Annotated in this window: 49 protein-coding genes and 1 tRNA gene (1 of these 50 running past the window's edge); 38 read left to right on the top strand and 12 right to left on the bottom strand. The window is 62.1% G+C overall.

From position 1 onward, the window contains the following. The 4 genes from KW842_RS26435 to KW842_RS26420 form a co-directional block, all read left to right on the top strand. Positions 1–2,075, top strand: the 3' portion of a protein-coding gene (locus KW842_RS26435; RefSeq protein ID WP_218307142.1) for a cytochrome c biogenesis protein ResB. It extends 22 nt beyond the left edge of the window; the window shows 2,075 of its 2,097 coding nt (coding positions 23–2,097); the start codon falls outside the window, past its left edge; its stop codon occupies positions 2,073–2,075. Between the two features lie 13 nt (positions 2,076–2,088). Further along, positions 2,089–3,252 carry a c-type cytochrome biogenesis protein CcsB gene (gene ccsB, locus KW842_RS26430; protein ID WP_218307140.1) on the top strand — a complete coding sequence of 388 codons (1,164 nt, stop codon included), beginning with the start codon at positions 2,089–2,091 and terminating at the stop codon, positions 3,250–3,252. Between the two features lie 69 nt (positions 3,253–3,321). Then, positions 3,322–4,293 (top strand): protein-methionine-sulfoxide reductase catalytic subunit MsrP, encoded by a 972-nt coding sequence (gene msrP / locus KW842_RS26425; protein WP_218307138.1) that lies wholly within the window; start codon positions 3,322–3,324, stop codon positions 4,291–4,293. Then, positions 4,293–4,886, top strand: a complete 594-nt coding sequence (locus KW842_RS26420; protein WP_218307137.1) for a sulfite oxidase heme-binding subunit YedZ — start codon at positions 4,293–4,295, stop codon at positions 4,884–4,886. The genes msrP and KW842_RS26420 overlap by 1 nt, the downstream gene beginning before the upstream one ends. Positions 4,887–4,950: 64 nt before the next feature. Here the strand turns inward: KW842_RS26420 and lysA are convergent, their stop codons facing one another. Both lysA and KW842_RS27915 read right to left on the bottom strand, forming a co-directional pair. After that, on the bottom strand, positions 4,951–6,228 hold the full coding sequence (gene lysA, locus KW842_RS26415; protein WP_218307135.1) for a diaminopimelate decarboxylase: 1,278 nt from the start codon (positions 6,226–6,228) through the stop codon (positions 4,951–4,953). Positions 6,229–6,233: 5 nt separating this feature from the next. Beyond that, entirely contained in the window at positions 6,234–6,407 is a 174-nt protein-coding gene (locus tag KW842_RS27915) for a lipoprotein (protein ID WP_373925241.1), read from the bottom strand. A gap of 43 nt (positions 6,408–6,450) precedes the next feature. On the opposite strand from KW842_RS27915, the gene cyaY reads away from it, so the two are divergent. Both cyaY and KW842_RS26405 read left to right on the top strand, forming a co-directional pair. Continuing rightward, complete coding sequence (cyaY, locus tag KW842_RS26410) at positions 6,451–6,786, top strand: iron donor protein CyaY (RefSeq protein WP_218307134.1); 336 nt, start codon at positions 6,451–6,453, stop codon at positions 6,784–6,786. Positions 6,787–6,897: 111 nt separating this feature from the next. Next, a complete protein-coding gene (locus KW842_RS26405) occupies positions 6,898–8,982 on the top strand; it encodes an acyltransferase family protein (RefSeq protein WP_218307133.1) in 2,085 nt (694 codons plus the stop codon). Between the two features lie 39 nt (positions 8,983–9,021). Here KW842_RS26405 and KW842_RS26400 read toward each other — a convergent pair whose 3' ends face one another. Beyond that, positions 9,022–11,361: a penicillin-binding protein 1A gene (locus tag KW842_RS26400; RefSeq protein ID WP_218307132.1), complete on the bottom strand. Its 2,340-nt coding sequence runs from the start codon at positions 11,359–11,361 to the stop codon at positions 9,022–9,024. Positions 11,362–11,614: 253 nt separating this feature from the next. Here KW842_RS26400 and KW842_RS26395 point away from each other — a divergent pair, with 253 nt between their 5' ends. The 9 genes from KW842_RS26395 (at position 11,615) to KW842_RS26355 (ending at position 22,038) form a co-directional block, all read left to right on the top strand. Beyond that, positions 11,615–12,697, top strand: coding sequence for a pilus assembly protein PilM (locus tag KW842_RS26395; protein WP_218307131.1), 1,083 nt, complete (start codon positions 11,615–11,617; stop codon positions 12,695–12,697). Next, positions 12,697–13,317, top strand: a complete 621-nt coding sequence (locus KW842_RS26390) for a PilN domain-containing protein (protein ID WP_218307130.1) — start codon at positions 12,697–12,699, stop codon at positions 13,315–13,317. Before KW842_RS26395 ends, KW842_RS26390 begins: the two co-directional genes overlap by 1 nt. Further along, on the top strand, positions 13,317–13,994 hold the full coding sequence (locus KW842_RS26385; protein ID WP_218307129.1) for a type 4a pilus biogenesis protein PilO: 678 nt from the start codon (positions 13,317–13,319) through the stop codon (positions 13,992–13,994). Before KW842_RS26390 ends, KW842_RS26385 begins: the two co-directional genes overlap by 1 nt. Continuing rightward, positions 13,991–14,527 carry a pilus assembly protein PilP gene (locus KW842_RS26380; RefSeq protein ID WP_218307128.1) on the top strand — a complete coding sequence of 179 codons (537 nt, stop codon included), beginning with the start codon at positions 13,991–13,993 and terminating at the stop codon, positions 14,525–14,527. Before KW842_RS26385 ends, KW842_RS26380 begins: the two co-directional genes overlap by 4 nt. Beyond that, entirely contained in the window at positions 14,524–16,704 is a 2,181-nt protein-coding gene (gene pilQ, locus KW842_RS26375) for a type IV pilus secretin PilQ (RefSeq protein WP_218307127.1), read from the top strand. The genes KW842_RS26380 and pilQ overlap by 4 nt, the downstream gene beginning before the upstream one ends. A 29-nt stretch (positions 16,705–16,733) precedes the next feature. After that, entirely contained in the window at positions 16,734–18,908 is a 2,175-nt protein-coding gene (locus KW842_RS26370; RefSeq protein WP_218307126.1) for an Ig-like domain-containing protein, read from the top strand. Positions 18,909–18,920: 12 nt separating this feature from the next. Next, positions 18,921–20,564: a bifunctional shikimate kinase/3-dehydroquinate synthase AroKB gene (gene aroKB, locus KW842_RS26365; protein ID WP_218307124.1), complete on the top strand. Its 1,644-nt coding sequence runs from the start codon at positions 18,921–18,923 to the stop codon at positions 20,562–20,564. Between the two features lie 13 nt (positions 20,565–20,577). After that, complete coding sequence (locus tag KW842_RS26360) at positions 20,578–21,714, top strand: deoxyguanosinetriphosphate triphosphohydrolase (RefSeq protein ID WP_218307123.1); 1,137 nt, start codon at positions 20,578–20,580, stop codon at positions 21,712–21,714. Positions 21,715–21,792: 78 nt separating this feature from the next. After that, complete coding sequence (locus KW842_RS26355) at positions 21,793–22,038, top strand: hypothetical protein (RefSeq protein ID WP_218307122.1); 246 nt, start codon at positions 21,793–21,795, stop codon at positions 22,036–22,038. On the opposite strand, the gene mutY is transcribed toward KW842_RS26355, so the two are convergent. The 3 genes from mutY to mutM are packed head-to-tail and all read right to left on the bottom strand — an operon-like array spanning position 22,035 to position 25,972. Beyond that, positions 22,035–23,165, bottom strand: coding sequence for an A/G-specific adenine glycosylase (mutY, locus tag KW842_RS26350; RefSeq protein ID WP_218307121.1), 1,131 nt, complete (start codon positions 23,163–23,165; stop codon positions 22,035–22,037). The two genes, KW842_RS26355 and mutY, sit on opposite strands and share 4 nt — an antisense overlap. Positions 23,166–23,176: 11 nt before the next feature. Further along, on the bottom strand, positions 23,177–25,105 hold the full coding sequence (locus tag KW842_RS26345; protein ID WP_218307149.1) for a dynamin family protein: 1,929 nt from the start codon (positions 25,103–25,105) through the stop codon (positions 23,177–23,179). Positions 25,106–25,132: 27 nt separating this feature from the next. After that, positions 25,133–25,972 carry a bifunctional DNA-formamidopyrimidine glycosylase/DNA-(apurinic or apyrimidinic site) lyase gene (mutM, locus tag KW842_RS26340; RefSeq protein WP_218307120.1) on the bottom strand — a complete coding sequence of 280 codons (840 nt, stop codon included), beginning with the start codon at positions 25,970–25,972 and terminating at the stop codon, positions 25,133–25,135. A gap of 134 nt (positions 25,973–26,106) precedes the next feature. On the opposite strand from mutM, the gene KW842_RS26335 reads away from it, so the two are divergent. From KW842_RS26335 to KW842_RS26300, 8 genes are all read left to right on the top strand, one after another. Further along, on the top strand, positions 26,107–27,885 hold the full coding sequence (locus KW842_RS26335; protein WP_218307118.1) for a tetratricopeptide repeat protein: 1,779 nt from the start codon (positions 26,107–26,109) through the stop codon (positions 27,883–27,885). Further along, positions 27,886–28,485, top strand: coding sequence for an outer membrane lipoprotein LolB (locus KW842_RS26330; protein ID WP_218307117.1), 600 nt, complete (start codon positions 27,886–27,888; stop codon positions 28,483–28,485). It begins immediately after the preceding gene. Between the two features lie 9 nt (positions 28,486–28,494). After that, the gene (gene ispE, locus KW842_RS26325; protein ID WP_218307116.1) at positions 28,495–29,376 is read left to right on the top strand and encodes a 4-(cytidine 5'-diphospho)-2-C-methyl-D-erythritol kinase; all 882 of its coding nucleotides are present in this window, start codon (positions 28,495–28,497) and stop codon (positions 29,374–29,376) included. A gap of 76 nt (positions 29,377–29,452) precedes the next feature. Next, a tRNA-Gln gene (locus tag KW842_RS26320) sits at positions 29,453–29,529 on the top strand. Between the two features lie 150 nt (positions 29,530–29,679). Beyond that, positions 29,680–30,630, top strand: a complete 951-nt coding sequence (locus KW842_RS26315) for a ribose-phosphate pyrophosphokinase (protein WP_218307115.1) — start codon at positions 29,680–29,682, stop codon at positions 30,628–30,630. A gap of 133 nt (positions 30,631–30,763) precedes the next feature. After that, entirely contained in the window at positions 30,764–31,366 is a 603-nt protein-coding gene (locus KW842_RS26310; RefSeq protein ID WP_218307114.1) for a 50S ribosomal protein L25/general stress protein Ctc, read from the top strand. 74 nt (positions 31,367–31,440) lie between these two features. Continuing rightward, on the top strand, positions 31,441–32,022 hold the full coding sequence (gene pth, locus KW842_RS26305; RefSeq protein WP_218307112.1) for an aminoacyl-tRNA hydrolase: 582 nt from the start codon (positions 31,441–31,443) through the stop codon (positions 32,020–32,022). Between the two features lie 9 nt (positions 32,023–32,031). Then, positions 32,032–33,285, top strand: a complete 1,254-nt coding sequence (locus tag KW842_RS26300) for an amidohydrolase (RefSeq protein ID WP_218307110.1) — start codon at positions 32,032–32,034, stop codon at positions 33,283–33,285. Between the two features lie 67 nt (positions 33,286–33,352). On the opposite strand, the gene KW842_RS26295 is transcribed toward KW842_RS26300, so the two are convergent. From KW842_RS26295 to KW842_RS26280, 4 genes are all read right to left on the bottom strand, one after another. Continuing rightward, positions 33,353–35,167, bottom strand: a complete 1,815-nt coding sequence (locus tag KW842_RS26295; protein WP_373925240.1) for a DUF885 family protein — start codon at positions 35,165–35,167, stop codon at positions 33,353–33,355. A gap of 88 nt (positions 35,168–35,255) precedes the next feature. After that, the gene (locus KW842_RS26290; RefSeq protein ID WP_218307109.1) at positions 35,256–36,386 is read right to left on the bottom strand and encodes a nuclear transport factor 2 family protein; all 1,131 of its coding nucleotides are present in this window, start codon (positions 36,384–36,386) and stop codon (positions 35,256–35,258) included. A 143-nt stretch (positions 36,387–36,529) separates the two neighbouring features. Further along, entirely contained in the window at positions 36,530–37,588 is a 1,059-nt protein-coding gene (locus tag KW842_RS26285; RefSeq protein WP_218307108.1) for a helix-turn-helix transcriptional regulator, read from the bottom strand. Then, a complete protein-coding gene (locus KW842_RS26280) occupies positions 37,585–38,019 on the bottom strand; it encodes a thioesterase family protein (RefSeq protein WP_218307147.1) in 435 nt (144 codons plus the stop codon). Before KW842_RS26280 ends, KW842_RS26285 begins: the two co-directional genes overlap by 4 nt. 163 nt (positions 38,020–38,182) lie before the next feature. On the opposite strand from KW842_RS26280, the gene ychF reads away from it, so the two are divergent. From ychF to KW842_RS26255, 5 genes are all read left to right on the top strand, one after another. Then, positions 38,183–39,274: a redox-regulated ATPase YchF gene (gene ychF, locus KW842_RS26275; RefSeq protein ID WP_218307107.1), complete on the top strand. Its 1,092-nt coding sequence runs from the start codon at positions 38,183–38,185 to the stop codon at positions 39,272–39,274. 66 nt (positions 39,275–39,340) lie between these two features. Continuing rightward, positions 39,341–40,783: an NYN domain-containing protein gene (locus KW842_RS26270; RefSeq protein ID WP_218307106.1), complete on the top strand. Its 1,443-nt coding sequence runs from the start codon at positions 39,341–39,343 to the stop codon at positions 40,781–40,783. A 1-nt stretch (position 40,784) separates the two neighbouring features. After that, positions 40,785–41,636: an MOSC domain-containing protein gene (locus tag KW842_RS26265; RefSeq protein WP_218307105.1), complete on the top strand. Its 852-nt coding sequence runs from the start codon at positions 40,785–40,787 to the stop codon at positions 41,634–41,636. Between the two features lie 67 nt (positions 41,637–41,703). After that, the gene (locus KW842_RS26260; RefSeq protein WP_218307103.1) at positions 41,704–42,876 is read left to right on the top strand and encodes a diguanylate cyclase; all 1,173 of its coding nucleotides are present in this window, start codon (positions 41,704–41,706) and stop codon (positions 42,874–42,876) included. 98 nt (positions 42,877–42,974) lie between these two features. Further along, the gene (locus tag KW842_RS26255) at positions 42,975–44,078 is read left to right on the top strand and encodes an L-dopachrome tautomerase-related protein (protein WP_218307102.1); all 1,104 of its coding nucleotides are present in this window, start codon (positions 42,975–42,977) and stop codon (positions 44,076–44,078) included. On the opposite strand, the gene KW842_RS26250 is transcribed toward KW842_RS26255, so the two are convergent. Continuing rightward, a complete protein-coding gene (locus tag KW842_RS26250; protein ID WP_218307101.1) occupies positions 44,075–46,057 on the bottom strand; it encodes a monovalent cation:proton antiporter family protein in 1,983 nt (660 codons plus the stop codon). The two genes, KW842_RS26255 and KW842_RS26250, sit on opposite strands and share 4 nt — an antisense overlap. 127 nt (positions 46,058–46,184) lie before the next feature. Here KW842_RS26250 and KW842_RS26245 point away from each other — a divergent pair, with 127 nt between their 5' ends. The 10 genes from KW842_RS26245 to KW842_RS26200 all read left to right on the top strand — a co-directional run bounded on the left by KW842_RS26245 (position 46,185) and on the right by KW842_RS26200 (position 56,653). After that, positions 46,185–47,174, top strand: a complete 990-nt coding sequence (locus KW842_RS26245) for an SIS domain-containing protein (protein ID WP_218307100.1) — start codon at positions 46,185–46,187, stop codon at positions 47,172–47,174. Continuing rightward, positions 47,174–47,707 carry an HAD family hydrolase gene (locus KW842_RS26240; protein WP_218307099.1) on the top strand — a complete coding sequence of 178 codons (534 nt, stop codon included), beginning with the start codon at positions 47,174–47,176 and terminating at the stop codon, positions 47,705–47,707. The genes KW842_RS26245 and KW842_RS26240 overlap by 1 nt, the downstream gene beginning before the upstream one ends. 12 nt (positions 47,708–47,719) lie before the next feature. Further along, on the top strand, positions 47,720–48,313 hold the full coding sequence (gene lptC / locus KW842_RS26235) for an LPS export ABC transporter periplasmic protein LptC (RefSeq protein ID WP_218307098.1): 594 nt from the start codon (positions 47,720–47,722) through the stop codon (positions 48,311–48,313). Positions 48,314–48,330: 17 nt separating this feature from the next. Next, the gene (lptA, locus tag KW842_RS26230) at positions 48,331–48,900 is read left to right on the top strand and encodes a lipopolysaccharide transport periplasmic protein LptA (protein ID WP_229223921.1); all 570 of its coding nucleotides are present in this window, start codon (positions 48,331–48,333) and stop codon (positions 48,898–48,900) included. A 1-nt stretch (position 48,901) separates the two neighbouring features. After that, a complete protein-coding gene (lptB, locus tag KW842_RS26225; RefSeq protein WP_218307097.1) occupies positions 48,902–49,654 on the top strand; it encodes an LPS export ABC transporter ATP-binding protein in 753 nt (250 codons plus the stop codon). Positions 49,655–49,660: 6 nt separating this feature from the next. Next, complete coding sequence (locus tag KW842_RS26220; RefSeq protein ID WP_218307096.1) at positions 49,661–51,133, top strand: RNA polymerase factor sigma-54; 1,473 nt, start codon at positions 49,661–49,663, stop codon at positions 51,131–51,133. Positions 51,134–51,210: 77 nt separating this feature from the next. Beyond that, complete coding sequence (gene hpf / locus KW842_RS26215; RefSeq protein WP_218307095.1) at positions 51,211–51,567, top strand: ribosome hibernation-promoting factor, HPF/YfiA family; 357 nt, start codon at positions 51,211–51,213, stop codon at positions 51,565–51,567. A gap of 201 nt (positions 51,568–51,768) precedes the next feature. Beyond that, positions 51,769–54,663, top strand: a complete 2,895-nt coding sequence (locus KW842_RS26210; RefSeq protein ID WP_218307094.1) for a TonB-dependent receptor — start codon at positions 51,769–51,771, stop codon at positions 54,661–54,663. A 10-nt stretch (positions 54,664–54,673) separates the two neighbouring features. Beyond that, positions 54,674–55,579 carry an alginate lyase family protein gene (locus KW842_RS26205; RefSeq protein ID WP_218307093.1) on the top strand — a complete coding sequence of 302 codons (906 nt, stop codon included), beginning with the start codon at positions 54,674–54,676 and terminating at the stop codon, positions 55,577–55,579. Positions 55,580–55,588: 9 nt separating this feature from the next. Further along, on the top strand, positions 55,589–56,653 hold the full coding sequence (locus tag KW842_RS26200) for an enoyl-CoA hydratase/isomerase family protein (RefSeq protein WP_218307092.1): 1,065 nt from the start codon (positions 55,589–55,591) through the stop codon (positions 56,651–56,653). Here KW842_RS26200 and rapZ read toward each other — a convergent pair whose 3' ends face one another. Continuing rightward, a complete protein-coding gene (gene rapZ, locus KW842_RS26195; RefSeq protein WP_218307091.1) occupies positions 56,654–57,514 on the bottom strand; it encodes an RNase adapter RapZ in 861 nt (286 codons plus the stop codon). Positions 57,515–57,671 lie beyond the last annotated feature (157 nt).

Below are 57,671 nucleotides of genomic sequence, written 5' to 3'. Positions count from 1 at the left end.
GCATCCAGCTGAAAACCCGCCGCCCCATCGTTGGTGAAATCGTTGAACTGATTTCCTCCATGCGTTTCGCCATCGCGCTGCTGGCGATGATCGCCATTGCCGCCGTGATCGGCACGGTGATGAAGCAGGGCGAGGCTTCGTCCAACTATCTGAACCAGTTCGGCCCGTTCTGGTACGAGGTGTTCCGCAAGGTCGGCCTGTACACCGTCTACTCGGCCTGGTGGTTCCTGCTGCTGATGGCGGCGCTGGTGATTTCCACTACGCTGTGCATCATCCGCAATGCGCCCAAGATGCTGAAGGATATGCGCAGCTGGCGTGAAAACGTGCGCGAGCAATCTCTGCTGAATTTCCACCACAAGATGCAGTGGCGCGCGCCGCTGTCGCGCGCGGCGCTGGCGCAGCAGAGCGCCGCCCGGCTGAAGGACGCCGGCTACCAGGTCAAGCTGGTGGAGAAAGAGCACGGCACGCTGGTTGCCGCCAAGCGCGGCGGCGCCAATAAATTCGGCTATATCTTCGCCCACGCGTCGATTGTGATTATCTGCATCGGCGGCCTGCTGGACTCGGACGTGCCGATCCGCCTGCAGGAATGGTTCCTCGGCAAGACGCCATTCAAGGGCAGCGGCCTGATTTCGCAAGTACCGCCGCAGCACCGCCTCAGCGTCAGCAATCCCACTTTCCGTGGCAACACCATGATTCCGGAAGGGCAGAACAGCAATACCGCCATCCTGACCCGCCCGGACGGCGTGCTGATCCAGGAACTGCCGATCACCATCGACCTGAAAAAATTCACCATCGACTTCTACAGCACCGGCATGCCCAAGCTGTATGCCAGCGATGTCGAAGTACGCAACAACGCCACCGGCGAGACGGTCAAAGCCACCATCGAAGTCAACAAGCCGCTGATCTTCAGCGGCCTGGCGATTTACCAGTCCAGCTTTGAAGACGGCGGCTCCAAGCTGAAGCTGAACGGCTACGCCATGATGGGCGGCGAAGCCAAGCGCTTTGGCATGGATGGTGAAGTTGGCGGCGCGACCAAGCTGAACGACGAGTACACGGTGGAATGGTCGGGCTTCCGCCCGTTCAACGTGGAAAACATCGGCGCCACCGATGATCCGCGCGCCGTCAAGAAAGGCCGCTCGCTACAGGAAGAGCTGGCGCAGAGCCTGGACAAGCACACTGGCTCGGCCGGCAAGAACGCGGTCAACAAGGACCTGAAAAACATCGGCCCGAGCGTCAGCTACAAGCTGCGCGACAAGACTGGCCAGGCGCGCGAATTCAACAACTACATGCAGCCGGTGACCATCGACGGCGCCACTGTATTCCTGGCCGGCATGCGCACCAATCCGGCGGACAATTTCAGCTACCTGCGCATCCCGGCGGACGACGCCCATGGCCTGACTGAGTGGATGCGCTTGCGTGCTGCGCTGCAAAATCCGGAACTGCGCGCCGCCGCCGCCCAGCGCTACGCCGAGCGCGCCACCCAGGATGGCAGCAAGGGCAGCATGCGTGAGACGCTACAGGCCTCGGCCGACAAGACGCTGACCATCTTCGCCGGCAACCAGAAAGTCGGCGGCTTCATGGCCGTCTCGCAATTCCTTGGCAATGTGCCGGAAGAGGCGCGCGACAAGACCATCGACGCCTTCATGAAAATCCTTAACGGCAGCCTGTGGGACCTGTGGCAGATTGCCCGCGCCAAGGAAGGCCTGGCACCGGTCAGCGAGGACGAGCAGCACGCGCGCTTCCTGCAACTGGCCACCAACGCGCTGTCGGATGTGTCGCTGTACGGCGCGCCGGTGTATTTGCAGCTGGATGAATTTACCGAAATCAAGGCATCGGTCTTCCAGATTACCCGCTCGCCGGGCAAGAACGTGGTATATCTTGGCTGCCTGTTCCTGGTGCTGGGCGTGTTCTCCATGTTCTACATCCGCGAGCGGCGCCTGTGGATCTGGCTGAAGGACGACGCCGGCGGCAACGGCGCCGAGGCGCTGATGGCCATGAGCACCCAGCGCAAGACGCTGGACTTCGAGAAAGAATTTGAAACACTGAAGGAAAAGCTGCCACAATCGGCAGCCTAAGCAGGAGAAACGAATGGAACTGACCCAATCCCAGCAAGCCACGCAGACTTACCAGCAGGCGCCCGGTTACTTCAAGCGCCTGACGGTGGTCGACTGGCTGTTCGCCCTGGCCCTGCTGGCCGGCGCGATCTTTGGCCTGAACCGCTATGGCCACCACATGGACATCTACGAGCAGGCCATCCTGCTGCTGAGCGCACCCACCTTCGCCGCGCTGGGCTGGCACTGGAAGCCGGTGCGCTGGCTGATGCCGCTGATCGCGCTGCTGTCGCTGTGGGCGATCTCCATGTACAACGGCCAGCTGGACAACGGCACGCAGAAATTCTGGCTGCGCATGATGCTGTCCAGCCAGTCGGCGGTGCTGTGGATGAGCGTGATGTTCGTCATCTCCACCGTGTTCTACTGGATCGGCTTTGTCGGCCGCTCGGAATCGGCGTCCAGCCTGGGCACCAAGCTCAGCTGGGCCGCCGTGGTGCTGGGCTGGACCGGCATGATGGTGCGCTGGTTCGAGTCCTACCTGATCGGCGCCGACGTCGGCCACATTCCGGTATCCAACCTGTACGAAGTGTTCATCCTGTTCTCATTGATCACCGCGATGTTCTACCTGTACTTCGAGCAGCGCTATGCGACCCGCCAGATGGGCCCGTTTGTGCTGCTGGTGATCTCGGCGGCGATTGCCTTCCTGATGTGGTACACCACCTCGCGCAACGCGGCCGACATCCAGCCGCTGCTGCCGGCGCTGCAAAGCTGGTGGATGAAGATCCACGTCCCGGCCAACTTTATCGGTTATGGCAACTTTGCCCTGGCGGCCATGGTCGCTGCGGCCTATCTGCTGAAAACCTCGGGCTACCTGAAGGACCGCCTGCCGTCGGAAGAGGTGCTGGATGACGTGATGTACAAGGCCATCTCGGCCGGCTTCGCCTTCTTCACCATCGCCACCATCCTGGGCGCGCTGTGGGCGGCGGAAGCGTGGGGCGGCTACTGGTCGTGGGACCCGAAGGAAACCTGGGCGCTGATCGTCTGGCTGAACTACGCAGCCTGGCTGCACATGCGCCTGATGACCGGCCTGCGCGGCCGTCCGGCGGCCTGGTGGGCGCTGGTGGGCCTGCTGGTGACCACCTTCGCTTTCCTGGGCGTCAATATGTTCCTGTCCGGTTTGCACTCCTACGGTAAATTGTAAACAGAAGTTTAAAACTGGCTCAGGTAGATTCGTGTAAGGTGTACCCCATACGAACCTACCGGAGCCATCATGCTGATCAAGCGCAGCCCCAACGGCATCGACCTGCCGTTTTCCTCGGAAATCACGCCACGCGCGCTGTACGAATCGCGCCGCAGCTTCATGAAGCAGATCGCCATGGGCGCGCTTGGCAGCGCGGTGCTGCTGGAAATGGCGCAGCGCGAGGCCTTCGCCCAGGGCGTCAAACTGCCCGCTAAACTGAATCCGGCCTATTCGGCGATGGACAAGCAGACGCCGTTCAAAGACGCATCCACCTATAACAACTTCTACGAATTCGGCACCGACAAGAGCGAACCGGCGATGTATGCCGGCACGCTGAAAACCCGTCCGTGGACGGTGGCCATCGAAGGCGAGGTCAAGAAGCCGATGACGCTGGATCTCGACGCGCTGCTGAAACTGGCGCCGCTGGAAGAGCGCGTCTACCGGCTGCGTTGCGTGGAAGGCTGGTCGATGGTGATCCCATGGATAGGCTATTCGTTCTCCGAAATCATCAAGAAGGTCGAACCGACCGGCAACGCCAAATACGTGGAGTTCGTCACGCTGGCCGACAAGAAGCAGATGCCGGGCGTTGGCAGCCGCGTGCTGCAATGGCCATACACCGAAGGCCTGCGCATCGACGAAGCCAACCATCCGCTGGCGCTGCTGACCTTCGGCATGTATGGCGAAGTGCTGCCCAACCAGAACGGCGCGCCGGTGCGCATGGTGCTGCCGTGGAAGTATGGCTTCAAGTCGGCCAAGTCGATCGTCAAGATCCGCTTTGTGAAAGACCAGCCGCGCACCTCGTGGAATTTGTCGGCGCCGAGCGAATACGGCTTCTACTCGAATGTGAATCCGGACGTGGACCACCCGCGCTGGTCGCAGGCATCGGAGCGCCGCATCGGTGAAGACGGCTTCCTGTCGCGCAAGCGCAAGACGCTGATGTTCAACGGCTATAGCGACGTCGCCTCGCTGTACGCCGGCATGGACCTGAAGAAATTCTACTGATGCTGACGACCAGGCAAGTCAGCTGGCTGAAAGGCGCCGTCTTCATCGCGGCGCTGATCCCTTTGCTGCGCATGATCTACCTGACGATAAGCGACCAGCTGGTCGATCCGCTGGAATTCATCACACGCGGCACTGGCGACTGGACCTTGTACTTCCTGTGCTTCACGCTGGCGGTAACGCCATTGCGGCGCCTGAGCGGCTGGAACTGGCTGATCAAATTCCGGCGCATGCTGGGCTTGTACACCTTCTTCTACGGCCTGCTGCACTTCATCACCTTCCTCTGGTTCGACCACTTCTTTGACCTGGCCGAGATGTGGAAAGACGTGCTGAAGCGGCCCTTCATCACGGTCGGCTTCATCGCCTTCGCGCTGCTGATCCCGCTGGCGGTGACCAGCACCAACGGCATGATCAAGCGGCTGGGCGGCAAGCGCTGGCAATGGCTGCATCGGCTGATCTACGTGATCGCCCCGCTGGCCGTGCTGCACTTCTGGTGGATGAAAGCAGGCAAGCACAACTTCACCCAGCCGATCCTCTTCGGCGCCATCCTCGCCACCCTGCTACTGATGCGCGTCTGGTGGGCCGCCCGCAAATAATCCGGGGTCAGTTCCGCCAAACGTACACGAGCCCGTGTACGTTTGGCGGAACTGACCCCGGATTTTATTTGATCAGGGACTCTAGTGCGTAGAGGTCGGCCGGGTTTTCGCGTTGGCGCACCAGGTGTGGCACGGTGTCGTCAACGATGATTTCGGCGGCGCGGCCACGGGTGTTGTAGTTGGAGGCCATGGTCATGCCGTAGGCGCCTGCGGTGTGCATGACCAGCAGGTCGCCTGCGGCTATCGCCAGCGAGCGGTCGCGTGCCAGCCAGTCGCCGGATTCGCAAATCGGGCCGACCACGTCGTACACGGCGGCCTCGGCGCTGCCTTGCACCACTGGCTGCATGTCCATCCACGCCTGGTACAGCGCCGGACGCGCCATGTCGTTCATCGCCGCGTCGACGATGCAGAAGTTCTTTTCTTCGCCGTGCTTGAGGAATTCGACACGGGTCAGCAGCACGCCGGTGTCGCCGACAATTGAGCGGCCCGGCTCGAAGATCACTTTGATCGCCTTGCCGTTGTGGCGCGCCGCGCGCCAGGCGTCGATCTTGGCGAACAGGCGGCCCAGGTAGTCGCCCACCGGTACCGGCGCGGATTCGCCTGCTTCACGGTAGTCGATGCCGATGCCGCCACCAATGTCCAGATGGTGCAGTTCAATGCCTTCCGAACCCAGCTGGTCGATCAGCTCGATCAGGCGGTCCAGCGCTTCCAGCAGCGGCGCGTCGTCCAGCAGCTGCGAGCCGATGTGGCAGTCGATGCCGGCCACGTCGAGGTGCGGCAGCTGGGCGGCGGCGCGATAGGTTGCCAGCGCGTCCGAGAAGGCGACACCGAATTTGCTGGCTTTCAGGCCGGTCGCAATGTACGGGTGGGTCTTTGGATCGACGTTCGGGTTGACGCGCAGCGAGATGCGCGCGCGCTTGCCCATCGCGCCAGCCACGTCGTTCAGGCGGTGCAGCTCGGGGATCGATTCGACGTTGAAGCACAGGATGTCATGCGACAGCGCCAGGCGCATTTCTTCCACGCTCTTGCCGACGCCGGAGAAGATCACCTTGCGCGGATCGCCGCCGGCCGCCAGCACGCGCAGCAGCTCGCCGCCGGAGACGATGTCGAAGCCTGCGCCCTGGCGCGCCAGCAGGTCGAGGATGGCCAGGTTGGAGTTGGCCTTCATGGCGTAGCACACCAGCGCATCACGGCCCTGGCAGGCGTCGGCGTAGGCGGCGAAATTGTTCAGCAGCGCCGCCTTGGAGTAGACATAGGTCGGGGTGCCGAACTGCTCGGCGATCGCGCTCAGCGAAGCGCCTTCGGCGTGCAGCACGCCGTCTTTATACGAAAATTGCGACATAGGAATTATTGTTGAGGGGCAGCGGTTTCAGGAGTCGAGACAGGGGCATTGCCGCTCTTGGCAGGCTTGGCCGCTGGAGGCTTGGGCAAGTACAGCGGACCGGGTTGGCCGCAGCCGCTCAGCAATACGGTCAGGCACAGGGTGGCTGTGCCAATAATCAAACGGAAAGTGGACTTCACGATAGAATCACGAATTATTTAAGTGCAGATACTGGAGTGTAGCATGGGCGAATCAGAATTCCTGGCGCAAGCCGAAGCCACCTTGAATGCCATCGAGGCGGCGCTCGACCGTTTGAACGATGCCGACATGACCGATGTCGAGTGCAGCCGCAGCGGCAATGTGCTGGAAATCGAGTTTATCGACAATGGTTCCAAGATCATCGTCAACAGCCAGGCGGCGATGCAGGAGCTGTGGGTGGCCTCGCGTTCCGGCGGTTATCACTACCGCCAGAAGGATGGCCAGTGGCTCAACACCCGCGACGGTTCCGAACTGTTCGCCACCCTATCCGAGGAGGTCACCAAGCAGGGCGGTGCGCCGGTGGTACTCAGCGCCGCCTGACATTGCATTGCCGCAACACCAGTCAGGGCTAGCTGCAATCGCTAAAATTCAGTGATAAATAGATTTTGCGATAAAATTATCGGTTATTTAAGTAATGTGACCGGAGTTTTCATGCAGGAGTTGCCGTTGCAGAGCCAGACTGGCGCCACCGCTGATGTTGTTCATGCCACTGCAAGCACCCACGCCGCAGTGCATCCGAAGTACCGCGCCGATATCGATGGCCTGCGCGCCGTCGCTGTGCTCAGCGTCGTGACTTTCCATGCCTTCCCCCACGCGCTGCGCGGCGGGTTCATCGGCGTGGATATCTTTTTCGTCATTTCCGGTTTTTTGATCAGCACCATCATCATGGCCAATCTGGAGCGCGGCAGCTTCAGCGTCGTGGATTTTTACAGCCGCCGGGTGCGCCGCATCTTCCCGGTGCTGCTGCTGGTCATGGCCGCCTGCTATGTGTTTGGCTGGTTCGCGATGATGGGAGACCAGTACAAGCAACTGGGCAAGCATATCGCCGGCGGCGCCGTATTTGTGTCTAACTTGGTGCTGTGGAAAGAGCAGGGCTATTTCGATCTGGCGGCGCAAACCAAGCCTTTGCTGCATCTCTGGTCGCTGGGAGTGGAAGAGCAGTTCTATATTGTCTGGCCGGCATTGTTGTTGCTGGCCTACCGGCGCGGCTACCATTTGCTGACGCTTAGCCTGCTGCTGGCGCTGGTCTCCTTCGGCATCAATCTCAAGCTGATCCGCAGCGACCCTACCGGCGCCTTTTATGCGCCGCAGGCGCGCTTTTGGCAGATGCTGGCTGGCTCGGCGCTGGCCTGGCTGGCGCTGCACGGTCATAGCATGCTGGGCAGCGCCAGGCCCCGGCTGGACGCCTTGCTGGGCAGGATCATCTACGCGCAGCCGCGGGCCAGCGGTACGCTGCGGGATGTGCAGTCGCTGCTGGGCGCGCTGCTGATTGTCATTGGCCTGCTGACCATCCGCGAGGACAGCGGCTTTCCCGGCTGGCGCGCGTTGATGCCGACGCTGGGCGCGGTGCTGCTGATCGCCGCCGGTAGCTCGGCCTGGTTCAACCGCAAGGTACTGGCCCATCCGGCGTTGGTCTGGCTGGGATTGATCAGTTTCCCGCTGTATCTGTGGCACTGGCCGCTGCTGGTGTTCGGCAGCATGTTCGAACGCAATGGCGTCTCGACACCGTTGCGCATCGCCCTGATGGTGGCCGCCGTGGCGCTGGCCTGGCTCAGTTACCGCCTGCTGGAGCGGCCGATCCGTTCGGCTGGTAATCATCGCCGCAAGACCACGGTGCTGGTGGTGCTGATGGTGGCCCTGGCTTTGATCGGTTATAACACTTACCGACGCGACGGAATGAGTTTCCGCCTCAAGGATCGCAAGGAGTTTTCCGATTACTTCATTAATGATCCGGCCGAGTGGCGCTTTTTCAATCGCATCGGCTATCCGCAGAAAAACCACGCCGAGTGCCAGTTCTTCGATATCGATAGTTACCGCGCCGGCCATGTTACCCAAGTGCCGCGCGCGGAGATTCCGACCAGCTGCTACCAGCGCGATCCCGCCAAAGCCAAGGTGGTGCTGATCTGGGGCGACTCCCATGCGGAGCATCTGTCCTACGGACTGCGCAAGAATCTGCCGGCCGACTGGCAGGTGCTGCAAGTGGCCAGTTCGGGTTGCACCCCGTCACTGGAAGCGGCCGGGCCGTCGCGTGAAGACCAGTGCGTTCAGTCCAACTGGTTCGCCCGTAAGACGATCGCGGAAGTCCGTCCGGATGTGGTGCTGGTGGGACAGAATCTCGGCCACTCGCTGGCCAATTTCAAGCATTTGGCCGGCGGCCTGAAAGCCCTGGGTGTTGGGCGTGTGGTGTTCCCCGGCCCGGTGCCGCATTGGAGCACCAACCTGCCGACGCTGATGATGACCGATCTCTGGTTTGCAAAACCACGCTACACCAAGCATGGACTGCGTACCGACGTGATGGAACTGGACCGCACCCTGAGGGAGGGCTTCCCGGCCGCTGACCGCAGCATCGCTTATGTCGACCTGATCGATGTGCTGTGCAAGCCGGAAGGCTGTATGACCTATATGGGCGATGATCCGAAAACCGGCATCACCAGCTTTGACTACGGTCACCTGATGCCGCAAGTATCGGATTATGTCGCCCGCCAGGCGCTGGTCAAGGCCGTGACCGGCCCATAAGAAAAAAGCCCGACAGTGTCATCGCCGGGCTTTTCATTGTTAAAACAGCTCGTTCTTCACAGCATCCTTGGCCTTTTCCTCGGCCGGGGTGCCGTGCCCCGGTGCATCGAGGTTGTTGACCCCGGTGCCCGGCGGATTTTCCGCATAGTAGTACTCATCCCCCACCAGCATCACGCCTTCCGGCACCGCGCGTTCTTCGATCGGGATGTTCTTCAGCGCTTTCTGCATGTAGTTGATCCAGATCGGCAAGGCCAGGCCGCCGCCGGTTTCGCGGTTGCCCAGATTTTTCGGCTGGTCGTAGCCGATCCAGGCGATGCCCACCAGCTTGGCCTGGTAGCCGGCGAACCAGGCGTCGATCGAGTCATTGGTGGTGCCGGTCTTGCCGGCGATGTCGCGGCGGCCCAGCACATTCGCCTTGGCGGCCGTGCCGAAGCGCACCACGTCCTTCAGCATCGAATCCATCAGGAAGGCGTTGCGCTCGTCGATCACGCGGTTTTTCTCGTCGCCGGCCAGGTCGGGATGCGCTTGCGACAGGATCTTGCCGTCGGCATCGGTCACCTTGGAGATCAGGTAAGGGCTGACCTTGTAACCGCCGTTGGCAAACACCGCATACGCGCCAGCCATTTGCAGCGGCGTGACGTTGCCCGCGCCCAGTGCCAGCGTCAGGTAAGGCGGATTCTTGTCGGCGTCAAAGCCGAAGCGGGTCGCGTACTCCTGGCCGTACTTGGCGCCGATGCGGTGCAGGATGCGGATCGAGATCATGTTCTTGGACTTGGTCAGGCCCTTGCGCATGGTCATCGGACCGTCGTACTTGCCATCGTAGTTTTTCGGTTCCCACGCCTGGCCGCCGGTCTGGCCGGCGTCAAACGAGATTGGCGCGTCGTTGATGACGGTGGCCGGCGACAGTCCGCGTTCCAGCGACGCCGAATAAATAAACGGCTTGAACGAGGAGCCCGGCTGGCGCCATGCCTGGGTGACGTGGTTGAACTTGTTGCGGTTGTAGTCGAAGCCGCCGACCAGCGCCTTGATCGCGCCATCGGTGGTGCTGGCCGCGACAAACGCCGATTCGATTTCCGGCATCTGCGCCACCAGCCAGTCCTTGCCTTCTTGCAGCACGCGGATCACCGCGCCACGGCGGATGCGCTTGTTCGGCGGATTCTTGTCCGACAGCCACGAGCGGCCTTGCTCCAGGCCGCCGCCGCTGATCTTGATTTCTTCGCCCGATGCAGTGACGGCGGTAATCAGCTGCGGCGTGGCCGACAGCACCACGGCGGCCACCAGGTCGTCGTTGTCCGGATGTTCGGCCAGCACGGTTTCGATGGCGTCGTCGGCTTCTTCCTTCTTGGCCGGGATGTCGATATACGCTTCCGGGCCGCGATAGGCGTGGCGGCGCTCGTAGTCCATCACGCCTTTGCGCAGCGCCAGGTAGGCGGCGTCCTGGTCGGCCTTGGTGATGGTGGTGAACACATTCAGGCCGCGCGTGTAGGTGTCTTCCTTGAACTGTTCGTACACCAGCTGGCGCGCCAGTTCGGCCACGTATTCGGCGTGCACGCCAAACTCGCTGCTGTCGGTTTTCACCTTCAGGTCTTCGGCCTTGGCGGTTTCATATTGCTTGTCGCTGATGTAGCCCAAATCGTGCATGCGCTGCAAAATGTATTGTTGACGGGTGCGCGCGCGTTTGGGGTTGACTACCGGATTGTAAGCCGATGGTGCTTTCGGCAGGCCGGCCAGCATGGCGGCTTCGGCCACGCTAATGTCGCGCAGATTTTTGCCGAAGTAGATTTGTGCGGCCGACGAGAAACCGTAGGCGCGCTGGCCCAGGTAGATCTGGTTCATATAAACCTCCAGGATCTGATCCTTGCTGAGGTTTTTCTCGATCTTCCAGGCCAGCAGCATTTCGTAGACTTTGCGCTTGATAGTCTGTTCACTGGACAGGAAGAAGTTACGCGCCACCTGCTGCGTGATGGTCGAGGCGCCTTGTTTGCCGCCGCTGCCGACCGCGTTGTGCAGCGTGGCGCGCAGGATGCCGGTGTAGTCGACGCCGCCGTGCTCATAGAAACGGTCGTCCTCAATCGCCAGCACTGCCTTCTTCATCACGTCCGGGATGTCCTTGATGCGCACCAGGTTGCGGCGCTCCTCGCCGAACTCGCCGATCAGCACATTGTCGGCGGAGAAGATCCGCAGCGGCATTTTAGGACGGTAGTCGGTCAGCGTGTCGAGCTCGGGCAGGTTGGGGTAGGCCATCGCCAGGCCAAACACCACTAGCAGCACGCCAGTCACGCCAAGGCCGGCAAGGGAGAGGCCGGCCATCAGGAAGAAACGGGACGCTGGCTTGGCCGGTTTCGCTGGTGTTGGGGGTGTCGAATTGTTAGAGGTCATGCAGTTCGATCTTTCGGTTATAGGTCGCGGCCATTATAAGCGAGCCGCAAGCCGCGCCATGAGTGTGGCGTAAGCCTCACACCATAGTAATTGTGCACAATAGAAATATCTTTACACTTAAATTGGCGCGATTTAATGTAATGACAGATATAACCTTCTCAACGCAGGTTTTATAGCGAGTTTCCTTTATGCAAACAGTTCCGTTTCGGATGGGTTGCAGGATAGGTGGCCACCACGGCGCCGGAGGACACGCATGATCGATCTCAAGGCCTTGCTGGGCCAAGGCAACCCGCCGCTGGTGGGCATCGACATTTCCACTTCCAGCGTGCGGCTGGTGGAGCTGGCGCCGGTCGCCAAGGGCGGCGCCGACTACCGGCTGGAGCGTTGCGCCGCCGAGCCGCTGCCGCGCAACGCCGTCACCGACGGCAATATCGAAAACATGGACCAGGTGGTGGAGACGGTGCGCCGGGTCTGGAAGAAAAGCGGCACGCGCGCCAAGCTGGTCGCGCTGGGCATGCCGCCCGCGTCGGTCATCACCAAGAAAATCATCCTGCCGGCAGGCATGTCGGAAGACCAGCTGGAAGTGCAGGTCGAATCCGAAGCCAGCCAGTACATTCCGTTTGCGCTGGACGAAGTCAGCCTGGACTTTGACGTGATCGGCCCGGCCGCCAATTCGCCTGACGATATCGAAGTCATGCTGGCCGCCTCGCGCCGCGAAAAAGTCGAGGACCGCGTGGCGATCGCCGAGGCGTCTGGCCTCAAGGCCAGCGTGATGGACATCGAGTCCTACGCCGCCCGCGCCGCGCTGGACCGGGTGGTGGCGCAGCTGCCGCAAGGCGGCGCTGGCCAAGTGATCGCGCTGTTCCAGATCGGTGCGCACGTCACGCATATTTCGGTGATGCTCGACGGCGCCACCGTCTACGAGCGCGAGCAGCCTTTCGGCGGCAACACGCTGACCCAGGAGATTGTGCGCAGCTACGGCCTGTCATTCGATGAAGCCGAGGCGCGCAAGAAAACCGCCGACCTGCCGGACAACTACCACGCCGAGCTGCTGACGCCGTTTCTGGAAAGCGCCGCGCTGGAAGTCACGCGCGCCATCCAGTTCTTCTACACCTCCACGCCCTACACCCGGATCGACCAGCTGTTCCTGGCCGGCGGCTGCGCGCTGATTCCCGGCCTGCTGGAACTGGTCGCCAGCCGCACGCGCATCGCCAGCGCCGTGATCTCGCCGTTCCAGGGCATGCAGCTTGGCGCCGCCGTGCGCGAGTCGCAGCTGCGGCTGGACGCGCCAGCCTATCTGGTGGCGTGCGGCCTTGCGCTGCGGAGGTTCGGCTGATGATACGCATCAACCTGCTCCCGCACCGCGAGGAAAAACGCAAGCGGAAGAAGCAAGCCTTCTATGCCTTGCTGGCGCTGGGCGGTGTGATCGGCGTCGGCGTGGTACTGCTGGTGGGCGGCTACAACGCGCGCGCCATCGGCATCCAGGACGCGCGCAATCAGGAGTTGCAAACCGCCATTGCCGGCCTGGACAAAAAGATCGCCGAGATCGCCACGTTGAAGCAGGAAATCGAAGCGTTGAAGGCGCGCCAGCAGGCGGTAGAGGATTTACAGGGCGAGCGCAACCAGCCGGTGTACCTGCTGGACGAACTGGTCAAGCAGACGCCGCCGGGCGTGTATCTGAAAGCCTTCCGCCAGGAAGGACAGAAGGTGGCGATCGACGGCTACGCACAGTCGCAGGAGCGGGTGTCCGAGCTGCTGCGCAACCTGGCCGGCGTGTCGCCATGGCTGGAGCGGCCGGATCTGATCGAAGTGAAGTCCACCGCACTGGGCCAGGGCAAGACTGCCAAGAAAGTGGTGGAGTTCAACCTCAACGTGTTCATCAAGCGTGCGCGCGACAAAGACCAGCCCGGCGACGATGCCAGGGGCGCCAAAGGCAAAGCCAGGGAGCGCAGCTGATGGCGTCGCGGCTGAACATCGATCTCAACCTCCTGTTTGCGGATCTGGCGGCGCAGTTCCGCGACCTCAGCGGCCTGCATCCCGGCCAGTGGCCGCTGGCGCCACGGGTGCTGTGCGCCGTAGGCGTGACGGCGGCGGTGTGCGCGGCCGGCTATTTCGGCTACTGGAGCGCGCAGTTCGAGCAGCAGGAAGCCGGCGCCCAGGTCGAAAGCCAGCTGCGTGGCGAATACCAGACCAAGACCGAGCAGGCGATCAACCTGGATGCGCTGCGCGCGCAGAAAGCCCAGGTTGACCTGTATGTCGAACGCTTGCAGAAACAGCTGCCGAGCAAGGCTGAAATGGCGGCACTGCTGACCGACATCAACCAGGCGGGCGCCGGGCGCGGCTTGCAGTTCGATCTGTTCAAGCCGCAGCAGGTGGTGATCAAGGATTACTACGCCGAGCTGCCGATCGATATCAAGATCAACGGCAGCTATCACGACATCGGCGCCTTCACCGGCGATATCGCCTACCTGCCGCGCATCGTCACGCTCAACAACCTGGCGCTATCGACCGGCAAGGACGGCACGCTGACGCTGGAGGCGGTGGCCAAGACCTTCCGCTACCTCGATCCGGACGAAGTGGCGGCGCAGCGCAAAGCGGCGGCTGACAAGAAAAAGGCGGCGAAAAAATCATGAGGACGCCAGCCGCCATCTGCTTACTCCTTGTGCTGAGCGCCTGCGGCGACAGCGACGTGCAGGAAGTGCGCGCCTGGATGAAACAGGCGGATGCGCAGGCCAAGGTCAATGTGCCGGCGCTGGCCGAGCCCAAGACCTTCATCCCGTTTGCTTACGCCAACAAGGATGGCCCGGACCCGTTCGATCCCAACAAGCTGCTGGCGGAACTGGCCAAACAGGCCGCGCAGGGCGGCGCCAGCGGCATCCATCCGGACACCCAGCGCCGCAAGGAGCTGCTGGAGAGCTATCCGCTGGATACCATCCGCATGGTCGGCACCATCGAGAAAAAAGGCGTGATTTACGCCGTGCTGCAAATCGACCGCGCGGTGCACCAGGTGGTCAAAGGACAGCATATCGGCCAGAACGACGGGCTCATCACCAGCATTGACGAGAACACAGTCAACCTCAGGGAAATCGTCCAGGATGCCACCGGCGACTGGGTCGAGCGCAGCTCCAAACTGGAACTGCAGGAGAGCAAGGAGAACGCCAAATGACCGCTCACACCACGGCCAGACGGGCCTGGTCCGTCGCCCGGGCACCAGTGATGGCGCTGGCGCTGCTGCTACAGTTGATCGGCGGCGCGCAGGCGCAGACCGTTGAACCGCCTGCCGCCAACGCCATCGAATCGATCAGCGCCAACCAGCAGGGCGCCAACGTGATCGTCCGCATCGCGCTCAGAGATGCGCCGGCCGCGCCACCGATCAGCTTTGCCATCACCAACCCGGCGCGCATCGCGCTGGACTTCGGCGCCACCATCAACGCTACCGGCAAAAATGTGCTGGAGCTGAACCAGGGGGATCTGCGCGGCGTCAATCTGGTGCAGGCCGGCGAGCGCTCGCGCCTGGTATTCAATCTGAAGCGCACGCTGAACTACGCCACCGCGATCGACGGCAAGTCGGTGATACTGACCATCGACGGTTCCGGCGGCCTGGCGACAGCAGTCGATGGCGCCGGACTGCCTGCCAGAACCGCAGCCGCCGCATCCGCCAGCCGTCAATTGCTGCGCGACCTGGATTTCCGCCGTGGCGCCAATGGCGAGGGCAGGGTGATCGTCGATTTGCCCAACAACCAGGTGGCGGTTGACGTGCGGCAGACGCCGACCGGCGTGATGGTGGACTTCCTCAAGACCGGTGTGCCGGAAAATCTGCGCCGCCGGCTGGACGTGGGCGACTTCGGCACGCCGGTGTCGCTGGTGACTACCGCGCCGCAGGGCGAGAACACACGCCTGATCATCGAAGCGCGCGGCCTGTGGGAGCAGACCGTCTATCAGAGCGACACGCAACTGGTGGTGGACGTCAAGCCGATCAAGGAAGACCCGAACAAGCTGACCCAGGGCTCGCAAGGCTATCGCGGCGAAAAGCTGTCCTTCAATTTCCAGAACGTCGAAGTACGCGCGGCGCTACAGGCGATCGCCGATATCTCCAGTCTCAACATCATCACCAGCGACAGCGTCAGCGGCAACCTGACGCTGCGCCTCAAGGAAGTGCCGTGGGACCAGGCGCTGGACGTGATCCTGCAAGCCAAAGGCCTGGACATGCGCAAGAACGGTTCGGTGATCTGGATCGCGCCCAAGGAGGAATTGCTGACCAAGGAGAAACTGGAGCTGGAGCAGCGCGCGCAAATCGCTGACCTGGAGCCGCTGAAGTCGGAAATCTTTCAGCTGAATTACCAGAAGGCCGAAGCCTTCAAGACCGTATTCGGCCTGGAGGGCGGCGATGCCAAGAACCGCATCCTGTCCAAGCGCGGCAGCGCCATCATCGAGCCGCGCACCAACCAGCTGTTCGTCACCGACATCGCCTCCAAGCTGGAGGACGTGCGGCGGCTGATCGCCAAGACCGACGTCGCCACCAAGCAGGTGCTGATCGAGGCGCGCATCGTCGAGGCCAGCGACACCTTTACCCGCAACCTCGGCGCCAAGCTGGGCTTCTCCGACATGCGCACCCTGCGCGGCGGCGATTCCGGCTACCAGATCGGCAACGGCAACACCCGCATCGCCATCGGCGGCAACCTCACCGGCATCGGCCAGACCACCGGCCAGGTGCCTAACTCCGATAACAGCTTCAACAACACCCAGTTCATCAATCTGCCGGCCGGCAATATCAATGGCGCGCAGGCGGGCAGCCTGGCGATCAGCCTGTTTTCCTCGGCCGCCAACCGCTTCCTCAACCTGGAGCTGTCGGCGCTGGAGGAAGACGGCACCGGCAAGATCATTTCCAGCCCGCGCGTGATTACCGCCGACAAATCGATGGCGCTGATCGAGCAGGGCATTGAGCTGCCCTATCAGGTGGCCACCAGCAGCGGCGCCACCTCGATCCAGTTCCGCAAGGCCAATCTGCGGCTGGAGGTGACGCCGCAGATTACGCCGGACGGTAACGTGGTCATCGATGTCGATGTCAACAAGGACAGCGTCGGCCAGGAAACCCGTTCCGGCTTCGCCATCGATACCAAGCACGTCAAGACCCAGGTGATGGTCGACAATGGCGGCACCGTGGTGTTGGGCGGCATCTATCAGCAAACCGAACGCAGCACCACCGACAAAGTCCCGCTGTTGGGCGATGTGCCGGTGCTGGGCTACCTGTTCCGCAGCAACAGCCGCACCAATGACAAGACGGAGCTGTTGGTATTTATCACGCCGAAGATCGTGACGGAGCGCCTGTCGACGGCGCGGTGACTTGAACCTCTCTGAATGGGATGTGCTTGATGAATAAATTCACAGGATGGCTGGCAACGCTGGCCTGCACGGGTTTGTTGTCGGCCTGCGGCGGTGGCGGCGGTTCGCCCGGCACCAATAGCAATGGGGTGACGCCGTCCAAGGCTGCCAGCGTCACGCTGACCGCCAGCGCGGCCACCATCGCTTCGTCCGGCCTGGACGGCACCGAGGTGACGCTGACTGCCATCGTCAAGGACAGCGGCGGCAATGCGCTGGCCAACGAGACGGTCAGCTTCAGCGCCAGCTCCGGCACCGTCAGCAGCACCAACCGGCTGAGCAACACCTCCGGGCAGGTGGTGGAGAAACTCAGCGTCAAGGGCGATGCCACGCCGCGCGACATCACCATCACCGCCAGCGCCGGCGGCGCCAGGTCGAGCGCGATCACGGTCAAGGTGATCAACGCCGTGCCGACGCTGACGCTGACCACCGACAAGGGCACGCTGGCCTCGGCTGGCGTCGCCGGCAATGAGGTGATCGTCACCGCGCTGGTGCGCGACGCCAACAACACAGTGATGCCTGGCGTCAGCGTCAACCTGAGCTCCGACTCAGGCAGCCTGACGCTGACCAACCGCATCACCGACGCCAATGGCGTGGTCACCGAGAAGCTGGGCACCGGCGGCGACCCCACCTCGCGCGCCATCAAGGTGAGCGCCAGCGTGCCGGGCGCGGCCACGGCCACCGCCGTCGTCAACGTCAGCGGCAACCGGCTGACGGTGAACGCCACGCCGACCGTCAATATCGGCTCGTCCAGCGATGTGACCGTCAAGCTGGTGGATTCTGCCGGCAACGCGCTGATCGGCAAGCCGGTCAGCTTCAGCTCCAGCGCCAATACGCTCAGCGTCAAGGGCGGCGGCGCGGCCGTAACCAATGCCGGCGGCCAGCTGGTGCTGAGCTATGCGGCCAGCAGCGGCACGTCGGACGTGATTACCGTCCGCTCGATGGGCGAGATCGCCTCGGCCAGCCTGATCATCAACGCGTCCGCGTTTGCGGTGCGGGTGCTGGACGGCGGTGGCAATGTGCAGACCTCGGCCGCGATCGGCGGCTGCCAGCTGGTGGCGGTCAGCAATGCGCCGGGCGGCAGCGTCAGCATCAGTACCTCGCGCGGCACGGTGTACAGCAACGCCAGCTGCACCACGCCGCTGAGCGGCGCGCTGGCCCTGTCCGGCGGCGCCGCCACTGCCTATCTCGACGCCACCGGCCCCGGCGTGGCCACGCTGACCGCCAACGCCGGCGGCCAGACCACCCAGACCGCGCTGGAGTTTGTGGCGCCGCTGACCGGCAGCGCCACCATCACCGTGCAGGCCGACCCGGCGGTGATCGGCGTCAACACCATCGGCAGTTCCAGCCAGCAGGCTACCTTGCGTGCCATCGTACGCGATGGCACGGCGCAGAACAACCTGGTCAAGAACGCCAGCGTGGCCTTCTCCATCATCGCCGACCCGAGCGGCGGCGCGCTGACCCAGCCGGCGGAAGTGGTCACCGGCGCCGACGGCAGCGCCACCACCAGCTTCATCGCCGGTACCTCGGTGACGCCTACCGATGGCGTGCAGATCCAGGCGCGGCTGGTTGGCGGCTCGGGCGCCAGCGCGGTGGCGCGCCTGACGGTGGCGCAGAAATCGCTGTTCATCAGCGCCGGCACCGGCAACACGGTCGGCACCCCCGACAGCGCCACCTACCAGATGGATTACGCGGTGATCGTCACCGACGCGGCCGGCAACGCCGTGTCCGGGGTCAACCTGACCGCGTCGGTGCTGCCGGTCAGCTATTTCAAAGGCTATCTGACCTATGTGGCGCCGGGGCCATGGGCGCCGGCGGTGCGCAACGGCTGTGCCAACGAGGACCTCAATAACAACGGCATCATCGATCCCGGCGAGGACGTCAACGGTAACGGCAGGCTGGACCCCGGCATACCGGTGAGCGTCACGCCGTCGGTGACCACCGATGCCAGCGGCCGCGCCACGGTGTCGCTGACCTACGCGCGCGACCGCGTCTACTGGCTGGATGTGAACCTGACGATACGCGGCCAGGCCAGCGGCACGGAGTCCCGCTACACCTCTCTGGTACACTTGATAGGATTAAGCACCGATTACTCTACCCAGAACATCCGCCCACCGGGCGAGATCAGTCCTTACGGGGTGTCGACTCAGTGCAGTAACCCGTTATAAGTTGGATCGTGCATGCAAAATGTGTTTCTAGTCGGCCTGATGGGGGCGGGAAAAACCACCATCGGCCGCATCCTGGCGCGCAAGCTGGGGCTGAATTTTATTGACTCCGACCACGAGATCGAGGCGCGTACCGGCGCTTCGATTCCGTGGATCTTTGAAATCGAAGGCGAGGCCAGCTTTCGCCGCCGCGAGGCCGAGGTGATCCGCGAGCTGACCGGCCAGCAGGGCATCGTGCTGGCGACCGGCGGCGGCGCCATTCTCAACGCCGACAACCGCGCCTTTCTGAAGGCGCGCGGCACCGTCATCTACCTGCGCGCCACCGTCAACAGCATCCTGCAGCGCACCGCCCACGACAAAAACCGGCCACTGCTGCAAACCGCCGATCCGCGCAAGAAGCTGGAAGAGCTGATGGCGGTGCGCGATCCGCTGTACATGGAAATTGCCGACCTGGTCATCGATACCGGCCGTCCTAACGTACAATCGATGGTTCAGACCATTTTGAACCAGATGGAGACGCGCGCCTGCGAGGCCGCGCCCAACTGTTCCACCCACGCCGAACCATCGATGAACGAACAATCCAACATCCTGTTAAATGTCAACTTGGGCGAGCGCAGCTACCCGATTTCCATCGGCCCGGCGCTGCTGGACGATAGCGCGCTGCTGGCGCGCCATGTGCATGGCGGCAAAGTCGCCATCGTCAGCAATACCACCGTGGCGCCGCTGTACCTGGAGCGCATCGAAGCCGGGCTGCGCAATGCCGGCAAGCAAGTCACCACGGTGATCCTGCCGGACGGCGAGGAATTCAAGAACTGGACCAGCCTGATGCAGATCTTTGATGCACTGCTGGAGAACAAGGCCGACCGCAAGACCACGCTGATCGCCCTGGGCGGCGGCGTTATCGGCGACCTGACCGGCTATGCGGCCGCCAGCTATATGCGCGGGGTTGACTTCATCCAGGTGCCGACCACCTTGCTGTCGCAGGTGGATTCCTCGGTGGGCGGCAAGACCGGCATCAACCATCCGCTGGGCAAGAATATGATCGGCGCCTTCTACCAGCCGCGCGCGGTGATCGCCGACACTTCGACGCTGGAGACACTGCCGGCACGCGAGCTATCGGCCGGCCTGGCGGAAGTGATCAAGTACGGCGCGGTGATTGACCTGGCGTTCTTCGAGTGGATCGAAGCGAATATCGGCAAGCTGATGGCGCGCGACAAGGGTGCGCTGGCCTATGCGATTGCCCGTTCGTGCGAGATCAAGGCCGACGTGGTGCGCCAGGACGAGCGCGAGGGCGGCCTGCGCGCCATCCTCAACTTCGGCCACACCTTCGGCCACGCGATCGAGGCCGGCATGGGCTATGGCGCCTGGCTGCACGGCGAGGCGGTCGGTTGCGGCATGGTGATGGCGGCCGACTTGTCGCAGCGCATGGGCCTGATCGACGCCGAGACGGTGGAACGGGTGCGCAAGCTGATCGCCGCCGCCGGCCTGCCGGTGCAAGCGCCGGACCTCGGCGTGGACAAGTGGCTGGAAGCGATGGAGGTCGACAAGAAGAACGAAGGCGGCGCCATCAAGTTCATCCTGATGAATCCGCTGGGTTCGCCGAAAATCAGCAATGCGCCGCAGGAACTGCTGCTGGCGACGCTGGCAGCCTGCGTGTAAGCGGAGGATTGCCGTGGCGCCGGAAGAATACCTCGCACCCTATGCCGCCCATTCCGAGGGCGGCGCCGGCCGCTTGCACGCGGAAACGGCGCACGCCTCGCGCAGCCAGTTCCAGCGCGACCGCGACCGCATCATTCACTCGTCGGCTTTCCGCCGGCTGGAGTACAAGACGCAGGTGTTCCTCAACCACGAGGGCGACCTGTTCCGCACGCGCCTGACGCACAGCCTGGAAGTGGCGCAGATCGGCCGCTCGCTGGCGCGCAACCTGCGCTTGAACGAGGATCTGGTGGAGGCGATTTCGCTGGCGCATGACCTGGGCCACACGCCGTTCGGCCACGTCGGCCAGGACGTGCTCAACGAGTGCATGCACGATTACGGCGGCTTCGAGCACAATCTGCAAAGCCTGCGGGTGGTGGACGAACTGGAAGAACACTACGGCGCCTGGAATGGCCTGAATCTGATGTTTGAAACCCGCGAGGGCATCCTCAAGCACTGCTCGCTGAACAATGCGAAGCTGCTGGGGCCGGTGGCGCAGCGCTTTATCGACCGCACCCAGCCGTCGCTGGAGGCGCAGCTGACCAATCTGGCCGACGAGATCGCCTACAACAGCCACGATATCGACGACGGCCTGCGTTCCGGTCTGATCTCGATCGAACAGCTGGAGCAGGTGGATTTCTTTGCGCGGCTGTGGCGCGATGTGCAGCAGGCGTATCCGGGCTTGTCGGGCCGCCGCGCGATTTACGAAACCCTGCGCCGGCTGATTACCGCGCTGGCCGACGATCTGATCGTCACCTCGACCGCGCGCATTGCCGAGGCTGCGCCGAAGTCGATAGACGACGTGCGCGCGGCGCCGCCGCTGATACGCTTCTCGGACGGCATGCGCAAGGATGCGACCGAGCTGAAGCGCTTCCTGTACGCGAATCTCTACCGTCATTACAAGGTCAACCGCATGCGGGTGAAGGCTAGCCGCATTGTGCGCGAGCTGTTTGAATCCTTCATGGCGGAGCCGGTGCTGCTGCCGCCGGACTACCAGGACAAATCGGGCGACATCAACAAGCAGGCGCGCAAGATTGCCGACTATATCGCCGGCATGACCGACCGCTACGCCATCCGCGAACACCGCCGCCTGTTCTCGCTGGACGAACTCTGATCCGCCTCAAACACCGGATGCGCCGCGCTTGACGCAGCTCCTTGTACGGTCCAAGATGACTCTTCATCGGAGGCCGCCATGGATAACGACGTTGCAGAACACTTCAGGCAGTTAAGAGAAGAAATGCATGCCACCTACGCTACCAAGGTTGAACTGATGGCGTTCCGTGAGGAGGTCGCCATTCAGTTCGGTAAAGTGCATGTGGAGATCGCGCAGGTGCATGTCCGGGTTGCGGAGCTGGAGGTGCGGCTGGTTAAGTGGTTTGTCGCCACAGTGATCGCCAACGCAAGCGTTACATTTGCGATGGTGCGCTTCCTGCACTAAAACATGCGCTGCTGCGCTTCGCGGCGGTCGCCTACCAATTCCAGCAGCAGTTTCTTTACCGGCGCGGGCAGGGCGGCATCGGCCAGTTTGGCGATGTCGAGCCAGACGTAGCCGGACTCTGCTGCCATGGCCTGGCGGCGCGACAGCGTGATGTGACAGGGAACGATGTGCAGCTTGTAGTGCGTGAAGACGTGCGTCACCGTCGACAAGCGTTCACACGATTCCATCTCGCCGAAGCGGCTGACCGTGCGCAGCAGCGCGTCCTGGTCGGCCTCAGGCGCTTCGTCATCCTCCAGCGCAATGTGGCCGTCCAGTTCCGGCAGCGACAGCAGCCCACCCCAGATCCCGCTAGGCGGCCGCTGCTCCAGCAGCACCTGCCCGTTATCGACCACGGCCAGCATCACCGCATGCTTCTCCGGCGTCGCCTTCTTCGGCTTGCGCACCGGCAGCTCCCTGGTGCGGCTGCTGGCAAAGGCCACGCAGCGCGGCTGCATCGGACAGCGTTCGCATGACGGACTGCTGCGCGTGCACAAGGTCGCTCCCATGTCCATCAGCCCCTGCGTGTACGATTCGATGCCCGCCTCCGGCAGCAAGGCCTCGGCGCGCCGCCACATCGCTTCCTCGGTCTTCTTCTCGCCCGGATAAGTATCGATGCCAAACACCCGCGCAAACACGCGCTTGACGTTGCCATCCATGATGGCGGCGCGCCGGCCGCTGGAGAACGCCGCGATCGCCGCCGCCGTCGAACGGCCAATGCCCGGCAGCTCGGCCAGCAGCAGCGGATCGGAAGGGAACACGCCGTCATACTCGGCCACCACCCGCTGCGCGCACTTGTGCAGATTGCGCGCCCGCGTGTAGTAACCCAGGCCGCTCCACTGCGCCATCACATCCTCGACCGGCGCGGCAGCCAGGTCGCGCAGGGTAGGGAAGCGTTGCAGAAAGCGCGCGTAATAGCCCAGCACCGCAGACACCTGGGTCTGCTGCAACATGATCTCGGACAGCCAGATCAGATAGGCGTCGCGGGTGTTTTGCCACGGCAGCGCATGGCGCCCGTGGACTTTTTGCCAGCCGATCAGATCGGCTGAAAAACTCGGATCTGCAAAATTCTCTACTGCTACAACTTTCATCGTGTTCCTAATCAGGCAGCGGCGTCCAGCGCCACAAACTCCGCATTGATGGCCAGGCTGACTGCGCCCGCCAATTCGTGCAAACGCGCTTTCTGCTGCTCCAGCTCCTGCTGGCTGCGCTCGAAAGCTTCTATCTTCTGTTCCAGGCTATCGGTCGCATCGTGGATGCGCTGGATCGACGCCAGCCGGTGTTTCAATTGGTCCTTGTGCTGGCGGATCTGCGCCTCCAGCGGCGCCATGATGACCTTCAGCCAGGCCTCCGCGTCATTGTTGGCCGACTTGAAGCAGCCACGTACGCGCGAGGCGATGGTGTCGAAAAATTTCTCCATCAACGTCACGCGGCTGGTGGTCAGCAAGGTCGCGGTGCCGAAGGTCTTGTAATAGATCGCCTCGATCGATGCCAGTTCCTCGTGATAGCGCTGCAGCGAGAACGGCATCGGCAAGGCCAGCGTCAAGCCGTGTTCGGCCGAGAAGCGGCGATACATCACGCCCATCATCTCGGCGATCTCCACCGTCTTGCGCTCCGCCGCCTCCAGGTTGGCGCTGGTGCGCTCGAAATAGCCGCGCACCGCGTCGCGCACGCCGAGGAAGAAGCGGCTGCGCTGCATCTCTTCGCGCACCAGTTCGATATCGTCGCGCACGATGTCCATGCCCATGCTGGTGTACAGCTCGGTCGACAGGCGGGTGAACACCGCGCGTGTCGCCTGCAGCTTGAACAGGCTGGCGTCGAATTCCTTCTTCTCCACATCGATGCGGCGCATCATGTGGGTGATCACGCTCTGGTTCTTGCCGCGCAGGCTGCGCAACTCGTGCAGCTGTTCGACGATGCCGCGCGCGCGGCCGTTCAGCAGGCCGGCCTGCGCCGCGTTCAGCGCCTGCAATTCCTCGCTCAGCTGGCGGCGCACGATGTCCTTCTTGGCCGGTATCAGCTCGTTGAACAGCGCGCCTTCCAGGGCGTGCAGGCGGCTGCGCGCTTGCAGTTCCACGTCGTGGTTGATCTTGCCCACCAAGGCCTTCTGCGCCGACACAGGGAACACCTGGCGCGGCTCCAGCGACAGCATATGCGCCACATTTGCCTGCTGGCGCTCGATCTCGGCGTTGACATCCTCCTCGCCGCGCAGCTCGTCCCACATGCTGTCGATCTTGTTCAGCACCACCAGCCGTCCCGCGCCGGCGCCGATGTGATTGCGCCAGACCTCGATATCGCTCTTGGTCACGCCGGTATCGGCGGCCAGGATGAACAGCACGGCGTGCGCGTTGGGGATCAGGTTCAGCGTCAGTTCCGGCTCGGTGCCGATGGCGTTCAGCCCCGGCGTATCGAGGATCACCAGTCCCTGCTTCAACAGCGGATGCGGGAAGTTGATGATGGCGTGGCGCCACAGCGAAATCTCCACCATGCCGCGTTCATCCAGCGTGGCTGGCGTGTCGGGATCTTCCTCGTCATACAGGCCGTAGCGTTTGGCTTCCTCCACTGGCACATGGCGCGTCATGCTGACCTGCTTGAAGGCTTCGTGCATTTCGCCGCCCGCATCCAGGTTCAGCGGCAGCACCGTCCAGGCGGCCGGCTGTTCGCGGTAGTCGGTGGTGGACAAGTTGTCGGCCCGCGTCTCAATCGGCAGCAGGCGGATCGATGGCGCCAGACTGGCGTCCCATTGCAGCTCGGTCGGGCACATGGTGGTGCGGCCGGCCGCCGACGGCAAAATGCGCTGGCCGTATTCGGCAAAGAAGATGGCGTTGATCAGTTCCGATTTTCCGCGCGAGAATTCGGCCACGAAGGCTACCGACAGCTTGTCGTCTTCCAGCCGCGCAAGATTGCGCGCGATGCGCTGCTCGGTAGCGGCGTCGGCCAGGGCGGCGTCCACCATCCACGCCTGATAATTTTTCAGCGCGGTGACGACGCCCTGCCGCCAGGCGCTGTACTGTTCAAAATCCCTGACCATCATCTGTCTGCCCTTATTTGTGGCAACTCATTTCTGACAATTCACGCAATAGAAGGTCGAACGCTGGCCCTGCTTGATCTGGCGTATCGGCGCTGCGCACACGCGGCAGGGCACGCCAGCCCGATCATAGACGAAATAAGTCTGCTGGAAATAGCCTGACTGCCCGTTGACGCTAATAAAGTCGCGCAGCGTGCTGCCGCCCTGGACGATGGCCTCGGCCAGGATCTCGCGCACCGCCTGCGCCAGCTTCTCGTAGCGCGCCAGGCTGATGCGCTTGGCTGGCGTCTTGGGATTGATGCCTGCACGGAACAGACTTTCCGACGCGTAAATATTTCCAACGCCAACGACGATATCGCCGGCCATCAGCGCCTGCTTGACCGAAACGCTGCGCTGCCGGGTCTGATCGTACAGCAATTTGCCGCTGAAGCCGGATTCCAGCGGTTCGACGCCCAGTTCGCGTAACAGCACATGGTGTTCCAGCTCGCCATCGGCGGCGTCATGCCACAGCACGGCGCCAAAGCGGCGCGGGTCTTTCATGCGCAGCACCTGCGGCCCCTGGCCATCCTGCCCCTCGACTTCCAGGTCGAAATGGTCGTGTTTTTCCGCTTCCAGGCCGGTGTCCATGACCCGCAGGTGGCCCGACATGCCGAGGTGGATGATCAGCGTGCCATGTTCGAAATGCACCAGCAGGTATTTGCCGCGGCGGCCGGTGCTGAGCACCTTGCGGCCTGCCAGCAGCTGCGGCAGCGCGGCCGGGAAGGGCCAGCGCAGTCCTTCCCGGCGCAGTACCACATTGCGCACGGTGCGGCCTTCAACATGGGGCGCGACGCCGCGCCGGGTTACTTCTACTTCTGGTAATTCTGGCATCTGTCTGGCTGAAGAGGAAATAAAGGATGGCAAATCTGGCCGCAGCAAAATATTTGGTTACACTAGTCAAACTCCGCTCACGATGCGATCGGCGTAAAATTTGACGACCTTTGCTGACCAGTCAGGATCTACCTTTGAAAAACGCTTTCGCCATTGTAACCCTCTCAGCCTTGCTGTCGGCGTGCGCTATCGCGCCGCAGAAACCGGTCGAGCCTCCCGCCGAGCCGCAGCCAGCCGAACCGGCCGTGGCTGAAGCGCCGGCGCCGGCCCCAGCGCCGGTCGCTGAAGCACTGCCGAATACCGAACTGACCGGCGATCTGCTGTTCCGCCTCACCAAAGCAGAGCTGGAGTTCAAGAACGGCCAGTGGCAAGGCCCGTATATCACCATGATGGCGCTGGGCCAGCAGACCCGCGATCCGCGCCTGGCGCGCCGCGCCACCGAAATGGCGCTGACCGCCAAGCAGCCGGGCGAGGCGATGGCCGCGATCCGCCTGTGGCGCAGCCTGGCGCCGGAATCGGAAGAGGCGGCGCAATTCTTCCTCAGCTTTGCCGTCACTGCGGATGATCTGGGCGAAGCGGAAGCGCTGTTCGAGCAGCGCCTGAAAGACGCCAAGCCGGCAACCCGGCCATTGCTGATGTTCCAGATGCAGCAATTCCTGCAACGCGCCCAGGACAAGAACGCCGCCTACAAACTGCAGGACCGCGTGCTGATGCCGTACGAAGCGATGCTGGAGCCGCACCTGATCCTGGCGCAGGGCGCGTTCGCGCTGAACGATCCTGTGCGTGCGCGCAGCGAGGCCGCCAAGGCTTTGGCCATCAAGCCGGACTCCGAACTGGCCATCCTGACCAGTGCGCAAGTTTCCGGCGATGTCGACAACGCCACCCAGCAGCTGAAAGGCTTCCTCGACAAGTATCCCCAAGCGCGCGAAGTGCGCGCCGCCTACGGCCGCATCCTGACCGACAACAAGCAGCCCGAGGAGGCGCGCAAGCAATTCCTGCTGTTGCTGAAAGACCAGCCGGACAATCTGGCCACGCTGTATGCGCTGGGCGTGCTGGCGGTGCAGGTCAACGATGCGGCGGAGGCGGAGAAATACCTGAGCCGCTTTGTCACCGTGCTGGAGGAACATCCGGACGACGAGCGCAACCCCGCCAAGGTACTGCACATCCTGGCGGAACTGGCCCAGCAGCGCGGCGATCTCGATGCGGCGTATGCGTGGCTGGAGAAGGTCGACGAAAGCGATGAAAAAATCTATCTGGCCGCGCGCATCAAAATGGCGGTGCTGACCGCCCGCAAAGGCAATACCGACGCGGCCCGCAAGCAGCTCGAAGAATTGAAGCCGTCCGATCCGAATGACCAGGCGCAGGTATTCCAGACCGATGCGCAATTGCTGCGCGACGCTGGCGATCACCGCGCCGCCTATGTGGTGCTGGATAACGCCACCAAGCGCTATCCCGGCAATCCTGACCTGCTGTATGACTTTGCGCTGGTGGCGGAAAAGCTGGGCGATGTCGAGCTGATGGAAAAAGCGCTGCGCCAGGTGATGATTGCCGCGCCGGACAACCAGCACGCCTACAACGCGCTGGGCTATTCGCTGGCCGAACGCAATGAGCGCCTGCCGGAAGCCTACTCGCTGATCGACAAGGCGATGCAGATGGCGCCTGGCGATCCCTTCATCATGGACAGCATGGGCTGGGTGCAGTTCCGCATGGGGAAACTGGCGGAGGCGGAATCCTATCTGCGCCGCGCCTATGCGCTGCGCAACGATCCTGAGATTGCCGTGCACCTGGGCGAAGTCCTGTTCGTCAAAGGCGATATCGCCGGTGCGCAAAAACTGTGGAAAGAAGCCCACGCCAAAGATCCGAAAAACGATGCGCTGAAAAGTACCCTGGCGCGCCTGAACCAAAGCTTATAAATGATACGACCACTCATCATCGCCGCCTGCCTCGCCGCCTTGTCCGGCTGCGCTACCACCAGTTCGGCGCCGCGCTCCAGCGGTGCTGTCGCGGCCTACCAGGAGAATATTGAGCTGGCCGGCGGCATCTTCATCAGCTACATCCGCGACGGCAAGCGCGAGCCGCTGAACGGCAGCTTCACCTGGCGGCAGAGCCAGAGCACGACCGATGTCAACCTGATCTCGCCGACCGGCCAGACGGTGGCCGTCATCAATGTCACGCCGCGCTCGGCCACGCTGACTGAAAGCGGCAAGCTGCCGCAGACCGCGCCCGACCTGGATACCCTGACCCGGCAAGCGCTGGGCTGGACGCTGCCGGTGTCCGGCCTGCGCGACTGGCTGCAAGGCTATGCCACCGACCGCGACGGCAAGCGCTTTGTCGCTTCGCCGGCCAACGACAACGTCATCACCCGCGATGGCTGGAAGCTGGAATACGTCAGCTGGCAGGACGACAAGGCTGCCGTGCCGCAGCCGAAGCGTATTGACGCCACCCGCATCGTGCTGGGCGAGGCGGTCGATGAGATGCAGATCCGCATCGTCATTCGTCCGCCGGAACAGTAAAATGCCGGCATGACTGCATCCCTCAACGCGCTGAACAACTGCCCGGCTCCGGCCAAGCTCAATCTCTTCCTGCATGTAAATGGCCGCCGCGCCGACGGCTACCATTTGCTGCAGACCGTATTCCAGCTGATCGACCACGGCGATACGCTGCACTTCACGCTGCGCGACGACAGCGCGCTGCGTCGCGTCACAGATATGCCAGGCGTGCCGGAGGAGAGCGACCTGATCATCCGCGCCGCAAAGCTGCTGCAAGCGGAAGTGCTGCGCCGCACCGGCCAGCCGCCGCGCGGTGTCGATATCGCCATCGATAAAGTGCTGCCGATGGGCGGCGGTGTTGGTGGCGGCTCGTCCGACGCGGCCACCACGCTGATGGCGCTGAACCAGCTGTGGAACGCCGGCCTGAGCAGGCAGGAGCTGATGGACCTGGGCTTGCCGCTGGGCGCCGACATCCCGTTCTTCATCTTCGGCCAGACCGCGTTTGCCGAGGGCGTGGGCGAGGCGCTGCAAGCCGTGCAAGCGCCGGAATGTTGGTATGTCGTCATCGAGCCGGGCGTGATGGTGCCGACTGCGGCAATTTTTGGTTCAGAACAATTGACAAGGAACACGCCGCTCGTTAATATAACGGACTTTTCCAGCCACTCCATTAATCTGGGGTTTGGAAGGAATGACTTGCAACAGGTAGCAACGAATTTATTCCCGCCGGTAGCAGAAGCGGTAGAATGGCTCGGTGCTTACGGTGATGCCAGGATGACTGGCTCAGGTGCATGTGTGTTCAGTGCGGTAGCAACCGAGGCAGACGCCGATGCGGTACTTGCAAAAGTGCCGGCAAAGTGGAAGGCCTGGAAAGCAAAAGCGCTGCAACGGCATCCGATGTTCACCGCAAGGTTGTGAGGCAGCAAAAAAGATTTTGCGAAGCGTGAAAATGGCTGTATAATATCGGCCTGTAGCGACAAGCAGCAAGTTGCGTAGGGGAATCGCCAAGCTGGTTAAGGCACCGGATTTTGATTCCGGCATACCAAGGTTCGAATCCTTGTTCCCCTGCCATTCGTTTGTATCTGGAACCGTCGAGGCACTAGTCTCCGGCCAGGTAGGGCAAAAAGTGAGGCGCACGATGCGCCTCATTCCATTTAGTTCGGTGCCGCGCTGCTTGCGCTGGCACATCAAAGAATCTTCTACAACTTCTCTGGAATCCCAATGGCTTACGAAAACCTGATGGTTTTTACCGGCAACGCTAATCCTGCGTTGGCAGAGGGAGTCGCAAAAAATCTCGGCATCCCCCTCGGCAAAGCGAACGTTTCGAAATTCTCGGACGGCGAAGTCATGGTGGAAATCAACGAAAACGTCCGCGGTAAAGACGTCTTCGTGCTGCAATCGACCTGCGCGCCTACCAACGACAACCTGATGGAACTGATTCTGATGGTCGATGCGTTGAAACGTGCGTCGGCTGGCCGTATTACCGCTGCGATTCCTTACTTTGGTTATGCCCGTCAAGACCGCCGCCCACGTTCGGCGCGCGTTGCGATCTCGGCCAAAGTGGTCGCCAATATGCTGGAAGAAGCCGGCGTCGAGCGCGTCCTGATCATGGATCTGCACGCAGACCAGATCCAGGGCTTCTTCGATATCCCGGTTGACAATATTTACGCATCGCCAATTCTGCTGGGCGACCTGCAAAAGAAACACAATGAAGACCTGCTGGTCGTGTCGCCGGACGTCGGCGGCGTGGTCCGTGCCCGCGCCCTGGCAAAACGCCTGGGCTGCGACCTGGCCATCATCGACAAGCGCCGTCCGAAAGCCAACGTTTCCGAAGTGATGAACATCATCGGTGACGTCGAAGGCCGCAACTGCGTGATCATGGACGACATGGTCGACACCGCCGGCACCCTGGTCAAAGCTGCTGAAGTGCTGAAAGAGCGCGGCGCCAAGAAAGTGGTCGCATATTGCACCCACGCTGTGCTGTCCGGTCCGGCAATCGACCGCATCAACAGCTCGTCGCTGGACGAACTGGTGGTGACCGATACGATTCCGCTGTCGGAAAATGCCAAGCAGTGCGCCAAGATCCGTCAACTGACCTGCGCACCACTGCTGGCAGAGACCTTCAAACGCATCATCAAGGGCGATTCCGTGATCTCCCTGTTCGTCGACTAAGCAGGCGGCGAGTCCAAGTTTTCAGACGGCGCGCAGCGGTTTATCCGCTGCGCGCCGTTTTTCCCGAAGCGCGCCTGGTCGCGGGGCGCTTCATCACACGGGGCGCGAGCCCTGTTATTTATTGGAGTTTCACATGAAAGTAGTTGCATTCAAACGCGAATTGCAAGGTTCCGGAGCGAGCCGCCGCCTGCGCAATTCGGGCCAAACCCCTGGCATCATCTACGGCGGTACCGAAGCACCGGTGACCATCGCCCTGGACCACAACGCCCTGTACCACGCGCTGAAAAAAGAAGCGTTCCACTCGTCGATCCTGGACCTGGAAATCGACGGCAAAGCAGAAAAAGTGCTGCTGCGCGACTTCCAGATGCACGCATTCAAGCAACTGGTACTGCACGCTGACTTCCAGCGCGTTGACGCGAACAAAAAGATCCACATGAAAGTGGCGCTGCACTTCGCTAACGCTGAAATCTCGCCAGCAGTCAAACTGCACGGCGCGACCATCAGCCACGTTGCCAACGAACTGGACATCGAGTGCCTGCCAGCTGACCTGCCAGAATTCATCACCGTTGACCTGACCAATGTGGACGTAGGCCACTCGGTTCACGTTGCTGACCTGACCCTGCCAAAAGGCGTGACCGCTGTCACCCACGGCAACAACCTGACCATCGCTACCGCATCGGTACCAGCTGGCCACGTTGCTGCTGAAGCTGCTGCTACCGAAGAAGCCAAGAAGTAATTCTTGATTTCTCTAAAGAACCCGCCTCTGGCGGGTTTTTTTTTGCCATAATCATTTTATTTCACTCGCACTCCATGCCTATCCGTCTCATCGTTGGCCTCGGCAATCCCGGCCCTGAATACGAACAAACCCGCCACAACGCCGGCTTCTGGCTGGTGGACAACCTTGCCAATGACACGGGCGCGCGCCTGCAGCGCGAGAGCAAGTACAACGCCATGTTCGCCAAGGCCAGCATCGCTGGCCAGGAAGTCTACCTGCTGGAGCCGCTGACCTTTATGAACCGCTCCGGCCAGTCGGTCGGCGCGCTGTGCCGTTTCTTCAAGATCAATGCCGACGAAGTGCTGGTCGTGCACGACGAGCTGGACCTGATGCCCGGCACCGCCCGGCTGAAAAAAGGCGGCTCCTCGGGTGGCCACAACGGCTTGAAAGACATCACCGCCGCGCTTGGTACGCAAGACTACTGGCGGCTGCGCCTCGGCATCGGCCATCCGCGCACGCTGAACCTGGCGCAGCAGGTGGCCGACTTCGTGCTGCACCGCCCGCGCCGCGAAGACCAGGAGCTGATCGAGCGGTCGATTGAAAAATCGCTGCTGATCCTGCCGCAGATCATCAAAGGCGAATTCGCCGCCGCCACCACCAAGCTGCACACCGACTGAAAGGAAGTGATGAAACTCTTACCGATCATTGCACTACTGGCCGCTGCGTCCACCGCGCAGGCGCAGGACGCCGGCGCCGTCATCAACGGCATCTACCCGCAGCTGGACGCGATCTACAAGGATCTGCACGCCAATCCGGAAATCGCCTTTCAGGAAACCCGCACTGCCGGCAAGCTGGCGGCGGAAATGCGCAAGATCGGTTTCGAGGTCACGGAAAAAGTCGGCAAGACCGGCGTGGTGGCCATCTACAAGAATGGCCCCGGCCCGCTGGTCATGGTGCGTACCGAGCTGGATGGCTTGCCGATGGATGAAAAATCCGGCCTGCCATACGCAAGCAAAAACGGCGCTGCGCACAGCTGCGGCCATGACGTCCATATGACCGCCTGGCTGGGTACGGCGCGCGCGCTGGTGACGCTGAAATCGCAATGGAAAGGCACGCTGATGTTCATCGGCCAGCCGGCGGAGGAAACCGTGTCCGGCGCCAAAGCCATGCTGGAAGATGGACTGTTCAAGCGCTTCGGCAAGCCGGACTACGCGTTCGCGCTGCACTCGTGGCCGCTGGCCTACGGCACCATCGGCTACAACAGCGGCGCGGTATCGTCGAATTCCGATGCGATTGAAATTACTTTTAAAGGCCGTGGCGGCCACGGCTCGGCGCCGGACAAGGCACTGGACCCGATCACCATCGCCGCGCGCTTCGTAGTGGATGTGCAAACGGTGATCAGCCGTGAAAAAGATCCCAAGGAATTCGGCGTGGTGACCATCGGCGCGATCAATGGCGGCACGGTCGGCAACATCATTCCGGACACCGTCAAAGTGCGCGGCACCATCCGCACCTACAGCCCGGCGGTGCGCGAGAAAATCCTGGCCGGCGTGCGCCGCATCGCCAACGCTTCCGCCGCCATGGCCGACGCGCCGGCGCCGGATGTCGAACTGATCCCCGGCGGCATAGCCATCGACAACAACGACGCACTGGTCACCCGTACCGAAGGTGTGCTGAAACAAGCCTTCGGCGACGCCAACGTCGCGCGCATGCCGGCCATGACCGCCAGCGAAGACTTCTCGCAATACCTCCTGCAAGGTGTGCCGGGCATGTTCTTCTTTACCGGCGTCTACGATCCGAAGGTGGTAGCGGAGGCGGAGAAGGGCGGCAAGCCAGTCGCCTTCAACCATTCACCGTTCTACGCCCCGGTGCCGGAACCCTCCATCAAAACCGCCGCCCAGGCCATGACACTCGCCGTCATGAACGTCATGCCAAAATAAAACTCCGGGGTCAGTTCTGCCAAACGTACACGAGCTCGTGTACGTTTGGCAGAACTGACCCCGGTTTTTACCTGGCGATCCAGCGATCGACGCGCTGTTCGAGGATGGGCAGCGGCAGCGTACCGTCGCCAATCACCACTTCGTGGAATTTCTGGTAGCTGAATTTGTCGCCCAGTGCCTGCTGCGCCCGCGCGCGCAGCTCCAGGATTTTCAGCGAGCCGATCTTGTAGCTCAGCGCTTGCGCCGGCCATACCATGTAGCGCTCGATCTGGTTGCGCGCGCGCGCCTCCGGCCAGCCCAGTGTCTCGGCCAGATAGCTGATCGCCTGTTCGCGCGACCAGCCTTTGGCGTGCATGCCGGTGTCGACTACCAGCCGCGCGGCGCGCAGCATCTCGGCGTTCAGGTGGCCGTAGTAGGCGGCCGGGTCGTCATACAGGCCCAGCTCCCGTCCCAGCGTTTCCGAGTACAAGGCCCAGCCTTCGGTGTAGGCCGCGCTGTTGCGGTTCTCGGTGCTGAATTTGCGGAAGTCCGGCAAGTCCAGTTCCTTCAGCAGCGCCGCATGCAGGTGGTGGCCGGGGATGCCTTCGTGCAGGAACAGGCTGACCATGTCGACCCGGCTGTATTTTTTCGGATCGTTGACCACCGGCCAGAAGACGCCGGGATGCGAGCCATCGGCCGCCGGCGGCGTGTAATGGTCGGAGGCGGTGGCGCGCGTCAGCTCTGGCTCCAGATGCAGTTCCAGCTTGGACTTGGGGATCAGCGTGAAGTAGGCCGGCAGCTTGGCCTGCACCTGCGTGTAGATGGCGCGGTAGGCGTCCAATACCTGCTCGTCGCTGTTGAAGACGTTGAATTTGCTCTGCGCGCTTACCCATTGCGGCAATTGTTTTTCCGGTCCTTCGTAGCCCAGCTTGGGGCCCAGTTCGCCCAGTTGCTGCTGGATGCGCGCCACTTCCTTCAGGCCCAGCGCGTGGACTTCATCCGGCGTCAGCGGCAGGTTGGTGGCGTCCTTGATGTGGGCGGCGTACCAGGCGGCGCCGTTCGGCAGCGAACTCCAGCCGGTGCTGCTGCGGCTGGCCGGCAGGTATTCGTTCTGCAGGAAGTTGACCAGGCGCGTCAACGCCGGTGCGATGCCGCTGTCCACCACTTTCAGATACGCGGCGCTGAGTTTCTTCTTGTCCGCCTCGGAGAACGATGCCGGGAAGCGCGTCACCGGCGAATAGTAGATGCTGGTCTCCGGCGTCGCCGCGCGCAGGTTCTGGAATTGCGGCAGCATCGCCACTGTGATCGCCTTCGGCTGCACCACGCCGCTGTGCATGCCTTGCTTCATATTCGCGATGGCCTGGTCGATCCAGTGTGGCAGCTGGCTCAGGCGGCTCAGGTAATCCTGGTATTGCTTGACGGTTTGCAGCGGCTGCGAACCGGTCCCGCCGGCATAGTTGGCCAAGGTGCTGGGCACGTTGTCAAACTGATTCAAGGGCAGCAGATAGTCGGGGAAGGATTCCAGCTGCATCGCGTTATTCAATTCATAGCTCAGTAGATCGTAGGTCAGCTGATCCTGCGCGCCCAACTGGTCGCGGCGCACATTCATCAACTGCTTTTGCAGCGAGCGGTATAGCGTGAACTGCGCCGCGCGCACCTTGGGCGAAATCGCCAGGCCGAGCTGATCGTTGTAGCGGCTGTCGCCATTCGCGGTGGCGTACAGCAGCGGATCGAACTGGCAGCGCGCCGTATGGAACGCCGCCGCCAGCCTGGCCAGTTGCTTTTGCGCCGCACTCGCCTTCGCGGCGGCAGCCGGCGCCGCCGCTTGCACCGGCAAGCTATGCGCGCCCGCTAGCATCAGGCTGGCAATCAGAACAGAGGTACGCAGGCGAGGCATCGACATGAGAATTCCCAAAGGTAGGTGAGGGAAAACAGTCTAGCAAAAAAATGTGAGCCAGGGATGGCCATGCGATGCCGCACTGAAGGCGTGCTTACTGTTCAAGCAGGCGTATCATCGATTCCGCCACGCCGACCGACGACTCCCAGTTCATGCCCGTCACCAGCCGGCCATCGACCTCGACGTGCCCCTTGCCGTTTGTGCCATGCCTGAAGATGCCGCCATGGCGCTTGATGCTGCCTTCGGCTGAAAACGGATAGGCCTTGTATATCGGTGATTCCTTGTTGAGAAACACATCCGGGAAGGAGGTGAGTACCTTGCCCTGGATGAGGAAAGTGCCATCACGGAGTTTCAGATTCTTGATGCCTTCGGTTCCATGGCAGATCGCCGCGATCACCCCGCCTTGTTGTTCGTAGATGCGCAAAGCGATGTCCTGGAGCGCCTGGTTTTCCGGGATGCCGACGATGGCCGCGCCACCGCCGACGAAGGCGATGCCCGCATACTCTTCCGCCCGGATCTCTGAGACGGGCTTGGTATGGCCCAGCGCCCACATGAAATCACCGTCGTACAAATGTTTTTTGAGTAATTCATCCGACGTGACGATCATCTCCAAAGGCACAGCGCCGCCTTCGGGGCTGACGAAGTCGACCGCGTACCCGGCCTTGCGGAAGGCATCATAGGTATAGGCCAGCTCGGGAAAGTTATTGCCTGCGTTAACTTTGGTGCCGGGATATTGGGCGACATTCGAGACCACCAGCAGCACTTTGCGTGCATGGCGCGCGGCTTGCTCGCGATGCGCCGACTTGCTGACTATCTTCCAGCTGCCAGCGATTTTTTTCAAGAGAAAGACATCCACATAGCGGACCCCTTGCGTGGGAATGTGGATTTCGGCCTTGGCGGTGGCGACCTTGCCGTCCACATCCACTTTGATCAGCCGCCCGTGGCGTCCATTGAATTGCGCCATTTTTTCCTGGGAAAAGAGTTTCGCGTATTCCGGGCCGCTCAACTCCCACTCCGCACCGTCTTTACCGTCCAGATAAAGGCGGGAGCTTGCATGGAATGCCTGGTTGATCTCGGCCTGTACATTAAAGCTGGTGCCGTGCATATACAAGCGCACGGTCTCGCGGACGGCATGGTCGTCCTGGTCTGCGGTAGCGGCGGTACCGATGGCGGCGATGCTAAACAAGCAACACGCCAGTACCGTTCTCAGTAAAAACTGAATCATGGTTTTACCCTGAATGAAGAACTACGTTTATCGGAGCAACGACGATGTTCAGATCGTTGTTGGTCGATAATTTATCCAGCAGCAGGGGAATTGATGTCGCCAAACGCGATTTGAGACTCCGGAATGGCGATTCCGGAGAGGTTTCAGGCGGAAAATGCTCCGCTTACCTGGCCGGATTGCGTCCGGAAGCTGGCGGGCGTCTGACCAGCAACTTTCTTGAAGGTCGAGAAGAAGGTGGAGCTGGAGTTGAAGCCGCAGCGTTCTGCAACGATATCCAGGTTGAGTTGCGGCTGGCCGGCCAGCACCTGCTTCGCTTCGGCGATACGGTATTCGTTGACGTAGGTGGTGAAGCTCTTGCTCAACTTATCATTCAGTACCTGCGACAGCTGCGCCTGCGTGCACCCCGCGCGCTTTGCCAGTTGGACCAGGGTCAGATTCGGATTCAGATAGAGTTTCTGCCCGGTCATCAGTTGCTCCAGCGAGGCGAGCACGGCGAGCGCATCTTCTTGCGTCAGGCGGCTGTTTTTGTACTTCTGCCTGGCATCGGAAGGCGTCGAGACTTCCTTTCTCAGCAAAAAGGCCAGCACCGCGACATGCAGCGAAAAGGTAAACGACAGGGCCCCCACAATATACGAGGTGAATGGCGTGGTCGCGTACGCCGCCAGCATGATGCCGCTGCCTGCAAACACGCTCAGCAGTAGCATGCTGCTGGTGGCCATCCGATCGCCATCGTTAAGCCATTCGCGGCGCGTTTGCCAGAGCAGCCTGGCGGTCGCCAGCAGGTAGCCTAGCCAGAACACATGAATGGCATGACTCGAAAAGTCCCATACATGGCGATACGCGGAGTACGGAAAGACAATCCCAATCCCAATCAGCAGGAAAGACAGGCCGAGATGCCAGCGCCATTGCTGTCCGGCAGGCAGTTGCGCGATGCCGGCGATGAAGTAGCGAATATACAGATAGGTCAGGGGACCGATCAGCAGACAGGCCGACAGGCCTAGCTGGCGGAATTCAAGTGCGATGGCAGGGTTGAAGAACAGGAAGGCGGATTTGGCGGTACGCACCCCGACGGCAAGCAGCAATGCGCCCAGCATGCAGTCGGCGATGTTGCGCGGCCGCCGGCTGAAAAAATACACGGCGACGAAGATGCCGTTGATGGCGCCGAGGGCGCTAAACAGGAACAGCAATTGGCGAGCGATCATAGGGCGGGTGTCAATAGCGTTGCCAGTAGACTGCGCACCGGTGCCGGAATTGGCGACGAACGGTTGCTGCTGCGCTCGACATAGACGTGCACGAAGTGGCCGGCGGCGCAGGGCAGGGGATCATCATTGCGGTACAGCGCGATTTCGTAGCGGACACTGGAGTTGCCCAGCTTGGCGACGCGGATGCCGGCGTGAACCTTGTCCGGGAAACTGATTGAGCTGAAGTAGGAGCAGCCGGAATCCACCACAAAACCGACTACCTCACCCTGATGTATATCCAGCACGCCCGCTTCGATCAGGCACTGGTTCACCGCCGTATCGAAATAGGAGTAATACACAACATTGTTCACATGGCCATAAACATCATTGTCCATCCACCGCGTGGGAATGGTCAGAAAGTGGCGGAACTGCTCCCGGCCGGCGTCGCGCATGCTCATGCTGTCTCCTGTTTTTTTGAAGAGTGCGGGCAAGGGCGGTACAATGGACCCTTGAACGCTGTAATCAGCTAAAAATAGCAAGAATATCCAAAAACGCCCCGGAAAGGCCGTTTTTCACCAGCCGCTTGCCGGCAATATTGATAATTTAAAGGTTCACATGAGTCTCCAATGCGGCATCGTCGGCCTGCCTAACGTCGGCAAGTCCACCCTGTTCAACGCCCTGACCAAGGCCGGCATCCCGGCTGAAAACTATCCGTTCTGCACCATCGAGCCGAACGTCGGCGTGGTTGAAGTGCCTGATCCACGCATGGCCGCGTTGGCCGAGATCGTCAAGCCTGAGCGCATGGTCAACGCCATCGTTGAATTCGTCGACATCGCCGGCCTGGTGGCGGGTGCGTCGCAAGGCGAGGGTCTGGGCAACCAGTTCCTGTCGCACATCCGCGAAACCGACGCCATCGTCAACGTGGTGCGCTGCTTTGAAGATGACAACGTGATCCACGTGGCCGGCAAGGTCAGCCCGCTGGACGATATCGAAGTGATCCAGACCGAACTGGCGCTGGCCGATCTGGGTACCGTGGAAAAAGCCATCCACCGTGAAAACAAGAAAGCCCGTTCGGGCGACAAGGATGCCGCCAAGCTGCTGGCCATCATGGAGCGCATTGTGCCGCACCTGAACGAAGCCAAGCCAGTGCGCGCCATGGGCCTGGACGCGGATGAGCTGGCACTGATCAAGCCGCTGTGCCTGATCACCGCCAAGCCGGCCATGTATGTCGCTAACGTGTCCGACACCGGCTTCACCAACAACCCGCTGCTGGACCAGCTGACCGCCTACGCCGCCACCCAGAACGCGCCTATCGTCGCCATCTGCGCTTCGATCGAAGCGGAAATCGCCGACCTGGACGACGCCGACAAGAGCGCCTTCCTGTCCGATATGGGCATGCAAGAGCCTGGCCTGGACCGTCTGATCCGCGCCGCCTACAAGCTGCTGGGCCTGCAAACCTACTTCACCGCTGGCGTAAAAGAAGTGCGCGCCTGGACCATCAAGATCGGCGATACCGCGCCACAGGCAGCCGGCGTGATCCACACCGACTTTGAACGCGGCTTCATCCGCGCACAAACCATCGCCTACGACGACTACATCCAGTACAAAGGCGAAAGCGGCGCCAAGGAAGCCGGCAAGATGCGCGCCGAAGGCAAGGAATACGTGGTCAAGGATGGCGACGTACTGAACTTCCTGTTCAACGTCTAATCCCTCCTTCCTCCTCGGCCGGGGGCAATGGCGCCCGGCCGGTACTCACACTCTACCTATACTCCCATGGCATCCTCCAACGAAAACGTCAGCATGGCGCTGTTCTGCGATTTTGAGAACGTGGCGCTCGGCGTGCGTGACGCTAACTACGACAAGTTCGATATCAAGCCGGTGCTGGAGCGCTTGCTGCTCAAAGGCAGCATCGTGGTCAAGAAAGCTTATTGCGACTGGGACCGCTACAAAGGTTTCAAGGCGCCGATGCATGAGGCGAACTTCGAGCTGATCGAGATTCCGCACGTGCGCCAGTCCGGCAAGAATTCCGCCGACATCCGCATGGTGGTGGATGCGCTGGACCTGTGCTACACCAAGTCGCACGTCGACACCTTCGTCATCATTTCCGGCGATTCCGACTTTTCGCCGCTGGTGTCCAAGCTGCGCGAGAACGCCAAGAAGGTGATCGGCGTCGGCGTCAAGCAGTCGACTTCCGACCTGCTGGTGGCCAACTGCGATGAATTCATTTTCTACGACGACCTGGTGCGCGAAAGCCGCCGCGCCAAGCGCGAAAGCAGTGGCGCCACGGACAGCAAGCCACAGGTCAAGCGCACGCCGGAAGAGGAACGCGCGCGCCGTGACGAGATGGAGAAGCGCCGCAACCAGGCAGTGGAAATCGCCGTCAATACCTTCGAGGCACTGGTGCTGGAGCGTGGCGACAGCGGCAAGATCTGGGCCTCCGTGCTGAAGGAAGCGATCAAGCGCCGCAAGCCGGATTTCAGCGAGTCCTACTATGGCTTCCGCACCTTCGGCAATCTGATCGAGGAGTGCAAGGCGCGCGGCCACCTGGAGTTTGGCCGCGATGAAAAATCCGGCGCTTACGTCTATCGTGGCAACGGTGTGCCGCAGCCGGTGAGCGAAACGCCTGTCGTGGCGGATGGCGCCGCACCAGCAGTGGATGGCGGCCAGCAGGAATCGCGCCGCAGCCGCAATCGTGGCCGTACCGCGGCGGAGCGTTTCGCTGAACGCCAGGCGCAACGCCAGGCGCAGCCGCAACGCAACGCCCAAGCGCAACAGGATGGCGCTCCGGTGGCGCACGCTGAACCGGCCGCCGAAGCCGCGCCAGTGGTGCTGGAAGCGGCGGTTGAATTGCCAGCGCCAACTGAGTTGCCAATCGACGCCGCCGCGCCAGCGCCGGCCAAGAAAAGGAATGGCGCCAAGCCGCCAGCACGCAAGGTGAAGAACGCCGCCAAGAAAGGCAAGGCGGACGACGCCGTTGCGGTGTCGGTGGAAGCCTTGCCAGCCACGCCAGCCGTGGTAACGCCGGTTGCTGCCCCAGCCCCGGCGCCGGTGGATGTGGTGGCAGAGGCGCCTGCGGCCAAGCCAGCCAAAGCGGCCAAGGCCAAGCCGAACGCCAAGCCGAAAGCGAAACCGGCGGAGGATGGCGCCAAGCCAGCCCGCAAGCCGGCTGCGCGTACGCCGCGTCCGCCGAAAGCCGCCAAGCCAGCTGAGGAATAATATGCCTGTCCTGTCCGCCATCACGCTGTATCCGATCAAATCCTGCGCCGGCCTGTCTTTGCAGCAGGCCACGCTGACCTCGCTAGGCGTCATGAGCGAGCAGATATATGACCGTGAATGGATGGTGGTGGACAACAAGGGCATGTGCCTGACCCAGCGCGAGCATCCGCGCATGGCGCTGATCAAGCCGGCCCTGAAAGGCACGACCCTGGAAGTGCAGGCGCCCGGCATGCTGCGGCTGGAAATCCCGCTCGGCCTGCCGGACCCGGCCACGGCGCCGACGCTGGCCACGCAGCTGTGGGACGACACCGTGCTGGCCTACGACTGCGATGCGCTGACCGCCGAATGGTTCACCCAGGCAGTCGGCGTGCCGTGCCGCCTGGTGCGCTTCCACGCCAACGCCGAACGCCCGGTCAGCACCAAGTGGACCAACGGCGTGCAGGCGAGCACCATGTTCTCCGATGGCTATCCTATCCTGGTGGTCGGCGCGGCGTCGCTGGAAGATCTGAACCAGAAACTGGTGTCAGCCGGCCGTGACGCGCTGCCGATGAACCGCTTCCGCCCCAACCTGGTCATCGACGGCATTGAAGCCTTCGAGGAAGACTATGCCGAGTCCTACCAGATCGGCGACGCGCTGCTGAAACCGGTCAAGCCGTGCCCGCGCTGCCCGATGCCATCGATCGACCAGGCCACCGGCGAGTTCGGCCCGGATCCGATGGACATCATGCAAAGCTACCGCGCCAAGCCGGAAGTGGAGGGCGCGCTGTGCTTTGGCATGAACGCGATTCTGATCGCCGGCGAGGACCAGCGGGTACGCGTTGGTCAAGAAATTGAAGTTGCCTTGGCATTTTGATACCTCAAAGCATTCCCAAGCGCGCCAACTTGGCGTAATGTGAGAGGGTACGTAAAAAAGGCCCATCATGACGCAGACCCTCTCCGGAAAACCTCCGCCGCAAACCGATCACGCTGAGCAAGCACATGATCTGGCGGCTGAAAACCGGGCATTGCGGGCGCGCATGGCCTATTTGCTGGAACAGGCGGAACGCAATCACGCCATCATGACCCGCCACCAGGCGTTCGACCTGGATATCGTCGGCGCCAGCAATTTCCCTGAACTGGTAGGCACCATCTTCCGCGTGCTGCCGGTCATTTCGGAACTGGATAGCGTCACCCTGACGCTGGTCGACGAAGACGCCGACATCCGCACCGTGATGCGCAAGCTGGATGTGGTGTTTGCGGATTTCCCCGACCTGATTTTTGTTGAAACGCTGGACGATCTGGGCTTCGACCTGGGCCGCCGCAGCGCGTATGCACCCACGCCCCGGCCAGTGCTGGGCATGTATGACAAACTGCGCCATGCGCCGTCGTTCCCGAATGCGCCGGCTGGCCTGCAAAGCGTGGCGATGGTGCCGCTGCTGCGTAACAAGCGCATCATTGGCAGCCTGAACCTGGGCAGCTGCGATCCGACCCGCTTCACGCCCAGCCTGGGCACGGATTTCATCGAGCACATGGCGTCGATCATCGCGATCTGCCTGGAAAACGTGATCAGCAACGAAATGCTCAAGTACATCGGGCTGACCGATTCGCTGACCGGCGTCTATAACCGCCGCTATATCGACCGGCGCCTGCTGGAAGAGATTGCGCGGGCGCGCCGGCAGAAGTATCCGATCTCCTTCATGTACATCGACATCGACCACTTCAAGCGGGTCAACGATACCGTTGGCCATGGCGGTGGCGATGAGGTGCTGCGCGAAGTGGCGGCGCGCATCAAGAACGAGCTGCGTACTTCGGATGCGCTGGCGCGTTTCGGCGGCGAGGAGTTTGTGGTGCTGCTGATTGACGCCAATCTGGAAAGTGCCGCCTTCGTGGCCGAGCGTATTCGCGCCAGCGTGGCGGGCGGCATGATTGTGCTGTCGCCGTCGCTGCAATTGTCGGTGACGGTATCGATCGGTGTGGCTTGCCTGGAGGTTGGCGAGGCGGAAGGCGAGGCCGAGGCCATCGCCCGCGATCTGATCGAGCGTGCCGATGATCTGCTGTACGAAGCCAAGGAAGGCGGCCGCAATCGCGTGGCCAGCCGCGGCGAAGTGGATTGATTTTCCGTTTTTCTTTGAAAGAGTTATCGGTTTAAGGTGGTTTATCTGCTTTGAGCTCGGTAATAACATGGCTGCTACTTCTTTTTGAAAGGCAGACCATGCATCTCAACCGCATTCTCGCCAGCCTTGCGCTGGCCTTTTCCCTGGCTGCGCAGGCGGCGCCGCAAGAGCGCCCTGTCGGCCAGGCCGAACCAGTGTTTACTTTCCAGGGTGCGATGCCGACCGGCGTCAGTGTCTCCGAGACCGGCCGCATCTTCGTCAACTTCCCGCAATGGGGTGATGAGGTGCCTTTCGGCGTTGCCGAGATCCGTGATGGCCGGCTGGTGGCCTATCCGAGTGCGGACGCCAACCGCGGCTTTGCCAGCGTGCAGAGTGTCGTGGCTGATGGCCAAGGCAAGTTGTGGGTGCTGGACACGGCAGCTCCCGGCTTTGCCGCGCCCAAGCCCGGTGGTCCGAAACTGGTCGCGGTCGATCTGCGGACTGACCAAGTGGTGCGAACAGTGGTATTTCCGTCCAGCGTGATCCTGCCGACCACCTATGTCAACGATGTGCGTTTCGACCACCGCACTGGCACTGCGTATGTGACGGATTCTTCACTCAGTGGTCCCGGCGCAATCATCGTGCTCGACCTGGCCAGCGGCAAGGCGACGCGCCGCCTGAGCGGCCACCCCTCGACCTCACCCGACCCGGCCTTTATGCCGGTGGTGGAGGGGGAGGCCCTGAAGGTGCGCAACGTGGACGGCAGCAGCCAGCCGTTCGCCGTGGCGTCCGATGGTATTGCCTTGTCGGCGGATGGCGCGACGCTGTATTACAGCCCGCTGTCCAGCCGCCATCTGTACTCGGTGCCGACCGCACTGCTGCGCGACCAGGCGGTAAGCGAGGCGCAGCTGGCGGCGGCGGTCAAGGATTTAGGCGAGAAGGGGGCTTCTGACGGGCTGGAGGCCGATGCGGACGGTGCAGTGTACGCCAGCGACTACGAACACAACAGCATCCGCAAGCGTGCCATCGATGGCAGCTGGAGCACACTGGTCAGTGATAGCCGCTTGCTGTGGCCGGATACGCTGTCAATTGGCCCGGACAGCTATCTGTACTTTACGGCCAACCAGTTGCACCGCCAGGCAAGCTTCCATGCTGGCAAAGACCTGCGTGAAAAACCCTATGGCCTGTATCGCGTAAAAATCGACGCCAAGCCAGCCTACTAGCGCAGCAGGCGCTGTTCGGCGCGGCTGACGGCTTCGGCCACGCCGCGCACCACCACCACATCGCCCGCCTGCAGCACCGTGTCGTCATTGACTTCGACGCCGCCCATGCCGCGCCGGATGCTGGCCACCTCGGCGCCCGAGCTTTCCACATCCAGCGAACCCAGCGTGCGGCCGATGCTGCCGGCGTTGCCGGTCAGCGTGACCGTGTGCAGCCGCTCCAGGTCGGCCTCTTCCTCGACATCGCTCATGCCGTGGAAATAGCCGCGCAGCGACGCATAGCGCTCTTCCCGCGCCGCCTGCACCCGATGCACCACCCGCCGCAGCGGCACGCCCAGCATCACCAGCGCGTGCGAGGCCAGCATCAGGCTGCCTTCCATCAGTTCCGGCACCACTTCGGCGGCGCCGGCTTTCTTCAGCTTGTCGAGATCGGTATCGTCGTGCGAGCGCACGATCACCGGCAGGGTCGGCGTCAGCTCGTGCACCTGGTGCAGCACTTTCAGCGCCGAGCGTGTGTCGGCATAGGTAATCACCACCGCCGAAGCGCGGTAGATGCCGGCCGCCACCAGGCTCTCGCGCCGCGCCGCATCGCCATAGGACACATGCGCGCCGGCGGTCTGCGCCACCTGCACCCGCTCCGGATCGAGATCCAGCGCGTGGTAGTCAATCTTCTCCTCGGAGAGCAGGGTCGCCAGGCTCTGGCCGCTGCGGCCGAAACCGCACACCAGCACGTGCTTGTTGTTCTTCATGGTGCGGCTGGCGATCTTGGTCAGCGCCAGCGATTGCATCATCCATTCATTGCTGGAGAACTTCATGACGATGCGGTCCGACTGCGCGATGATGAACGGCGCCAGCAGCATCGACAGCACCATCGACGCCAGCACCACCTGCACCACGTACGAATCCATCAGATGGTGGTCGGCCGCCAGATTCAGCAGCACGAAACCGAACTCGCCCGCCTGCGCCAGCGCCAGGCCGGTGCGCATCGACACGCCGTCCGACGAGCCGAACAGCTTGGCCAGACCGGCGATCAGCGCGAATTTCATCACCACCGGCAGCAACAGCAGCAACAGCACCAGCCACCAGTTTTCCAGCACCATGCGCAGGTTGAGCAGCATGCCGATGGTGATGAAGAACAGCCCCAGCAGCACGTCGCGGAACGGTTTGATGTCTTCTTCCACCTGGTGGCGGAATTCGGTTTCGGAAATCAGCATGCCAGCGACGAAGGCGCCCAGCGCGAGCGACAGGCCGGCGCGCTCGGTGATCCAGGCTGCCGCCATCACCACCAGCAGCAGGTTCAGCATGAACAGTTCCTGCGAGCGGCGCTTGACCACGATGGTGAACCAGCCGCGCGTGACTTTATGGCCGACCACGAACAGCAGGGCCAGCACCACCACCGCCTTCAGGCTGGCCCAGCCCAGCGTTTCCGCCAGCGCTTCCGGACGCTCGCCCAGCGACGGGATCAGGATCAGCAGCGGCACCACCGCCAGATCCTGGAACAGCAGGATGCCGATGATTTTGCGGCCATGTTCGGATTCCAGTTCGAGCCGCTCAGTCAGCATTTTGACCACGATGGCGGTTGACGACATCGCCAGCGCGCCACCCAGCGCGAAGGAGGCTTGCCAGGAAATTTGCAGGTGCGCCGGCAACTGGGTGGCCAGCACCCAGCCAAAAATCATGGTTGCGATGATAGTGAGCACTACCTGCGCCAGTCCCAGCCCGAATACGATGGAGCGCATCGCCTTGAGCTTGGGCAGCGAGAATTCCAGGCCGATCGAGAACATCAGGAACACCACGCCGAATTCGGCCAGGCCGTGCGTGGTTTCGCTTTGCTCGGCCAGGCCGAGCGCGTGCGGGCCGATCAGGATGCCGACCGTCAGGTAGCCGAGCATCGGCGGCAGGTGCATCATGCGGAAAGCGACCACGCCGAGGACGGCGCTTCCCAGCAACAACAGTGTTAATTCCAGAGGTGAAAACGTCATTTCAACATCGCCAGTAAAAAAAAGTTCGTTGTTTGCGGTGCGCTGAGCGCGTTATGTTGTGACTGGCAAGTTTTTTGCTTTCTCAATTCGGCTATACTTGGGCATGAGTGTAACCCATGAAAAAACAATGCTGAAAGTTTTTGATGCAAAAACGGCACTGCGTCTTGCCCGAGACACGCTGCAGAATGAAGCGGATGCCATCAATGCCCTGAACGCGCGCCTGGAAAATGACGATAGCGTGGTGCAGGCCATTTCCCTGCTGCTGAACTGCACCGGGCGCGTGGTCGTGTCCGGTATCGGCAAGTCCGGCCACATCGGCCGCAAGATCGCCGCCACGCTGGCGTCCACCGGCACGCCGGCGCTGTTCGTGCACCCGGCCGAAGCCGCGCACGGCGACCTCGGCATGGTCACCGCCGATGATGCCTTTATTGCCATTTCCTATTCCGGCGAGAGCTCGGAGCTGATGACCATCCTGCCGGTGGTCAAGCGCATGGGCAGCAAGGTCATCGCCATCACCGGCAAGCCGGGCTCCAGCCTGGCCACCATCGCCGACGTGCATCTGAACGTGGCCGTGGCCAAGGAAGCCTGCCCGATGAATCTGGCGCCAACCACCTCGACCACCGTCACGCTGGCGCTGGGCGACGCGCTGGCCGTGGCGCTGCTGGATCTGCGCGGCTTCAAGGAAGAAGATTTCGCCCGCTCGCACCCAGGTGGCGCACTGGGCCGCCGCCTGCTGACCCACGTCAAGGACGTGATGCGCAGCGGCGACGCGGTGCCGAAAGTGCGCGCCGGCGTCAAGCTGACCGACGCGCTGCTGGAAATCACCCAGAAGGGCATGGGCATGACCGCCATCGTTGATGCGGACGACAAGCCGGTCGGCGTGTTCACCGACGGCGACCTGCGCCGCATGATCGAGAAGGTGCAGGACTTCAGCAAGGTGGTGATCGGCGACGTGATGCACGCCAACCCGCGCAGCATTTCGCCGGAGAAGATGGCGGTGGACGCGGTGGCCGTGATGGAGCAATACCGCATCAACCAGATGCTGGTGACCGATGCTGACGGCAAGCTGGTCGGCGCGCTGCACATCCATGACCTGACCCGCGCAAAAGTAATCTAATGAGTGATTTGATGACCTATCTGGAACGCGCCGCGCGCGTCAAGCTGATGATCTTCGACGTCGACGGCGTGCTGACCGACGGCAGCCTGCATTACGGCGCCGACGGCGAAGCGCTGAAGACCTTCAACGTGCAGGACGGCCTGGGCATCAAGCTGATCCAGGAAGCCGGCATCCAGACTGCCATCATCAGCGCGCGCACCTCGCCGCAGGTGATCAAGCGCGCTGCCGATCTCGGTATCAGCCATCTGCACCAGGGCGGCCACGACAAGCTGACGCCGTTCAACGCGCTGCTGGCCAAAACCGGCCTGACGGCCGAACAGGTCGGCTTCATCGGCGACGATGTGGTGGACCTGCCGATCCTGGCGCGCGCCGGCTTTGCCGTCGCGGTGCCGAATGGCCGCAAGGAAGTGCTGGAGCGCGCCCACCACACCACGGTGGCGTTTGGCGGCAAGGGTGCCGTGCGCGAAGTGTGCGAACTGCTGCTGCACGCGCAGGGCAGCTATGAGCGCGTGATGGCGCAGTTCCTGGTCTGATAGGATACGAGCATGCGTAAAAGAACAGCACACCGGTGGCAACTGACGCTGATCATGATGGTCGGCGTGTTCGTGGCCGTCGGCAGCTTCTGGCTGGTCCAGGTGGTCAACCAGGCCGGTCAGGGCGCAGGCGCCGACAAGTTCCGCGAAGAGCCGGACTACATCATCGATCGCTTCAGCACGGTACGCATGAACAAGAATGGCCAGCCGGCCTACATCGTGTCCGGCGACCGGCTGACCCATCACCCGGTCGGCGACACCTCGGTGATCGACAAGCCGTTTGTGCACAGCCTGACGACCGACCAGCCGCCGATGAATATTCACGCGCAGACCGCCTATGTCGACCAGAACAATACGCGGGTGCGGCTGGATGGTAATGTGGACGTGGTACGCCCTGCCACCAGGCAGGCGCAGGAGCTGCGCCTGAAGACCAGCACGCTGACCGTGTATCCGGACGAGGAACGCATGGAAACCACGGCGCCGGTGCAGATGCTGGCCGGCACCTCGACCGCCACCGGCACCGGCATGAAAGCCAACAACGCGACCCGCCAGATCGAGCTGGGTGGTCGCGGAACGATTACGATGCCGCCGCGCGCGGCAAAATGAAGGAAGCAATGATGAAGATGAACAAACTATTACTCTCGGCCGTGCTGGCGCTGCTTGCCTGCGTGGCGCAGGCGGAGAAGGCCGATTCCAACAAGCCGACCGAAATCACCTTTGACCAGCTGGACGCCGATGACGTCAAGCAGATCAAGACCTTCACCGGGAACGTGGTGCTGACGCGCGGCACACTGCTGATGAAGTCGCCGAAAGCGGTGGTCACCGAAACGCCGGAAGGCTATCAGCTGGTGGTGCTGCACAGCGCGCCCGGCGTGCAGGCGACCTTCCGCCAGAAGCTCGACGGTCCCGGCGATCAATGGATGGAAGGCCAGGCCGACCGCATCGAATATGACAGCAAGACCGAGCTGGTGAAGCTGTTTGCCAAGGCGCAGATCAAGAAACTGGAGGCTGGCAAGAATGCCAGCCAGGTCGATGGCGAATTCATTTCCTACGACAGCCGCAAGGAATTCTTCGCGGTCAAGAACACGCCGACCGGCGAAACCAAACCTGGTGGCGGCCGCAGCACGATGGTGATCCAGCCATCGTCCAAGCTGGCCACGCCGGCCACCACGCAGCCTGCGGCGGGGAAATAAGATGGAGCCATCCTGCGGTAGCACCCTGATCGTCAAAGGCCTGCAAAAAACCTATGGCAAGCGCCAGGTGGTGCATGATGTGTCGCTGCAAGTGGAATGCGGCGAAGTGGTTGGCCTGCTGGGTCCGAACGGCGCCGGCAAGACCACCTCGTTCTACATGATCGTCGGCCTGGTGCCATCGGACGCAGGCAGCATCGATATCAGCGGCGCCGATATCTCTTCGCTGCCGATCCACCGCCGCGCGTCGATGGGCTTGTCCTATCTGCCGCAGGAAGCTTCGGTGTTCCGCAAGCTGACGGTGGAAGAAAATATTCGCGCCGTCCTCGAAATCCAAAAAGTGGACGGCAAGCCTTTATCCAAGGCGGAGATTGATGAACGGCTGAATACCCTGCTGGCCGATTTGCAAATCGAAAAGCTGCGCGAGAACCAGGCGCTGTCGCTCTCCGGCGGCGAACGCCGCCGTGTCGAGATCGCGCGCGCACTGGCGACCAACCCGCGCTTCGTGCTGCTCGATGAACCTTTCGCCGGGGTCGACCCGATTGCCGTGATTGAGATCCAGCGCATCGTGCGCTTCCTCAAAGAACGCAATATCGGCGTCCTCATTACCGATCACAATGTGCGCGAGACGCTGGGTATCTGCGACCGCGCCTACATTATCAACCAGGGCTCGGTGCTGGCATCAGGCCGTCCGGACGACATCATCGCCAACGAGTCGGTGCGTCGCGTCTATCTGGGTGAACACTTCCGCATGTAATTTTCAATGAAACAGTCTTTGCAACTGCGCACGTCGCAGCATCTGGCGTTGACGCCCCAATTGCAGCAGTCGATACGGCTGCTGCAATTGTCGACGCTGGAGCTGCATCAGGAACTCGAACAGCTGCTGACCGATAACCCGCTGCTGGAACGCCTGGACGATCCGCTCGACCATTCGCTGCGGCTGCTGGCCGATGGCGCGATCAACCAGCAGGCGCCGGCAGGCGAAGCGCCGGCCGAAGGTCCGCCGGGCGATGCGCCTGCGGCGGAAGCCGACAGCTACGACGGCCCCGCCGCCGATACCGAAAGCACCACCCCCGACGCCGATATGGACTGGAGCGATTCCGGCCGCAGCAAGAACAGCGATGACGAAGAGGCGCGCCCGCAGCTGGAAGCGCATCACTGCACGCTGCGCGAACACCTGATGGAACAGATGCGCGTCACCGTGCTGGAAATGCGCGATCGCGCGCTGGTGGAGCTGATCATCGACGCGCTTGATGAGAACGGCTACCTGGAAGAATCACTGGAAGAGATTCACGCGCGCCTGCCGGAAGAACTGCAGGTCGAAATCGAAGAACTACAGACGGCGCTTAGCCTGCTGCAAAGTTTCGATCCGCTGGGCGTGGGCGCGCGCAACGCCGCCGAGTGCCTGGCGATCCAGATCAAGCGCTTGCCTGGTGTGCCGATGGTGACGCGGCGCATGGCGCTGGCCATCGTGGAAAATCATCTGGCCTGGTTTGCCCAGCGCGATTTCAACAAGCTGAAAAAGGCGCTGCTGTGCGACGACGAAGATTTGCGCGAAGCGCAGACAGTGATACGACTATGCAATCCGCATCCCGGCGCGGCCTTCGCGTCGGACGTGTCGGACTACGTGGTGCCGGATGTGATCGTGAAAAAATCGCGCACCGGCTGGCAGGTCAGTCTGAACAACGATGTCATGCCGCGCCTCCGCGTCAACGCCATGTATGCCAACCTGCTCAAGCAGGGCAAGGGCGAAAGCGCGATGGGCGCACAGCTGCAGGAAGCCAAGTGGCTGATCAAGAATATGCGCCAGCGCTTCGACACCATCCTGCGCGTGGCGCAAGCGATAGTAGAAAGACAAAAGAACTTTTTCTCGCACGGCGCAGTCGCCATGCGCCCCCTTGTGCTTCGCGAAATTGCTGATACACTGGGTTTACACGAGAGCACAATTTCTCGTGTAACAACTCAAAAATATATGCTGACCCCGCACGGCATGTTTGAGCTGAAATATTTCTTTGGTAGCCATGTCGCCACCGAAGCTGGCGGGGAAGCAAGTTCGACGGCGATACGTGCCTTGATAGTGCAATTGACAGGAGCTGAAGACCCGAAAAATCCTTTATCCGACAGTAAGATTGCGGACATGCTGGGAGAACAGGGCATGGTGATTGCGCGGCGCACTGTTGCCAAATATCGCGAAGCGCTCAAAATCCCTCCAGTCAGTCTCCGCAAGTCTTTGTAGTTACTTGGTTCCTGCGCGCCCGGCAGCAAGGGGCAACGCACTAACCGTAAGCAGCGACATTATCTTTAGGAGTGTGTATGAATCTGACCATCAGTGGACATCATCTCGAAGTGACCTCGGCTATTCGCGAGTACGTGCAGAATAAACTGGAGCGCGTCACACGCCACTTTGATCAAGTGATTGATATTGCTGTCATCCTGACCGTAGATAACCTTAAAGAGAAAGATAAACGCCAGAAGGCTGAAATCAACCTGCGTATGTCCGGCAAGACCGTCTACGTAGAAAGCCTGTCGCAAGACCTGTACGCCGCCATCGATACGCTGATCGACAAGCTGGACCGCCAGGTGATGAAATACAAAGCCAAAGTTCAGTCTTACGGGCACGATGCGATCAAGCATATCCCGGATAGCTACGAACCCGCTGCCGCCACCTGACGCAGGTCCCGGCACCACCAACTAAAGGGCGCATGAAAGCGCCCTTTTTTGTTCTTGGGTTGATAAACGATTTCCTAATGCTTGGCAAGCTGCGTTGGCGTTTACGCAACGTGTGGTAAATCCTTATAGTGTTATATGGATGAAAATGATTTAATGAATTAGTTAAACGTTTTCCAAATAACTATAAAGAGAGACTATACGATGAAAAATTTAGCCATTCGGCCGCTGAGCGCGGCCATTGCCTTGCTATGCCTGTCCAACGCCTGGGCGCAGGACGCCGTTCCGGCCGATGCCAATACGGTAGTGGTGTCCGGCATCCGCAAATCGTATGCGGACGCAGTCAACATGAAGCGCGACACGCTGGAAATCACCGACAGTATTTCCTCCGACGGCCTGGGGCGCTTTCCGGACCTGAATGTGGGCGAAGCCATCCAGCGCATTCCCGGCGTGCAGCTGAACCGCGAGGCCGGCTCGCGCAACGCCACCATCAACCTGCGCGGCCTGCCCGGCACGTTCGCGCTGACGACGATTAACGGCATGTCGTTCGCGCAGCCGGTGCTGAACGGCTCGACGCCGCTGGGCGCGTTCAACTCGGATATTTTCAGCGCGGTGACGGTGCTGAAAAGCCCGACCGCAGCCGAGCAGCCGGGCGGTCTGAGTGGCAATATCGACCTGCGCATCACCTCGGCGCTGGCACGCAAGGACGGCGGCGCCATCGCCATCGGCGACGAGTATGACGAGCTGGGCCACCTGACCACGCCCAACGCCAACGTCTCGTGGAACAAGCACTTCGGCAAGGATCTGGCGGTGTTCGGTGTCTACGCATACAAGAAGGAAGACTTCCGCCGCGACTCGACCCAGGTGCAGGATTACGACCAGCTGACCGCAGCCAATCTCGGCATCACCCAGGCGCAGTTCGACGCGCGCTATCCGAAGTCGGAATACGCCAAGGGCATTCTGTTCCCCGGCCAGATCCGCCAGACCGTGACCGCCAATACCGGCGCCACCCATAGCGGCGCGGCCGGCGTCGGCTGGCGCATGAATGGCGAGACGCGGCTCAACCTGACCGGCTATTTCAGCGACCGCAAGCTCGATTCGTCCAACCAGTATTTGAACTATATCGATCCGACCGCGAATTCACCGATCACCAATCTCGGCCCGATCTTCACCATCGACACGCCGACCGGCAAGCAGGCGATGATCAACTCCTACGACTACGCCAACGCCAGCATCACCGATTCGCTGCGCTCGGCGCCGCAACGCCAGCGCACCCACGGCCTGAGCGCCGACGTCGATTGGGAAAACGACGAGTGGCACTTCAACGGCGCGGCGCACAGCTCGCGCGCGGAGAACCGCCAGGACCAGCTGTCGATCGACATCGTGCAATCGGCGCGCACGCTGCCCGGCTCGAATGGCACGTATGGCCATTACTATTCGGGCGGCGAGGATCTGAAGAACTCGGTGCTGACGCTGTTCACGCCGACCGTCAGCCACATCAATCCGGGCCCGTACGACCAGCGTCCCGGCACCTCGGTCACGCAGGCGCGCAACAACGGCAACGACCGCTTCGGCGTGACCGGCACCAATGGCCGCGCGCTGACCTCGGTCGACGCCTTGCAGGTGTTTGCCGAGCGCAGTTTCGAGGAAGGCTTCTTCAAGTCGGTCAAGGCCGGCTTGCGCGCCGAGCAGAATGATTTTGTCTCGACCGGCACGCGCAACACCGCGCAGGGCATCAACTTCGCGGCGATCCAGCCGTCGCTGGCGATCAGCAACCCCTATGTGGCCAGCTTTGCCGGCGGCTATATTCCCGGCTACACCAAAAACTGGGTGGCGGTGGATATTCCGGCGGTGCTGAACGCGGTCAAGCCGGTCACCGTGCTGCCCGGCCAGACCTTGACGCCGTATGGCCTGGTCAACAACGACGCCGACCCCGGCTTCTCCTCGTATAACTTCTCGGTCAAGAACCGCATCGCTTCCGGCTATGTGTCCAGCATCTGGGGCAGCAGCCTGTTCGGCGTGCCGCTCAAGGGCAACCTGGGTGCGCGCTACGAAACCACACGCGAAACCGTGGACTCGCTCGATACCAGCAACGTCACCGTCACCATTCCCGGCGGCACCAAGGTGGTCACTACCCGTACGCCGCGCCAGTTCGAGCAAAGCTATCGCAACTTCCTGCCGTCGCTGGTTGCCAAGGCTGACCTGAGCGAGAAGATCGCATTGCGTGGCGCGGCCTATCGCACGTTTGTGCGGCCGCAGCCGCGCGATATCACGCCATCGACGGTGGTGACCGAGCCGGCGCTGGGCACCGCCACGCCGACCTATAACGTGGTGCTGGGCAGTGCCGACCTGAAACCGTACACCGCCAATTCCTTCGACCTGGCGCTGGAGTGGTACAACCGTCCGAACGGACTGGTGGCGCTGACCGTGTTCCAGAAAGATGTGAAAGGTCTGGTTGGTCCTGTACGCGATGTGAATCGCCTGTGCCCGGCCGATGCGACCGCGCTTGGCCTGGGCCACTTGAGTATCGTCGGCAATAACTGCCTGAGCGATATCCTGGTCAACGTCGGCACCGCCGAAGCGCCGTCGATGCAGCCGGCGCGGGTGGTGATCACCGGCCAGACCAACCAGCAGAAGATCAAGGTCAATGGCGTGGAATTCAATGTGCAGCAGAATCTGGATTGGCTGCCGGCGCCGTGGAATAACCTGGGCGGCGCCTTCAACTATGCCTACACCACCATCAAGGGCCGCAACGACGACGGCTCGGCGGCGACGCTGCCTGGCGTTTCCCGTAATAATTACAACCTCATCGCTTACTATGAAACCAGGCAGTGGGGCGTGCGCGCCGTGTACAACTACCGCGACGATTATGACCTGGCGGCAGGCGGCACCTTCAACGGCGCGGCGCGTTCGGTCAAGGCGCGCGGCCAGCTGGATATGTCGGCCAGCTACACGTTTGCCAACAACTTCAAGGTGTCTTTTGACGCCTTCAATATGAGCAACTCGATGCGCGAGGAATACGAGGGTTCTTACCTGAAGCCGCGCCGTCTCGATGTGGATGGCCGCACTTACCAGCTCAAGCTGAGCACGACTTTCTGACAGGAGCATCATGAAATTATTTATACCGTTATTGCTGGCTGTTGCTGCACCGCTCGCGCAGGCTTGCGATGCGCCGCCGCCTGCGCGCAGCGATATCGAAGCCAACAGCTATTACTCCGACAAAAACCATTCGGTGATCGATCCGGTCAAGCGCGCGCAGAATATCGCCAACACCAAGCCGGTCGAGGACTTCCTGATCCATGTGGCGCAGGACGCCAACGGCCGCGACGCCGGCTGCGCGCTGAGCTGGCTGGCCAATTGGGCGGAGCAGAAGGCCTTGCTGGGCAAGATGTCCAGCGAACAGGCTTTCTACGTGCGCAAGTGGACGCTGAGCGGCATGGCGCTCAACTATGCGCGCGTCAAGCCGCAGGCCACGCCGGCGCAGCGCGTGCTGATCGAAGGCTGGTTCAAGTCGCTGGCCGACGCCACCATCGCGCATGCGGACGCCAAGAAAGGCACGCGCAACAACCACTACTACTGGGAAGGGCTGGCGGTGACGGCGACCGGCGGCGTCACCGGCGATGCGCGCTATCTGGACTGGGGCCGCAAGGTGTTACAGCATGCGCTAGGCCAGATGGCGCCGGACGGCGCGCTGCCAGCGGAAATGGAGCGCGCGGTGAAGGCGCTGCATTACCAGGTCTACGCGGCCACTCCGCTGGTGATGATCGCCTCTATCCTCGACGTGCGCGATCCGCGCCTGGACACGCTGGTGGCGTTCACGGTAGCTGGTTCGGCAGATCCGTCCGGCATCGCGAAGCGCACCGGCTTTGAGCAGGAGCCGGTCGGCAGCCGCGAGGTGACGACCATCTACAACCGCCAGGTCGGCAAACCGCCTCCGCCGGCCGGCAAGGCCTTGTGGCAGCCGCGCCTCGGCGGTTCGCTTGACGTGCCGAATCCGCTGGAGCATCTGAAGTAGAATGTTCGCATGAGCGAATATATCCACACCAGCGTTAGCAACGGCACTGGCTTGATCGTGCTGGACCGGCCCAAGGCCCTGAACTCACTGTCCCTCGACATGGTGCGCGCGATCACGCAAGCGCTGCTGGCGTGGCGCGACGACGCCAGCGTCGCTGCGGTGCTGGTGCGCAGCAGCAGCGAGAAGGCGTTCTGCGCCGGCGGCGACATCCGCTTTTTCTACGAAGCGGGGCGCAGCACGCCGCAGGGTGGCAGTGCGCTGGTGGAAGACTTCTTCACCGAAGAATATTCGCTGAATCATTTAGTCCATTTTTATCCCAAGCCTTACATCGCGTTGATGGATGGCGTGGTGATGGGCGGCGGCATGGGCATCGCGCAGGGCGGCGTGCGTATCCTCACCGACAAGACCAGGATGGCCATGCCGGAAGTGAATATCGGCCTGTTCCCGGACGTTGGCGGCAGCTATTTCCTGTCGCGCGCGCCCGGCGCACTGGGCTACTATCTGGGCGTCACCGGCGTGACCATCGGTGCCGCCGATGCGCTGTACGCGGGCCTGGCCGACCATTACGCGCCGACGGCGGACCGTGCCGCGCTGGACGCCTTGCTGGCAGCCACGCCGGGCGCCGCCTTGCCGCAAGCGCTGCAAGCCTACGCCGCCGCGCATGACGCTGGCGGCAGTACGCTGGCGGCCAACCGCGCCGCCATCGATCGTCATTTCAACGCCGGCTCGGTGCCTGACATCGTCGCTTCGCTGCAGGCGGATGGCAGCGAGTTCGCGCAGGACACGCTGGCGGTCATGGCCAGCCGTTCACCGCTGATGATGTGCGTTACGCATGAATTGATACGGCGTGGCGCGGCGCTGGACGTGCCGGCCTGCCTGCGTATGGAGCGCGCGCTAGTGCGCCGCAATTTCGAAAACGGCGAAGTCATCGAAGGCGTGCGCGCGCTGGTGATCGACAAGGACAACGTGCCGCAGTGGAACCCGTCGACGCTGGGAGCGGTCACGCAGGAGATGGTACAGGCGATGTTCCGGCCGGTCTGGCCTGACTATGCGCACCCGCTGCGCCATCTATGATTATTGCTCGCGGTGGCGCAGGACGACGCGCTCCTTGGCGTTGAAGTAGGCCGCAAGTTTTTCCGCCATGTAGACCGAGCGGTGCTGGCCACCGGTGCAGCCCAGCGCCACCGTCAGATAGCTGCGGTTGTCTCCCTTGAAGGAGGGCAGCCATTTTTCCACGAAGGCGCGGATATCGTTCAGCATCTCGCCGGCGCTGGGCTGGGCGTCGAGGAATTCGATCACCGGGGCGTCGCGGCCGGTCAGCGGGCGCAGCGCCAGGTCGTAATAGGGATTCGGCAGCGCGCGCACGTCAAACACAAAGTCGGCGTCCATCGGCACGCCCAGCTTGAAGGCAAACGATTCAAAGAACAGCGTCAGCGGCGCATGGTCGGCCAGCACCAGGTCCTTGACCCAGGCGCGCAGCTTGTTGGCGCTCAGTTCGGAGGTGTCGATGACGTGGCCCAGTTGCTGGATGTGCGACAGCCGTTCGCGTTCCTCCAGGATGCATTCGATCAGCGTGCGGCGCGCGCCGGGATTCTGGCCGGGGCGCAGTTCGTGCGACAGCGGGTGGCTGCGGCGGGTTTCGGAGAAACGCGCCACCAGCGAGTGGGTGTTCGCGGTCAGGAACATCACTTTGACGTCGTGGCCGGCTTCGCGCAGCTTTTCCACCACACCGGGCAATGAGGCTAGCGACTCAGCGCTACGGGCGTCAACAGCGACGGCCAGTGCTTGCAGGCCTTCGTCAGCCAGCGTCTGGACCAGGCTGGAAAGCAGGGCGGGCGGGAGATTGTCGACGCAATAATGTCCCGTGTCTTCCAGGACGTTGAGAGCGACGGATTTGCCTGAGCCGGAGATGCCGGTAATGAGTACGATGCGCATAACTGCGATGATACCATCGTCAATTAGTCGCCGCTCATCGCCTGTCGTTGGTGGAGCGGGGAATTCGTGGAGCGCAGCTCCGCGCCAGCGTAACGGTCGTGCCCTGCAAGGCACGACTCCTTGGCAACATGAAGGCGTGGGCGGGGCTAGTCCCCGC

The sequence above is a fragment of the Duganella sp. sic0402 genome, from assembly GCF_019219065.1.
Taxonomy (GTDB): domain Bacteria; phylum Pseudomonadota; class Gammaproteobacteria; order Burkholderiales; family Burkholderiaceae_D; genus Rugamonas.
This window is presented reverse-complemented; position numbering and strand designations above follow the sequence as displayed.

Coding starts and splice junctions, on each gene's coding strand:
- KW842_RS26285 (WP_218307108.1), bottom strand. CDS start 37,588: ATGATCGCTCGCCAATTGCTGTTCCTGTTTAGCGCCCTCGGCGCCATC.
- hpf (WP_218307095.1), top strand. CDS start 51,211: ATGAATCTGACCATCAGTGGACATCATCTCGAAGTGACCTCGGCTATT.
- KW842_RS26300 (WP_218307110.1), top strand. CDS start 32,032: ATGAAACTCTTACCGATCATTGCACTACTGGCCGCTGCGTCCACCGCG.
- KW842_RS26385 (WP_218307129.1), top strand. CDS start 13,317: ATGGCGTCGCGGCTGAACATCGATCTCAACCTCCTGTTTGCGGATCTG.
- KW842_RS26200 (WP_218307092.1), top strand. CDS start 55,589: ATGAGCGAATATATCCACACCAGCGTTAGCAACGGCACTGGCTTGATC.
- KW842_RS26400 (WP_218307132.1), bottom strand. CDS start 11,361: ATGACCTCTAACAATTCGACACCCCCAACACCAGCGAAACCGGCCAAG.
- KW842_RS26390 (WP_218307130.1), top strand. CDS start 12,697: ATGATACGCATCAACCTGCTCCCGCACCGCGAGGAAAAACGCAAGCGG.
- KW842_RS26310 (WP_218307114.1), top strand. CDS start 30,764: ATGAAAGTAGTTGCATTCAAACGCGAATTGCAAGGTTCCGGAGCGAGC.
- KW842_RS26265 (WP_218307105.1), top strand. CDS start 40,785: ATGCCTGTCCTGTCCGCCATCACGCTGTATCCGATCAAATCCTGCGCC.
- KW842_RS26370 (WP_218307126.1), top strand. CDS start 16,734: ATGAATAAATTCACAGGATGGCTGGCAACGCTGGCCTGCACGGGTTTG.
- lptA (WP_229223921.1), top strand. CDS start 48,331: ATGAACAAACTATTACTCTCGGCCGTGCTGGCGCTGCTTGCCTGCGTG.
- KW842_RS26380 (WP_218307128.1), top strand. CDS start 13,991: ATGAGGACGCCAGCCGCCATCTGCTTACTCCTTGTGCTGAGCGCCTGC.
- KW842_RS26240 (WP_218307099.1), top strand. CDS start 47,174: ATGAGTGATTTGATGACCTATCTGGAACGCGCCGCGCGCGTCAAGCTG.
- lysA (WP_218307135.1), bottom strand. CDS start 6,228: ATGTCGCAATTTTCGTATAAAGACGGCGTGCTGCACGCCGAAGGCGCT.
- ychF (WP_218307107.1), top strand. CDS start 38,183: ATGAGTCTCCAATGCGGCATCGTCGGCCTGCCTAACGTCGGCAAGTCC.
- ccsB (WP_218307140.1), top strand. CDS start 2,089: ATGGAACTGACCCAATCCCAGCAAGCCACGCAGACTTACCAGCAGGCG.
- aroKB (WP_218307124.1), top strand. CDS start 18,921: ATGCAAAATGTGTTTCTAGTCGGCCTGATGGGGGCGGGAAAAACCACC.
- pilQ (WP_218307127.1), top strand. CDS start 14,524: ATGACCGCTCACACCACGGCCAGACGGGCCTGGTCCGTCGCCCGGGCA.
- KW842_RS26345 (WP_218307149.1), bottom strand. CDS start 25,105: ATGGTCAGGGATTTTGAACAGTACAGCGCCTGGCGGCAGGGCGTCGTC.
- KW842_RS26295 (WP_373925240.1), bottom strand. CDS start 35,167: ATGTCGATGCCTCGCCTGCGTACCTCTGTTCTGATTGCCAGCCTGATG.
- msrP (WP_218307138.1), top strand. CDS start 3,322: ATGCTGATCAAGCGCAGCCCCAACGGCATCGACCTGCCGTTTTCCTCG.
- KW842_RS26330 (WP_218307117.1), top strand. CDS start 27,886: ATGATACGACCACTCATCATCGCCGCCTGCCTCGCCGCCTTGTCCGGC.
- KW842_RS26205 (WP_218307093.1), top strand. CDS start 54,674: ATGAAATTATTTATACCGTTATTGCTGGCTGTTGCTGCACCGCTCGCG.
- KW842_RS26255 (WP_218307102.1), top strand. CDS start 42,975: ATGCATCTCAACCGCATTCTCGCCAGCCTTGCGCTGGCCTTTTCCCTG.
- KW842_RS26290 (WP_218307109.1), bottom strand. CDS start 36,386: ATGATTCAGTTTTTACTGAGAACGGTACTGGCGTGTTGCTTGTTTAGC.
- KW842_RS26355 (WP_218307122.1), top strand. CDS start 21,793: ATGGATAACGACGTTGCAGAACACTTCAGGCAGTTAAGAGAAGAAATG.
- ispE (WP_218307116.1), top strand. CDS start 28,495: ATGACTGCATCCCTCAACGCGCTGAACAACTGCCCGGCTCCGGCCAAG.
- KW842_RS26395 (WP_218307131.1), top strand. CDS start 11,615: ATGATCGATCTCAAGGCCTTGCTGGGCCAAGGCAACCCGCCGCTGGTG.
- KW842_RS26420 (WP_218307137.1), top strand. CDS start 4,293: ATGCTGACGACCAGGCAAGTCAGCTGGCTGAAAGGCGCCGTCTTCATC.
- rapZ (WP_218307091.1), bottom strand. CDS start 57,514: ATGCGCATCGTACTCATTACCGGCATCTCCGGCTCAGGCAAATCCGTC.
- KW842_RS26220 (WP_218307096.1), top strand. CDS start 49,661: ATGAAACAGTCTTTGCAACTGCGCACGTCGCAGCATCTGGCGTTGACG.
- KW842_RS26250 (WP_218307101.1), bottom strand. CDS start 46,057: ATGACGTTTTCACCTCTGGAATTAACACTGTTGTTGCTGGGAAGCGCC.
- mutM (WP_218307120.1), bottom strand. CDS start 25,972: ATGCCAGAATTACCAGAAGTAGAAGTAACCCGGCGCGGCGTCGCGCCC.
- KW842_RS26210 (WP_218307094.1), top strand. CDS start 51,769: ATGAAAAATTTAGCCATTCGGCCGCTGAGCGCGGCCATTGCCTTGCTA.
- mutY (WP_218307121.1), bottom strand. CDS start 23,165: ATGAAAGTTGTAGCAGTAGAGAATTTTGCAGATCCGAGTTTTTCAGCC.
- KW842_RS26260 (WP_218307103.1), top strand. CDS start 41,704: ATGACGCAGACCCTCTCCGGAAAACCTCCGCCGCAAACCGATCACGCT.
- lptC (WP_218307098.1), top strand. CDS start 47,720: ATGCGTAAAAGAACAGCACACCGGTGGCAACTGACGCTGATCATGATG.
- KW842_RS26280 (WP_218307147.1), bottom strand. CDS start 38,019: ATGCGCGACGCCGGCCGGGAGCAGTTCCGCCACTTTCTGACCATTCCC.
- lptB (WP_218307097.1), top strand. CDS start 48,902: ATGGAGCCATCCTGCGGTAGCACCCTGATCGTCAAAGGCCTGCAAAAA.
- cyaY (WP_218307134.1), top strand. CDS start 6,451: ATGGGCGAATCAGAATTCCTGGCGCAAGCCGAAGCCACCTTGAATGCC.
- KW842_RS26270 (WP_218307106.1), top strand. CDS start 39,341: ATGGCATCCTCCAACGAAAACGTCAGCATGGCGCTGTTCTGCGATTTT.
- pth (WP_218307112.1), top strand. CDS start 31,441: ATGCCTATCCGTCTCATCGTTGGCCTCGGCAATCCCGGCCCTGAATAC.
- KW842_RS26245 (WP_218307100.1), top strand. CDS start 46,185: ATGCTGAAAGTTTTTGATGCAAAAACGGCACTGCGTCTTGCCCGAGAC.
- KW842_RS26405 (WP_218307133.1), top strand. CDS start 6,898: ATGCAGGAGTTGCCGTTGCAGAGCCAGACTGGCGCCACCGCTGATGTT.
- KW842_RS26315 (WP_218307115.1), top strand. CDS start 29,680: ATGGCTTACGAAAACCTGATGGTTTTTACCGGCAACGCTAATCCTGCG.